Origin of the sequence: Chryseobacterium phosphatilyticum (genome assembly GCF_002899825.2) — a bacterium.
Classification (GTDB): domain Bacteria; phylum Bacteroidota; class Bacteroidia; order Flavobacteriales; family Weeksellaceae; genus Chryseobacterium; species Chryseobacterium phosphatilyticum.
Genome location: NZ_PPED02000004.1, coordinates 646,152 through 699,883, shown reverse-complemented (window position 1 = coordinate 699,883; position 53,732 = coordinate 646,152). Strand labels below are relative to the sequence as shown.

At 36.4% G+C, this 53,732-nt stretch carries 53 protein-coding genes and 5 tRNA genes (1 of these 58 only partly in view); 18 read left to right on the top strand and 40 right to left on the bottom strand.

Annotated elements, in window-relative coordinates:
- Positions 1 to 1,957 precede the first annotated feature (1,957 nt).
- The 5 genes from C1631_RS18735 (at position 1,958) to C1631_RS18715 (ending at position 10,151) form a co-directional block, all read left to right on the top strand.
- Entirely contained in the window at positions 1,958 to 4,783 is a 2,826-nt protein-coding gene (locus C1631_RS18735) for a TonB-dependent receptor (protein ID WP_109713690.1), read from the top strand.
- 9 nt (positions 4,784 to 4,792) lie between these two features.
- Positions 4,793 to 6,091, top strand: a complete 1,299-nt coding sequence (locus tag C1631_RS18730) for a DUF5690 family protein (RefSeq protein ID WP_103246776.1) — start codon at positions 4,793 to 4,795, stop codon at positions 6,089 to 6,091.
- An 11-nt stretch (positions 6,092 to 6,102) separates the two neighbouring features.
- Complete coding sequence (locus tag C1631_RS18725) at positions 6,103 to 7,257, top strand: TIGR03364 family FAD-dependent oxidoreductase (protein ID WP_109713688.1); 1,155 nt, start codon at positions 6,103 to 6,105, stop codon at positions 7,255 to 7,257.
- A 6-nt stretch (positions 7,258 to 7,263) separates the two neighbouring features.
- A complete protein-coding gene (locus C1631_RS18720; RefSeq protein ID WP_103246774.1) occupies positions 7,264 to 7,932 on the top strand; it encodes an HAD-IA family hydrolase in 669 nt (222 codons plus the stop codon).
- Between the two features lie 365 nt (positions 7,933 to 8,297).
- Positions 8,298 to 10,151 carry a LamG-like jellyroll fold domain-containing protein gene (locus C1631_RS18715; RefSeq protein ID WP_103246773.1) on the top strand — a complete coding sequence of 618 codons (1,854 nt, stop codon included), beginning with the start codon at positions 8,298 to 8,300 and terminating at the stop codon, positions 10,149 to 10,151.
- 77 nt (positions 10,152 to 10,228) lie between these two features.
- Here C1631_RS18715 and C1631_RS18710 read toward each other — a convergent pair whose 3' ends face one another.
- Genes C1631_RS18710 through C1631_RS18700 form a run of 3 tightly spaced genes read right to left on the bottom strand, consistent with a single transcriptional unit; the run spans position 10,229 to position 12,552 of the window.
- Complete coding sequence (locus C1631_RS18710) at positions 10,229 to 10,714, bottom strand: GNAT family N-acetyltransferase (RefSeq protein ID WP_103246772.1); 486 nt, start codon at positions 10,712 to 10,714, stop codon at positions 10,229 to 10,231.
- A gap of 12 nt (positions 10,715 to 10,726) precedes the next feature.
- Positions 10,727 to 12,142 (bottom strand): aminotransferase-like domain-containing protein, encoded by a 1,416-nt coding sequence (locus C1631_RS18705; RefSeq protein WP_103246771.1) that lies wholly within the window; start codon positions 12,140 to 12,142, stop codon positions 10,727 to 10,729.
- A gap of 44 nt (positions 12,143 to 12,186) precedes the next feature.
- Positions 12,187 to 12,552, bottom strand: coding sequence for a hypothetical protein (locus C1631_RS18700; protein WP_103246770.1), 366 nt, complete (start codon positions 12,550 to 12,552; stop codon positions 12,187 to 12,189).
- 39 nt (positions 12,553 to 12,591) lie between these two features.
- Here C1631_RS18700 and C1631_RS18695 point away from each other — a divergent pair, with 39 nt between their 5' ends.
- Positions 12,592 to 13,362 carry a helix-turn-helix domain-containing protein gene (locus C1631_RS18695; RefSeq protein WP_228441354.1) on the top strand — a complete coding sequence of 257 codons (771 nt, stop codon included), beginning with the start codon at positions 12,592 to 12,594 and terminating at the stop codon, positions 13,360 to 13,362.
- 17 nt (positions 13,363 to 13,379) lie between these two features.
- Entirely contained in the window at positions 13,380 to 13,535 is a 156-nt protein-coding gene (locus C1631_RS24185; RefSeq protein ID WP_165828333.1) for a hypothetical protein, read from the top strand.
- Between the two features lie 258 nt (positions 13,536 to 13,793).
- Here the strand turns inward: C1631_RS24185 and C1631_RS18690 are convergent.
- The 5 genes from C1631_RS18690 to C1631_RS18670 all read right to left on the bottom strand — a co-directional run bounded on the left by C1631_RS18690 (position 13,794) and on the right by C1631_RS18670 (position 14,387).
- Positions 13,794 to 13,877 (bottom strand) — tRNA-Leu (locus C1631_RS18690).
- Between the two features lie 53 nt (positions 13,878 to 13,930).
- Positions 13,931 to 14,012: transfer RNA gene (locus C1631_RS18685), tRNA-Leu, on the bottom strand.
- A 124-nt stretch (positions 14,013 to 14,136) separates the two neighbouring features.
- A tRNA-Leu gene (locus C1631_RS18680) sits at positions 14,137 to 14,220 on the bottom strand.
- A gap of 5 nt (positions 14,221 to 14,225) precedes the next feature.
- Positions 14,226 to 14,301: transfer RNA gene (locus C1631_RS18675), tRNA-Gly, on the bottom strand.
- A gap of 4 nt (positions 14,302 to 14,305) precedes the next feature.
- Positions 14,306 to 14,387: transfer RNA gene (locus C1631_RS18670), tRNA-Leu, on the bottom strand.
- A gap of 179 nt (positions 14,388 to 14,566) precedes the next feature.
- On the opposite strand from C1631_RS18670, the gene C1631_RS18665 reads away from it, so the two are divergent.
- The 4 genes from C1631_RS18665 to C1631_RS18650 are packed head-to-tail and all read left to right on the top strand — an operon-like array spanning position 14,567 to position 17,429.
- Complete coding sequence (locus tag C1631_RS18665; RefSeq protein ID WP_109713686.1) at positions 14,567 to 14,944, top strand: DUF3127 domain-containing protein; 378 nt, start codon at positions 14,567 to 14,569, stop codon at positions 14,942 to 14,944.
- Positions 14,945 to 15,001: 57 nt separating this feature from the next.
- Positions 15,002 to 15,655, top strand: a complete 654-nt coding sequence (aat, locus tag C1631_RS18660) for a leucyl/phenylalanyl-tRNA--protein transferase (RefSeq protein ID WP_109713684.1) — start codon at positions 15,002 to 15,004, stop codon at positions 15,653 to 15,655.
- The gene (locus C1631_RS18655; protein ID WP_109713682.1) at positions 15,642 to 16,520 is read left to right on the top strand and encodes a DMT family transporter; all 879 of its coding nucleotides are present in this window, start codon (positions 15,642 to 15,644) and stop codon (positions 16,518 to 16,520) included. The genes aat and C1631_RS18655 overlap by 14 nt, the downstream gene beginning before the upstream one ends.
- Before the next feature lie 48 nt (positions 16,521 to 16,568).
- On the top strand, positions 16,569 to 17,429 hold the full coding sequence (locus C1631_RS18650; protein ID WP_109713681.1) for a hypothetical protein: 861 nt from the start codon (positions 16,569 to 16,571) through the stop codon (positions 17,427 to 17,429).
- A gap of 44 nt (positions 17,430 to 17,473) precedes the next feature.
- Here the strand turns inward: C1631_RS18650 and C1631_RS18645 are convergent, their stop codons facing one another.
- The 9 genes from C1631_RS18645 to C1631_RS18605 form a co-directional block, all read right to left on the bottom strand.
- Positions 17,474 to 18,853, bottom strand: coding sequence for a tetratricopeptide repeat protein (locus C1631_RS18645; protein WP_103246765.1), 1,380 nt, complete (start codon positions 18,851 to 18,853; stop codon positions 17,474 to 17,476).
- 206 nt (positions 18,854 to 19,059) lie between these two features.
- Positions 19,060 to 20,031 carry a quinone oxidoreductase family protein gene (locus tag C1631_RS18640; RefSeq protein WP_103246764.1) on the bottom strand — a complete coding sequence of 324 codons (972 nt, stop codon included), beginning with the start codon at positions 20,029 to 20,031 and terminating at the stop codon, positions 19,060 to 19,062.
- Complete coding sequence (locus tag C1631_RS18635) at positions 20,028 to 20,231, bottom strand: hypothetical protein (RefSeq protein ID WP_103246763.1); 204 nt, start codon at positions 20,229 to 20,231, stop codon at positions 20,028 to 20,030. Before C1631_RS18635 ends, C1631_RS18640 begins: the two co-directional genes overlap by 4 nt.
- A gap of 1 nt (position 20,232) precedes the next feature.
- Complete coding sequence (locus C1631_RS18630) at positions 20,233 to 20,814, bottom strand: Crp/Fnr family transcriptional regulator (RefSeq protein ID WP_103246762.1); 582 nt, start codon at positions 20,812 to 20,814, stop codon at positions 20,233 to 20,235.
- A gap of 49 nt (positions 20,815 to 20,863) precedes the next feature.
- A complete protein-coding gene (glmM, locus tag C1631_RS18625; protein WP_103246761.1) occupies positions 20,864 to 22,246 on the bottom strand; it encodes a phosphoglucosamine mutase in 1,383 nt (460 codons plus the stop codon).
- A gap of 71 nt (positions 22,247 to 22,317) precedes the next feature.
- Positions 22,318 to 23,331, bottom strand: coding sequence for a DUF4421 family protein (locus tag C1631_RS18620; RefSeq protein ID WP_103246760.1), 1,014 nt, complete (start codon positions 23,329 to 23,331; stop codon positions 22,318 to 22,320).
- A 218-nt stretch (positions 23,332 to 23,549) separates the two neighbouring features.
- Positions 23,550 to 25,583 (bottom strand): ferrous iron transport protein B, encoded by a 2,034-nt coding sequence (gene feoB, locus C1631_RS18615; RefSeq protein WP_103246759.1) that lies wholly within the window; start codon positions 25,581 to 25,583, stop codon positions 23,550 to 23,552.
- Entirely contained in the window at positions 25,583 to 25,837 is a 255-nt protein-coding gene (locus C1631_RS18610) for a FeoA family protein (protein ID WP_103246758.1), read from the bottom strand. The genes feoB and C1631_RS18610 overlap by 1 nt, the downstream gene beginning before the upstream one ends.
- A gap of 134 nt (positions 25,838 to 25,971) precedes the next feature.
- Positions 25,972 to 26,868, bottom strand: coding sequence for a GLPGLI family protein (locus tag C1631_RS18605; RefSeq protein WP_103246757.1), 897 nt, complete (start codon positions 26,866 to 26,868; stop codon positions 25,972 to 25,974).
- A gap of 169 nt (positions 26,869 to 27,037) precedes the next feature.
- Between C1631_RS18605 and C1631_RS18600 the strand changes: the two genes are divergently transcribed.
- Entirely contained in the window at positions 27,038 to 27,535 is a 498-nt protein-coding gene (locus C1631_RS18600; RefSeq protein ID WP_109713679.1) for a DinB family protein, read from the top strand.
- A 46-nt stretch (positions 27,536 to 27,581) separates the two neighbouring features.
- Here the strand turns inward: C1631_RS18600 and C1631_RS18595 are convergent, their stop codons facing one another.
- Positions 27,582 to 30,293, bottom strand: a complete 2,712-nt coding sequence (locus C1631_RS18595; protein ID WP_109713677.1) for a carboxypeptidase-like regulatory domain-containing protein — start codon at positions 30,291 to 30,293, stop codon at positions 27,582 to 27,584.
- Between the two features lie 651 nt (positions 30,294 to 30,944).
- Between C1631_RS18595 and C1631_RS18590 the strand changes: the two genes are divergently transcribed.
- The gene (locus C1631_RS18590) at positions 30,945 to 31,826 is read left to right on the top strand and encodes a cupin-like domain-containing protein (RefSeq protein WP_103246755.1); all 882 of its coding nucleotides are present in this window, start codon (positions 30,945 to 30,947) and stop codon (positions 31,824 to 31,826) included.
- Between the two features lie 59 nt (positions 31,827 to 31,885).
- On the opposite strand, the gene C1631_RS18585 is transcribed toward C1631_RS18590, so the two are convergent.
- The 15 genes from C1631_RS18585 to C1631_RS18515 all read right to left on the bottom strand — a co-directional run bounded on the left by C1631_RS18585 (position 31,886) and on the right by C1631_RS18515 (position 43,707).
- On the bottom strand, positions 31,886 to 33,610 hold the full coding sequence (locus C1631_RS18585; protein WP_109713675.1) for a M14 family metallopeptidase: 1,725 nt from the start codon (positions 33,608 to 33,610) through the stop codon (positions 31,886 to 31,888).
- 105 nt (positions 33,611 to 33,715) lie between these two features.
- Positions 33,716 to 34,444: a metallophosphoesterase gene (locus C1631_RS18580; RefSeq protein WP_103246754.1), complete on the bottom strand. Its 729-nt coding sequence runs from the start codon at positions 34,442 to 34,444 to the stop codon at positions 33,716 to 33,718.
- 2 nt (positions 34,445 to 34,446) lie between these two features.
- The gene (locus tag C1631_RS18575; RefSeq protein ID WP_103246753.1) at positions 34,447 to 34,989 is read right to left on the bottom strand and encodes an RNA 2'-phosphotransferase; all 543 of its coding nucleotides are present in this window, start codon (positions 34,987 to 34,989) and stop codon (positions 34,447 to 34,449) included.
- 10 nt (positions 34,990 to 34,999) lie between these two features.
- On the bottom strand, positions 35,000 to 35,941 hold the full coding sequence (locus C1631_RS18570; protein ID WP_103246752.1) for an ADP-ribosylglycohydrolase family protein: 942 nt from the start codon (positions 35,939 to 35,941) through the stop codon (positions 35,000 to 35,002).
- Complete coding sequence (locus C1631_RS18565; protein WP_103246751.1) at positions 35,941 to 36,627, bottom strand: SIR2 family NAD-dependent protein deacylase; 687 nt, start codon at positions 36,625 to 36,627, stop codon at positions 35,941 to 35,943. Before C1631_RS18565 ends, C1631_RS18570 begins: the two co-directional genes overlap by 1 nt.
- Before the next feature lie 5 nt (positions 36,628 to 36,632).
- Positions 36,633 to 37,139, bottom strand: a complete 507-nt coding sequence (locus C1631_RS18560; protein WP_103246750.1) for an O-acetyl-ADP-ribose deacetylase — start codon at positions 37,137 to 37,139, stop codon at positions 36,633 to 36,635.
- 38 nt (positions 37,140 to 37,177) lie between these two features.
- Positions 37,178 to 37,813 (bottom strand): DUF4291 domain-containing protein, encoded by a 636-nt coding sequence (locus tag C1631_RS18555; protein ID WP_103246749.1) that lies wholly within the window; start codon positions 37,811 to 37,813, stop codon positions 37,178 to 37,180.
- A complete protein-coding gene (locus C1631_RS18550) occupies positions 37,810 to 38,625 on the bottom strand; it encodes a TIGR02452 family protein (protein WP_103246748.1) in 816 nt (271 codons plus the stop codon). The genes C1631_RS18555 and C1631_RS18550 overlap by 4 nt, the downstream gene beginning before the upstream one ends.
- 37 nt (positions 38,626 to 38,662) lie before the next feature.
- On the bottom strand, positions 38,663 to 39,091 hold the full coding sequence (locus tag C1631_RS18545) for an ADP-ribosylation/crystallin J1 (RefSeq protein WP_103246747.1): 429 nt from the start codon (positions 39,089 to 39,091) through the stop codon (positions 38,663 to 38,665).
- Positions 39,092 to 39,158: 67 nt separating this feature from the next.
- On the bottom strand, positions 39,159 to 40,226 hold the full coding sequence (locus C1631_RS18540; RefSeq protein WP_109713673.1) for an adenylosuccinate synthetase: 1,068 nt from the start codon (positions 40,224 to 40,226) through the stop codon (positions 39,159 to 39,161).
- Between the two features lie 62 nt (positions 40,227 to 40,288).
- Positions 40,289 to 41,143, bottom strand: coding sequence for a hypothetical protein (locus C1631_RS18535; protein WP_109713671.1), 855 nt, complete (start codon positions 41,141 to 41,143; stop codon positions 40,289 to 40,291).
- Between the two features lie 2 nt (positions 41,144 to 41,145).
- The gene (locus tag C1631_RS18530; RefSeq protein ID WP_103247686.1) at positions 41,146 to 41,481 is read right to left on the bottom strand and encodes a hypothetical protein; all 336 of its coding nucleotides are present in this window, start codon (positions 41,479 to 41,481) and stop codon (positions 41,146 to 41,148) included.
- A 77-nt stretch (positions 41,482 to 41,558) separates the two neighbouring features.
- Positions 41,559 to 42,104: a 2OG-Fe(II) oxygenase gene (locus C1631_RS18525; RefSeq protein ID WP_103247687.1), complete on the bottom strand. Its 546-nt coding sequence runs from the start codon at positions 42,102 to 42,104 to the stop codon at positions 41,559 to 41,561.
- Between the two features lie 30 nt (positions 42,105 to 42,134).
- On the bottom strand, positions 42,135 to 42,677 hold the full coding sequence (ybiA, locus tag C1631_RS18520) for a riboflavin biosynthesis intermediates N-glycosidase (RefSeq protein WP_103247688.1): 543 nt from the start codon (positions 42,675 to 42,677) through the stop codon (positions 42,135 to 42,137).
- A 334-nt stretch (positions 42,678 to 43,011) separates the two neighbouring features.
- On the bottom strand, positions 43,012 to 43,707 hold the full coding sequence (locus C1631_RS18515) for an NUDIX hydrolase (RefSeq protein WP_103247690.1): 696 nt from the start codon (positions 43,705 to 43,707) through the stop codon (positions 43,012 to 43,014).
- A 123-nt stretch (positions 43,708 to 43,830) separates the two neighbouring features.
- On the opposite strand from C1631_RS18515, the gene C1631_RS18510 reads away from it, so the two are divergent.
- Entirely contained in the window at positions 43,831 to 44,463 is a 633-nt protein-coding gene (locus tag C1631_RS18510; RefSeq protein ID WP_103247691.1) for a DUF1579 domain-containing protein, read from the top strand.
- A 32-nt stretch (positions 44,464 to 44,495) separates the two neighbouring features.
- Here C1631_RS18510 and C1631_RS18505 read toward each other — a convergent pair whose 3' ends face one another.
- The 7 genes from C1631_RS18505 to C1631_RS18475 form a co-directional block, all read right to left on the bottom strand.
- A complete protein-coding gene (locus C1631_RS18505; RefSeq protein WP_109713669.1) occupies positions 44,496 to 45,641 on the bottom strand; it encodes a DUF8740 domain-containing protein in 1,146 nt (381 codons plus the stop codon).
- A 9-nt stretch (positions 45,642 to 45,650) separates the two neighbouring features.
- A complete protein-coding gene (locus tag C1631_RS18500; RefSeq protein WP_103247693.1) occupies positions 45,651 to 46,106 on the bottom strand; it encodes a T9SS type A sorting domain-containing protein in 456 nt (151 codons plus the stop codon).
- A 134-nt stretch (positions 46,107 to 46,240) separates the two neighbouring features.
- Entirely contained in the window at positions 46,241 to 48,037 is a 1,797-nt protein-coding gene (gene lepA, locus C1631_RS18495; protein ID WP_103247694.1) for a translation elongation factor 4, read from the bottom strand.
- A 345-nt stretch (positions 48,038 to 48,382) separates the two neighbouring features.
- The gene (locus C1631_RS18490; RefSeq protein ID WP_123966739.1) at positions 48,383 to 49,402 is read right to left on the bottom strand and encodes a hypothetical protein; all 1,020 of its coding nucleotides are present in this window, start codon (positions 49,400 to 49,402) and stop codon (positions 48,383 to 48,385) included.
- Between the two features lie 99 nt (positions 49,403 to 49,501).
- Positions 49,502 to 50,011, bottom strand: coding sequence for a hypothetical protein (locus tag C1631_RS18485; protein ID WP_103247696.1), 510 nt, complete (start codon positions 50,009 to 50,011; stop codon positions 49,502 to 49,504).
- Positions 50,012 to 50,020: 9 nt separating this feature from the next.
- Positions 50,021 to 50,566 carry a hypothetical protein gene (locus C1631_RS18480; RefSeq protein WP_103247697.1) on the bottom strand — a complete coding sequence of 182 codons (546 nt, stop codon included), beginning with the start codon at positions 50,564 to 50,566 and terminating at the stop codon, positions 50,021 to 50,023.
- A 17-nt stretch (positions 50,567 to 50,583) separates the two neighbouring features.
- Positions 50,584 to 51,135 (bottom strand): RNA polymerase sigma factor, encoded by a 552-nt coding sequence (locus tag C1631_RS18475; protein WP_109713667.1) that lies wholly within the window; start codon positions 51,133 to 51,135, stop codon positions 50,584 to 50,586.
- 180 nt (positions 51,136 to 51,315) lie between these two features.
- Between C1631_RS18475 and C1631_RS18470 the strand changes: the two genes are divergently transcribed.
- From C1631_RS18470 to porW, 4 genes are all read left to right on the top strand, one after another.
- A complete protein-coding gene (locus C1631_RS18470) occupies positions 51,316 to 52,065 on the top strand; it encodes a Rossmann-like and DUF2520 domain-containing protein (RefSeq protein ID WP_109713665.1) in 750 nt (249 codons plus the stop codon).
- On the top strand, positions 52,055 to 52,573 hold the full coding sequence (locus C1631_RS18465) for a KdsC family phosphatase (protein WP_103247698.1): 519 nt from the start codon (positions 52,055 to 52,057) through the stop codon (positions 52,571 to 52,573). Before C1631_RS18470 ends, C1631_RS18465 begins: the two co-directional genes overlap by 11 nt.
- A gap of 2 nt (positions 52,574 to 52,575) precedes the next feature.
- Positions 52,576 to 53,139, top strand: a complete 564-nt coding sequence (locus tag C1631_RS18460) for a Maf family protein (RefSeq protein WP_103247699.1) — start codon at positions 52,576 to 52,578, stop codon at positions 53,137 to 53,139.
- 148 nt (positions 53,140 to 53,287) lie between these two features.
- Positions 53,288 to 53,732, top strand: the 5' portion of a protein-coding gene (porW, locus tag C1631_RS18455; protein ID WP_109713663.1) for a type IX secretion system periplasmic lipoprotein PorW/SprE. Its footprint extends 2,153 nt past the window's final position; 445 of the gene's 2,598 nt are visible here — the first part of the coding sequence; it begins with the start codon at positions 53,288 to 53,290; its stop codon lies beyond the right edge, outside the window.

Sequence of the window (53,732 nt, the reverse complement as noted above, 5' to 3'; positions counted from 1 at the left end):
AACGAAGCAATCTCTCTGTCAGTGTCGCTCCGTATTTGCGAGTGCAAAAGTAAAACTTTATTTTGTAATGACCAAATGTTTTTGAAGAAAATTTTAAAGTTTATTTGTTAACCCTAAACTCCCTCTACAACCTCAATCATCCCTACTCCTGCGCTCCCTTAATTGGGACTGCAAAGATACAAACTTTATTTTAACTCACAACTTTTATCTGATAAAAATTAAAAGTTTTTTACGCTTGACTCTTTTTGAAGTATTTAATGTTTTTGCTTATCTAAAAGCTCTCCTGCGCTACTGATCTACTCTCGTTTTCAGTGGGGCAAAGATAGAAACTTCTCTATTACCCCGCAACTTTATTTAACATAAATTTCATCTTTACTTCATATTTAATCTTAAAACACTGGTAAGCAGAAAGAAAAATTTTAAACAAATGTTTGGGGAAGGAGTTTCAAAGTGGGGAGCCCCCGGGAAGGCGAGAGAAAATGGACCTGGGAAAGGGAAAAATTGAAAATTGAAAGTGGAAAATGAATGCATGTTGGAAAGGTCTCCCGCGGATCAAACAAATTGTTATAAGGGGATCATCTATTCTATTAGTGTATGATATATTATAAATGGGGGTTAATGGGTGGAGGGCATTCTGAAAGGGGTTTTGATTGGTTATTTGCATCAGTTTTTCTACTATCTTATTCAATGTGGCATCCTGAAAGGATCTCACCATAGCAAAGGTTGATATGCAGGAATGGAAAATGGAAAATTGAAAGTGGAAAATGAGTGCATGTTGGAAAGGCTTCCCACAGATAAAACAGAGTACATAGGGGGATCATCCATTAGTGTATGATATATTATAAATAGGGATTAATGGGTGGAGGGCATTCTGAAAGGGTTTTTGATTGGTTATTTGCATCAGTTTTTCAATAATTCATTGTGCTATCCCAAAGGGATCTCGACAGCGGAAAAGGTGTATGCATATATATATTAGGATAAATATGGAATAACGGAGTAGAGATCTCTACGGGACGACAAGCTTCGTGATAGGCGTGCGGACGGACTTTTAAGTTTGGGCTAAAGCCTGATGAGGGGTGGTTATTTATTGAGCGGGCTAAAGCCCGCTCCTAGTGAAATAGATTTCTCCCACTGACTGCGCAGATTTGCACGGATGATAATGGATAGTGTATATATATTATATAAGAGAAGGTAAGAATAGATCCATGGGATGGATCCGTACGAGAGGACAAGTTACATGATAGGCGTGGAAGGATTTTTAAGTTTCGGCTAAAGCCTGATGAGGGGTGGTTATTTATTGAGCGGGCTAAAGCCCTCTCCTATTGAAGTAGATTTTTCCCAATGATTGCATGGATTGACATAGAGGAGTACATTATTTTCTGTTGAGCACCAACCCATTTTCAACTTTCCATTTTCAACTTTCAACTTTCAGTTATCCTAGCCCCGATAGTAACGGATACCCCACAGCAGAGATTGGAGAGCCGGAGGGTTTTGGCTGTGGAGCGCGCTGGCGCGAGGAGTAGGAGTGGATAGCGGGAAATAGCTCCTGAATATGCTTGAGAGTTGGAGAATGAGAGAATTGAAGGATTGGAAAGTGCAAAGAAATTAGAAAATCCGATTTTTTTACCCGGTTTATTCATCTTTACAAATAAAAAGTTTACTATTTGTAAACTTTTGCATTTTCGCTTTCCCCATAAATGAACGTTATGTTAACAGAGAAATAATACCTTATTCAACAATATCGAAAGTATACCATTTTTTGATATCTATAGAAAAAGTACTGTAATAAAGGATTTTATAAGAAATAAATCTCACGACACATTTGATTTTAAAAAATTTTTCAAACAAGATAAAGGTAAAAAACACCCCTTATTTGTTAATCAATACTTAATACAAAATATTTATATATATTAAAATTATTAGCGTGATTTGCATAAAAAATTTAATATATGTAAAAATGAAAACAAACTTAGAGAAATTACTTACCCTTGTTTTTACCTGTTTCATCATTTTTGTTTCAGCGCAAAAACAGTTAATTATAGGAACTGTCCTGGATGACAGTCAGCCGCTTCCCGGCGCCACCATCAAAATAAAAGGTTTATCAAGAAATATTACTACAGATATTGACGGTAAATTTGCCATCAACGACATTAGAGAAGGTCAATATACAGTACAAATCAGTTATATAGGTTATGAATCTAAAGATGTAACTGTTGATCTGAAACCTGAACAAACCGCAGACCTGGGGATTATCAAACTTTCTCAACCCCGAAAAAATATTGATGAAGTTGTGGTCACCGGTACTTTAAAGAATACGGAAGCAAGAGCATTAAATATTCAGAAAAACGCGATCAATATCAGCAACGTGATTGCATCTGACGGTATTGGAAAACTTCCGGACAGAAATGCAGCAGAGACGGTGCAACGTGTGCAGGGTGTTTCTATTGAAAGAGATCAGGGTGAAGGAAGATTCGTTTCTCTGAGAGGTTTGCCTCCTTTCTGGGCCTCTACAACGATTAATGGGAACAGGCTTCCCACTGCTGAAGAAGAAACCACTTCCAGAGCAACTGCATTTGACTTTTTCCCTACGGAATTGATTTCATATGTCCATGTCAACAAATCTTTCACTCCGGATATGGAAGCAGACGGAATTGGCGGCGGCGTTAATTTTATTACAAAAACTCCACCGATGAAAACAGAGTTCAAAGCGACCTTAGGAAGCGGTTATAATGCAAAAGCAGATAAAGGAGTCTATAATATTGGTTTGCTGTACGGAGGAAGAACAAAGGATAAAAAATTCGGATACCTCTTTAATTTTGCTCACTTCATCAGAAACTGGTCTACGGATAATTTTGAAGCAAGACGCAGTGGTGATGAAGGGGTTTTCAGGATGGAGCTTCGTGATTATAACGGGGTCAGGAAGACGACAGGTATTAATACCGCTTTTGAATATGTGCTTTCTCCGAAGAATACGCTTTACCTTAAAGGAATGTACGGAACTCTTTCTGATGATGAGACTCATTATAAACACAGAGTGAGGTTTGATAAATTCAGCAGCGCGAATAATACGGCAAGAGTAGAGCTTCAGAACATTCATAATTTACTGATCACCCAGCTTACTTCAGTCTCTTTGGGCGGAGCTCATAACCTGGATAAGGGAAAAATTGACTGGGATCTCTCCTATTATGATAATCAATTTAAATATGGAAATATCCCGGACAAGCAAAACAACTCTTATTATGTTATCAAATATACCCAATCAGGTGTAGGGATCAATCCTGATTATATTGCAGATCACGGAAACGGGCCAAGAGCTTACTGGAAAGCCGATGGAGGAAAACTGGATTATAAAAACCCGGACGCTTTATTTGGTTTCTATCGTGATCAGAATTTCAAAATGGATGCTTCTCAGATGAGATTTACTGATCTTGAGTTCTACAAAGTTTTTGTGGAGGAAAAAGATAAGATTGTAGCTACGTTTAACCATGAAATCAATATTTCTGATCAGCTGACCTTAAAATATGGTTTAAAGTACAGAGATAAGGAACGTAACGCAAGATTCTCAGACATCTTTTATAACTGGAGCAACGGAACGGCCCCATTACTTTCAGATTACTCTCAGTATATCACTACTCAGCCGAATGGGACCAGGTATTTAAGCGAAATGAATGCCCCTATCGGAAATACTTTCGGACCTGTACTTTCCACTGCAGGAATGAATCAGTTCTGGTATGATAATCAAGGGAATCTAAAGATCAATACAACTGATTCTGAAGCATTGGAGTACAATAAGGCGCTGGGAAGAAACTTTGATGTTTTTGAAAAACATGCTGATGCCTATGGAATGGGAACCTACAAATTGAATGACAAGATCACCATCTTAGGAGGAATCAGGTTTTCCAATACTCATACGAAGGTAAAAGGATATAATGTTGTTGATGATGTCTTGATTCCGGTTGAGCATACTAAAAATTACCTGGCAGTTCTTCCGATGCTTCATATAAAATATGCATTGAATGATAAAACCAACCTGCGTTTTGCCGCCACAAGAACATTTTCAAGACCCAATTTCGGAGACCTGACGCCCGGAGGAACTTATATTGAAGCTGATAACGAATTTAAAGGAGGAAATCCGGACCTTAATCCTACTTATTCATTGAATTTTGATCTGATGGGAGAATATTATTTCTCTAATGTCGGGATTCTGAGCGGTGGAATTTTCTACAAATCAATTACCGATCCGATCTTTCAGGATTCTTTTATCGGAAGCTATAATGGAATGAACGGAGTTCAGTTTTCAGCTCCCAACAACGGAAAAGCAGCATGGCTTGGAGGTATTGAGCTGGGTATCAATAAAAGATTCGATTTTCTTCCGGGGTTCCTTCAATATTTCGGAGCACAGGTGAATGCCACTTTTATGACTTCAGAAATGGAGAAGCCAGGTGGAAGAAAGGTAAAACTTCCTTATCAGGCTAATGATCTTTATAATGTGCAGCTTTTCTTTGAAAAGAAAGGGTTTAATGCAAGGTTGGCCTACAACTATAAAGGAAAATATGCTGTAGAATATGCTGAAGAGGACATCAATGATACCTATTATGGAAAGTACAGCAGTCTTGATTTTGGAGGTTCTTATCAAATTACGAAGCATATTGGAGTGTATGCCGATATTAACAATATCCTGAACAAACCGCTCATTTACCATTTTGGTAAGAGTGAAGACCGCCCTGAGCAGGTAGAATATTATGGAGTACGATGCAATCTAGCAATAAAACTGAATTTCTAAACCACTATAATGGCTGGAACAATCAATAAAAAAACACGGGTAACACTGAAAGCTGCTTTTGCTGCTTTCGGTGTCTACTTCTGCATGTATGGCTTCAGAAAACCTTTTACTGTAGCATCATTTGAAGGATTATCCTATTTCGGTGTCGATTATAAAATCCTGATTATTATCGCTCAGGCTGTAGGATACTTTATTTCCAAATTTATCGGAATCAAATTTATTTCAGAATTAAAACCGTCAAAAAGACTATCGTATTTATTTTCGTTTATTGCCATTGCAGAGCTTTCTCTGTTGGGATTTGCCGTTGTGCCGGCACCGTACAACATTCTTTTTATGTTTTTGAACGGAATTCCTCTGGGAATGATCTGGGGAATTGTTTTTTCTTATATCGAAGGTCGTAAAACCACCGAGATTATAGGGCTTTTTTTGTGTTCGAGTTTCGTGGTCTCTTCAGGTTTTACAAAATCAGTGGGGAAATTTCTGATGGATACTTTTTCAATTTCTGAATTCTGGATGCCTTTTTCAGCGGGACTTATCTTTATTATTCCATTACTTGTATTCGGAATCCTTCTGGAGCGAATTCCCAAACCAACTGAGGAAGATATTTTGCTTAAAAGTAAAAGACAACCCTTGAACGGATCGGAAAGAAAAGCACTTGTACAGCAGTTTTTTGTACCCATTGTCTGTATTATTTTTCTGTATATCAGTCTTACTGTATTAAGGGACTTCAGGGACAATTTCAACCGTGAGATCTGGGACGGACTTCATTTTCATTTTGACAGCTCTATTTTCACCCTTACCGAAATCCCTATTGCCATTATGGTTCTTGTGATTTTAAGTTTTATGGTAAAGGTCAAAAACAATAAAAGGGCTTTTGCTTATTATCATTATATTCTTTTTGGCGGAATTCTTGTGGTGGGATTTTCAACCTACATGTTTCAGCAAGGATCATTGTCTCCTTTTTTATGGATGACCATTTCAGGTTTTGGGATGTACATCTGCTATATTCCTTTCAACGGAATTTATTTTGACCGGATGATCGCTGCTTTTGATATTAAAGGAAATGTAGGTTTCCTGATTTATATTGTCGATTCTTTCGGATATCTGGGAAGTGTTTTGATTCTGTTGTACAAGAATTTCGGTTCTTCGCAGACTTCATGGCTCAACTTTTACATCAGTCTGAATTATATTATCACGATCACAGTCTTAATTCTTTCAATTATTGCTTTTCTGGCTTTCAAAAAAAAGTCAAAACCCAAATCAAACTCTAATCGATACATCAATTTTGATGCTTCGAAAATCTTATAAATTATACTAAAATGACAACAAAATTTGATTTACTCGTAGTGGGTGGTGGAATTTTAGGAACATTCCATGCGTACCATGCTTTGAAGAAAAATCTTAAAGTTGCCTTACTGGAAAGAAACTCCGTACCTCAGGGAGCAACGGTAAGAAACTTCGGGCAGGTTGTTCCTTCGGGAATGGATCTTAAGTGGCAAAATTTCGGTAGAGAAAGTCTCTCAATATATAATGAACTTCATGCTCAGGCAGATCTTACCATCAGGCAAAACGGTTCCGTATATATCGCTTCCAATGATGAAGAGCTTCAGCTCATTGAAGAACTGTACGAAATCAATAGAAATAACGATTACGAATCAGTTCTTTTGTCTAAAAGTGACTGTATTAAAAAATACGATGGTCTCCGCTCAGACTACTGTAAAGGCGGATTATTCTTTCCACAGGAACTTTCGGTAGATTCTGCAGATATGATTGTAAAACTACAGAAGCTTTTACAGGAAAAAATGGGACTTCAGATTTTCTACAATGCTACGGTAGTAGAGACGAATGAGGATGATCAGAAATGTATGGCAGTAACGGCGGAGGGAAATGAGTTTACAGCTTCCAAAATATTGATTTGCGGTGGTCATGAGTTTAAAACATTATACCCAAAAGTATTCAATGAAAGTGATCTGGAAGTAAGCAAGCTACAGATGCTTCAGACGAAACCTCAGGGAATTTATTCGCTTCAGGGCAATATTCTTACAGGGCTTTCTATCAGAAGATACGAATCGTTCAGTGAGTGTCCTTCGTTTGAACAAATCAAGGCCTTAGAAGACCAGAATTCTTTCGAAAAGAAATATGGAATTCATATTTTATTTAAACAAGCGCTTGACGGATCTGTTATTGTAGGAGATTCTCACGAATATGCTGATGCCAGAGACGCTGATGATCTTGGTTATGATCTGAATATGGAAATTGACGAATTCATGATTCATGAAGCTAAGAAAATCATTGATCTTCCGACCTATGAAATTCAGAGAAGATGGTTCGGGATATATTCCCAGTGTAAAACAAAAGATATTTTTGAGCACAGCCCGTCTCCGAATGTTCATATTGTCACCGGAATCGGAGGAAAGGGAATGACGGGAAGCGGAGGCTTTTCAAAGTTTAATATAGAAAAAATTTACGCATAAATTTCAATGAAAAATATAGAATTACTGGTTCTGGATATGGCCGGAACAACGATTGACGAAGATAATGTAGTATATAAAACATTAACGGATGCCGTAAATGAATATGGCTATTCGGTGACGCTGGAAAAAGTTCTTATCAGCTGTGCCGGAATGGAAAAACTGGAGGCAATTACCAGCTTACTGAATGAAATCAATGGAAAAGAAGCGGATGCGCAGCCTATTTTTGAAAACTTTTCCGAAAAGTTAAGACTCGCTTACCAGAATCTTGAGATAAAGCCTATTAATGGTACAGAAAACTTCTTGCTTAAAATGAAACAGCAGGATAAAAAAATAGTCCTGAATACAGGATATACGTATGCAATCGCTCAGCAGCTTTTAGACAAATTACACTGGAAGGAAAACATCCATTTTGATGCTTTAATTACCGCTGATGATGTTTCTGAAAGCAGACCAAATCCGGAAATGATTAACCTGGCAATGAAGAAATTCAATATTACAGAACCGCAAAAGGTTCTGAAAGCCGGCGATTCTGTGATTGATATCGAAGAAGGTAAAAATGCAGGATGTGGTCTTACCGTAGCTGTTCTTTCCGGAGCACAAAACAGAACAGAGCTCGAAAAAGCAGGGCCTGATTATATTCTGAATACTATTTCTGAAGTTGAAAATCTTCTTTAGAAAACTTCTTTTTCAATACTAATGGTACAAATGTTATCTGTTGAATGCATTTGTACCGTTTTTCACCACCCGTCCCAATCTCTGATTTAATGCCCTTTGGAGGAGGCGAATGACACTTTTAATTTACTATTCATGAATAGACAAAAATTTCATTCCCTTACTTATATATCTAAATGCTGATTATATCACTTAAATATCAGAGCTTCTGTAACTTTTTTGTGGATCAATCCAATTTTTCACGAAACTATTTAATTATCAATTAATTAATTTTCAGTTCACAGACGTTTACAAATAGTAAACTAATTTTACAATATATAAAAATAAATTACTATTTGTAAACTTTCTATTTTAAAATCTCTTTCCCCATGAAAACAAAACTATTCTCAATGGCAGTCGTAATGAGCTGCTTTCTTGGAGCTCAAACCAAAAAGGTCCTTTTTATTGGTATTGACGGATGCCGTGCCGATGTTATGATGTCAACCAGCATTCCCAACATCCAAAATCTTGTTAGTCAGTCTATTTATTCTATTGACGGATTATGCGCTGCCACCACGTGGAGCGGAAATGGCTGGAGCACGATGCTTACAGGGGTATGGCATACCAAACACAACGTACAGGATAATAATTTTACGAGTCCCAACTATGTAAATTATCCTGACTTTCTCACAAGAGCCGAAACCTATAATCCTAGTTTAAGAACAATGTCCCTTGTCAACTGGGCACCCATCAATGACAAGATTATTAAAACAGCGGATGTAAAAAGCAATCTGGGAAGTGACCTTGCTGTGAAAAATGCAGCTGTAAATGCCCTACAAAATGACAATCCTGATATTTTATTTGTTGATTTTGATGATGTAGACCACGCCGGGCATTCTTATGGTTTTTCTTCTAACGTGCCTCAATACATTTCTTCTATCCAGACTACTGATACGTATATCGGGGAAATTGTGAATGCAATGAAAAACAGATCTACCTACAACAGCGAGGATTGGCTGGTGGTACTTACAACTGACCATGGTGCAGTAGAAAGTTCTCATGGTGGAGGAAATCTTTCTGAGAGAAATATTTTTACCATTTATTCCAACCCTGGATTTGTTCCGCAGCAGATCAGCAAAACTGTTCTGGAAGCTAATAAGACGTTTAATCAACTTAGTTTTCCTGCAGGAACGTATTCTAAACCAACCAACCAGCTTCCTTTCAATTTTGGGGCAAATCAGGATTTTACAATTGAATTTTGGGTGAAACCTAATGCAAGTTATTCAAGTGATCCGGTGATGATCAGTAATAAAAACTGGGCTAATGGAAAAAATAAAGGTTTTGTAATCTCAGGATACTCCGGACAAACCTTTAAAATGAATATCGGAGACGGAACCAACAGAATCGACCTTACAGGAGGAAAAGTAGAAACCAATAAATGGAAACATATTGCAGCCAGTTTTGACAGAGACGGTCTTGTAACGCTTTATGAAGACGGAGTACCTGTTACTTTTGCCAAAATGAATACTATCGGAAATATTGATTCCGGGCTTCCTTTTACCTTAAATCAGGATGGAACCAATGTGTACGGGCAAAATCTTGCAGCTTCCTATAAAGATGTAAGGATCTGGAAAACAGCTCTTCCCAATGATGTAATTGTTAACTGGGCCAATCAGGATATTACCTCGTCGCATCCTTATTATTCTCAACTTCTGGGCAACTGGAAATGTGATGAAACTTCAGGAAGTACCCTTGCCGATTCAAGCCCAAATGCCAATCACATGACCGTTACAGGCTCTCCGGCTTATGCTGCCAATACCGTTAATACTTTTAAAATTTATGATTATACCTCCACAACCAGAGAAACAGACCATCTGCCAACAGTATTGAACTGGTTGTGTATTCCTGTACAATCTGCGTGGGGAATTGATGGAGTCAACAGAATTCCGGTTTGTTCCAATGAATCCTTGGCGACAAAAGAAATAAAGGGGTCCACAGATTCTTTTATGTTATACCCCAATCCTGCTTCAACAGACATCAACATTCGCTATCAATCTGAAGATAAAGAAATTAAAGCTAAAATCATTGACAGCAAAGGATCCTTAATCTCTACAATTAATTTACAATCGACAAGAGGGTTTTATGATGAGAAAATAAATATTGAAAATCTCCCGGCAGGAATCTATTTTATGACCATAAGTGGAAGTAAAAGGTCCGTAACCAAAACTTTTATTAAGAAATAAAAACAGTAAAGCAATTAGATTTAAATTTTGATATTGGAACAAGGATATGATCATCCGCGTTCCAATATTTTTTTGATCTACGATGTAAAGTTCAGCTCCATCTGTACATCTACCCGATCATAGCCAGGATTAGTAATTTCAGTATGCTTAAACCCTAGTTTTTCGTATAGCTTTATGGCAGGAACTAATATAGAGTTTGTTTCCAGAAATACTTTCTCAGCGTCTAATGATCTGGCTTTTTCCACAAGGGCATTACCCAGAAGATAACCGATTTTCTTGCCCTGTGCTTTGGGGCTTACCGCCATTTTTGACAGTTCAAAAGCAAGAGGATCTTCCTGAGCTCTTATCAGGGCACAGGTGCCTACGATTTCGCCATCCAGTAATGCAAAAACAATATATCCGCCTTTGTTGATAATATGTTCTTCAGGGTTATCAAGTAATTTATAATCACTTGATTCCATAACAAAGAATGTTTTAATCCATTCTTCGTTTAAAGTCTTAAAAGCCTCCTTGTATTGAGGTTCATAGCTTATAATTTTTACTTCATTATTAATATCATTCATCGCTTAGGTCTATTATATTCTGTTTTTAATCATTTTTCCTAGTTTCTCCAAATCACTTTCCACACGATCAGTCCATTCTAAAGCATAGTTGAGCCTCATACAATTTTGGTACTGATTGTATTGTGAAAACATTCTTCCGGGTGCAAAATTCACCTTCTGGCTAACGGCTTCATCATAGAGATCTTCTGTACAAATTCTTTTATCCAGTTCCAGCCATAGCATAAAACCGCCCTTGGGTTCAGAAATTTTGGTATTATCCGGAAAATATTGGGTCACAGATTTCTGAATCTGTAGATAGTTGGCATACAACTTCTTTCTGAACATCCTTAAATGGTGATCATACCTTCCATGGGCAAGGAAATCAGCAATCACATCCGAAAATAAGGAAGGTCCGCTTACTGTTTGAACCAGTTTCTGCCGGATTATCTTTTCTTTAAACTTTCCGGGAGCTACCCATCCTACCCTGAAGCCAGGAGCCAGTGTTTTAGAGACCGATCCGGTCCACATTACTATTCCCGCTTCGTCATAAAACTTACAAGGTTTAGGTCTTCCTGCTCCGAAATAAATATTTCCGTAGACATCATCTTCAACCAGAGGAACATCATACTCGGTAAGCATCTTTACCAGCTCTTTTTTGTTTTCGTCCGGCATTTGAAATCCCAGCGGATTATTATAATTCACCACAAAGCAACAGGCTGAAAGATTGGGAAGCACTTTTTTTAAGGCGTCCAGATCTACTCCTGTAATGGGATGAGTAGGAATTTCCACTGCTTTTAATCCTAACAGCTGAATAGCCTGAAGGATTCCGAAATAGACTGGACTTTCCACCGCTACCGAATCTCCCGGCTGTGTTACTGCCATTAAACAATTATACACAGCATTCATGGCGCCGGAGGTAATCACAAGATCATCTTCTGTAATTCTCCCTTCCATTACGATAGACCATTTGGCAATCTCCCGACGAAGCAATTCACTTCCCTGTACAGGTTCATAGTTCGTTCCGCTGTCCCCTTTCCTCTTGATCACATCAATCATACATTTTTTCATCTTGGCTACCGGAAGAAGACTTTTTCCCGGAATTCCCAGCGCAAACTGAGTTACATCTGTTCCTCCAATAGTCCCAAAAACTTTATCAATAAGATCCTGCGGTGTATTTTTCCCTTCCGACAATTTCATTGGGGTAACGGAAGGCAATGCCAGCTTTCGCTGTGAAGTCTGGCTTACATAATAACCGTATTTGGGACGGGATTCAACCAAAGAACGGCTTTCCAACTCCATGTAAGCTTGCTTTACGGTATTTAGACTGACATTATAGAGCTTTTGGGCACTTCTCAACGAGGGCAATCTGTCTCCAAACTGTAGCGTTTCACTTTTGATCTGCTCAGTAACAGAATTTGCTATTTTAAGGTACAGAACATCTTTCAACATTGAATTAAAGTTTTAAGTAAATGTACAATTTTATCCATGTCTTACTAAAGTTCAAGCCAGCTCATCATACTTTTGATACTGCTTTTTAATTGTTCGGGATTTCTAAAATTGGGGGTACGGTTCTTTTTAAAGTAGTTTTCTGCTCTTATAGAAAAGGTCTTTTTTTCCACTTCACTTATTCCTTTTTTATCATAAACTGCAAAGGCTATTGCTCCTTTCTCATTAATGATAAGAGTAGCAAACAGAACAATTTCATTTTTTTTCTTGGCCAAAAGAAATGGAATTCCAAAATCTGAAGCTGCCTTTGAAACATTCTGTGTCTGTAAAAATATGTTTTTCAACGCCAACATGTCTGAAATATATACTTCAGCATATTGAAGCTGTTCCTGATGCTGTGCAATTTTTTCCATATTATTTCTTTTTTAGCTTAACAAAATTATGGAGTATTCTTGTCTGGATACAGATACAGAAGTATAGAATATTACGGGTACAGACAATCTTACCCCCTTCTTTATAAAGAACATAAAAAAATACCGATTATCATTACTTTTATCACTCTTTTCAAAACCTCTATCTTTGCGAAAAAGATGAAAGGGAAAATGAGCTTCTTTGGAACTAATATTAAGAAAATAAGACAGGTTAAAGGACTGAGTCAAAAGGCTTTGGCCGACTTATTTGATTTAAACAGAGGGGTAATAAGCTCTTATGAAGAAGGCCGTGCGGAGCCGAAAATTGAAACCATCCTTAAAGTAGCCCACCATTTTAACCTTAATCTTGATAAATTACTAACGGAAACTCTGCAGGTAAACCAATTGGTGAGCGTTTCAGACATTCATCAACCGATGCTTTTCCCGGAATTGGCCATTCAAAAAAGTAAAGATGAACAGGTCTTACCAGACAATAATACTCCAAACGGAAAAATATTGCAAAAAATATTAGCCTCCGTGGATTTGGTGTATGAATTCACTCAAGAGTTGTCTATTTTACCTCAATACCAAAAAGGAGATATTCTCTTTCTCAATAAAGCCAACCTGAAACAAGACCCTGCTCATACTCTTTTTGTTTATTCTGATGGTTATTTACAATACTCTTCTGATAGTAAGAATGAAAAGGATCTTTATAAGGTGGTAGGTTATGTTTCTACCGCTGAAAAAAATATTTTTGCAGGAATTTTTAAAAGGCTGGAAAGGCTGGAAAACAGTACCAATAAAAACTACTAGAAATACAATAAACACACATGTCACTCAAGAAATTAACCAATTTAATATGGAAAAAACCTGAAATTGAAAAATTAATAAGAGACTTAGATCAATTAAACTCTGAAGCTCACAACCATAAATATTATTCTGAAAAAGGGAAAAATAAGAAAGAGCTGGCGCAGAAAGAGAGTTAAACTATAAAATTGATGAGCTTTCTGCTATCATTAGAAAACACAAGCTTTTTGAATTGGTACATGGAGAAAATAGACCCGTACAAGAAGTTTCAGAATACTTTATGACTTTGAACAAATATTTCAAGGATGACATCAGAGATATCAATAGCAAACTCAAAGAAAAGTTAAATGAACAATAGACATTAGTCATCTTATTTTGATAATTGTTATTGAAAATATAACAAAAAACCCTCCGTAATCAAATTACAGAGGGTTTAGTACCCCGGGCGGGACTTGAACCCGCACGTTCTTACGAACACAGGATTTTAAGTCCTGCGTGTCTACCAGTTCCACCACCAGGGCTGGTGTTTTAGCAAAAAAAATAGGAAATGAACGCAAATCCTACTTTATGCTTGTGCGGATGAAGGGACTCGAACCCCCACGCCTCACGGCACCAGATCCTAAGTCTGGCGTGGCTACCAATTACACCACATCCGCTGGTTATATTCATCTGTTTCCACAGAATCAAATAAATTCTCTTACAAATATAAAAAAAACTATTTAAAGAACGCTCTCTATAAAAACAAAAAACCCTCCGTAACGAAATATACAGAGGGCTTTGTACCCCGGGCGGGACTTGAACCCGCACGCCAAAAGAGGCACAGGATTTTAAGTCCTGCGTGTCTACCAGTTCCACCACCAGGGCTGGTGTGGAGCGAAAAACGGGATTCGAACCCGCGACCCCAACCTTGGCAAGGTTGTGCTCTACCAGCTGAGCTATTTTCGCATAGTGCGGATGAAGGGACTCGAACCCCCACGCCTCACGGCACCAGATCCTAAGTCTGGCGTGGCTACCAATTACACCACATCCGCTGGTTTTTTTATATTGTAAGTTTTAAAGAGCTTGCTTCGTTTTTGTGAGTGCAAATATAGGACAATTTCCTTTACCTCCAAACTTTTCCGAGAAAAAAATTAAAATTTCCAGTTTTTTTTTCCACGGCACCTATTATTACAATTGATTTTCTTACTTTTACACCGTTAATATTTACGATATGGAATTACAAGGAACGGTAAAGAAACTTTTTGATGCTCAAACATTTGCGAGCGGGTTTCAAAAGAGAGAAATGGTTATTTTGACCCAGGAACAGTATCCACAGCCGATAAACATAGAATTTTTATCTGATAAAATTAGTTTATTAGATAGTCTTAAAGAAGGAGATAACGTAAAGGTAGGAATCAACATCAGAGGTAGAGAATGGGTTTCTCCACAGGGTGAAACTAAATACTTCAACTCTATTACAGGTTGGAGAGTAGAAAAAGTATCTGATATTGCATCAGAACCTACTCAGGCAATGCCACAGCAATCTGCATCTCCAGTTTCTAACGAGAATCCGTTTGCCGGAGACGACGACGACGATTTACCTTTTTAAGTAAAGAATAAAGATCTAATATAAATCCTGCTTTCCGAGTGGGATTTTTTTGATAAAATGGTTCGATTAGACGAAAACGAGATTTCATTTCCCGACCCTGAACTGTATGACGGTCACGACGGATTGATTGCCTTTGGAGGCGATCTGTCTGTAGAGCGTCTTTGGTTTGCCTACCAGCTCGGGATTTTTCCATGGTTTAATCCGGGGGAGGAAATTCTATGGTGGAGTCCTGATCCGAGATTTGTTTTATTTCCGAAGGAAATAAAAGTTTCTAAATCGATGAGAAAGATTCTGAACAGAAATGTTTTTTCTTTTTCTGAGAATCAAAACTTCAGGGAAGTCATCAAAAATTGCCAGCAAGCCAGCAGAAATGGTCAAACCGGAACCTGGCTTTCTGATGAATTAATGGAGTCTTTTATTAAGCTTCATGAATATGGCCTGGCTAAAAGTATCGAAGTCTGGAAGGAAGGAATTCTCGTTGGGGGTTTTTATGGGTTACAGATCGGGAATGTCTTTTGTGGAGAAAGTATGTTTGCTAAGGTGAGCAACGCCTCTAAAGCGGGATTTATTCATTTTGCAGAAACCTATAAAGACACCATAGAATTGATTGATTGTCAATCTCATACCGAGCATCTGGAAAGCCTTGGTGCTACAATGATTCCTAAAAAAGAGTTTTTAAAAATTTTACACGAAAACAATGAACGCAGATAAAGAAAAATGGATTCTTCTGATTACCTTAAGTATTATTTGGGGGTCATCTTTTATTCTGATCAAAAAGTCTCTTGAACATTTTAATCCGTTTCAGGTAGGAGCTCTCAGGGTTCTTATTGCAGGAATTATTTTACTTCCTATTGCTATTTCAAATCGCAAGCTTTTTCCTAAAAAACATCTAAAGTGGCTGATTTTGGCTGCTTTTACCGGAAATTTCATTCCGATGTTCTTATTCCCTATTGCTGAAACTGAAGTGAGTAGTAGTATTGCTGGAATTATCAATTCTATGATGCCTATTTTTGTGATTATTGTAGGAGGATTGGTCTGGAAATTTGAAACCACTAAAAAACAGATCATAGGAACATTGATAAGCTTTACGGGGGTTTGTATTCTTGCCTTTGGTGGTGGAGACAGCAATGAACTTAAAATGATTCCAATTCTGCTGTTATTACTGGCTACTTTGTGCTATGCTATGAGTACAACAACGGTAAAGTCAAAACTGATGGACGTTTCATCTGTTGTTTTATCTTCTTTCATTTTCTCGTTCGTTTTATTTCTTCCTTCTCTTATTGCCTTAATCAGTACAGGGTTCTTTTCGGAATTTACGTTGTCAAAAGATCTTATGATGGGATTACTGTTTGTCAGTCTTTTGTCTGTTTTCGGAACCGGATTGGCAATGACAATGAACTATCGTTTATTAAAAGTTTCTTCTCCACTTTTCGCATCAACTGTTACTCTGATCATGCCCATTGTAGCTATTATCTGGGGAGCTCTGGATGGTGAAAAGCTTACTTACATGCAGTTTGCCGGCGCGGGAATTATCATTGCAGGACTTATATTTTTACGAACAAATCATAAAAAATAGATTTTCATTATAAATTAAATTATATTTGAGGTAATTCAATTTATAATTATGAAAAAAACTCTATTCATTGGCTCTATGGCCTTATTTTTCTTTTCCTGTGGAAGTTCAGATGATGAAACTCCATTTGATAACAGTGATCCTTCCAATCAAAGTGTTATTCTTCCGGTGAAGATTACTGCAGGGGGTGTAGCCATGAAAATCAACTATAATGGTACTAAGATTATTAATCTGATTAGCACTGCCAGCCCCGGATACAGAACGGAATTCACCTATACAGATGATTTTATTACCGCTATCAAAAGCTACGAAGACAATCTTCTCAGAAATGCTGTAGAATATGGATATACAGGGAATTTTATGAGTTCTTCCGTTCATAAAAAATATTCAACAACAGGTACTTTGGAGACCACTGTTTCCTATACTTATACCCAGACAAGTACAACACAAATCAATGTAAAGAAACAAGCTGACCTGGGAACTCATTACAATTATATCATCAACAGTATCTATACGTACAGCAATGGAAACATGGTAAAGGTAACAGGTTCAGGCACAGGAACTACTAACGGGGTAACAGTTACCTATACACAAGACGGATCTTATACTCACACAAACAAAAATTATGCTTTTAAAAATGTAAAAGGATTTGACAGAATTATTTTTAATGGGGATGAAAATGATGCCGTGACTGTACTATTTTCGAATATTCAAAATAGCTTAAGTACTTACAACGGTATACTGTCTTCTACTTCTCCAGGGGGTACCGGAAGTTCTCATATAGGATATCAGTATACCACTATGTTTACTTCAGGCGGATACCCTGCTACAGAAAGCAGGCAATCAACTGATCCAAACGGGAACCCTACTACAACTCCACCGGATAAGTTTATTTACGAATACAATCATTAAAAAAATCCTGCATTTGCAGGATTTCTTATTTTAATTCAATGTTTTTAATTTTTCTTTTTCACTCTGGCTTTCACCTTTTTCACCTCTTCTTTGATAAACGGATATTTTTTCTGCATATCTTTAGCTAAAGAAGGATCCAGCTCCAGAGCTTTCTGAAGTGATTCTGTTCCTTTGTCCTGATTTTTCAGGTTAAAGAAACAATTGCTCAACTGATAGAATAACTCTGCTCTGTAATGTTTTTTAAGGGCATTGTCCAAAACTGTTACCGCTTCTTCATATTCACCCAAAAGCATTAATACCTCAGAATAGGCATACCAGTTGTAAAATCTTGAAGGTTCAGCATCAACCAATTTTTTAAGACAGGCAATACTTTCTTCAAATTTTCCTGAGTCAATAAATAAAAACGCTAATCTTTTCTGATAGTCGAGATTGTTTTCATTCAATTGAGTGGCTTCTTTTGCAAAATGCAACGCTTCACTCATTCCCCCCATTTCTTCGTACAGATACGATTGTTCCATCATCGCAAGATAAAACTGAGGATCTTCTCTCAGCGATTTCTGGAAAGCATTTAAGGCAATAATAGGTTGTTTTAAAGCTTTATTACACAGCCCTATTTTATAGAAAGTAAATGCTTTTGTATATTCTAACTCCAACATTTCCTCATAAGTTTCAATGGCTTTCTGGTACTGCCCTAAAGCCTCATAACAAGCTGCCTTATTAGCATATACTCCTACAGAGTTAGAATTGATTGCCAATAAATAGTCATACCCTCTTATTGCTTCTTCAAAATTCTTTCTATTGAAATAAAATTGTCCGTACTCAAACCATGCGGTTTCAGAATAAGAAAACTCATCTAAATATTCATTCAAAAAGGCAATGGCCTCCTCACTCTTATTCAGGTCACTAAAGCATACCATACAGTTTTCCAGAGCATACTCATCTGTAGGATCTTCTTTCAGTGCTTTTCTGTAGTGTTTAAGAGCGTTAAAAGGATCTCCCAGATTCACATATTCATCTGCAATAAAGTTGTGAAGGAAGTTTTCTTCTTCCCCTAATGTCAAAGCTTGTTTACAAATTTCAATGGATCTTTTAGGATTTCCCAGGTTCGAATAATACTTGGCGTAGCAAACCATAAAGTCTGTATTTTCCATAGAGGAACCTTTGAGCTCGTTGATAAGCCCTTTCGCCGTATTATATTCTTCCCACTCCAAAAGAATTTCAAGTTTTTTAATCTTGATATCTAAAGAATTGGGATGAAGCTTTAACCCATAACTTACCGCCATATCAGCGTAGTTATAGTCGCCAAGCTCCAAATAATAAACAATAATATCTTCCAACTCCTCTGTATCGAAGTAGAATTCATCATTGTTCTCCATCATTTCTTCGAACTTTTTTACAAGTTCATTTCCAAAATACTCTTCCAATAGTGTCCTCTTTGTCAGCCTGATGTTTGAAATTACTTACAAACCTCGACAAACTATTAATTAATAATGTATCTGAAACTGATATTCAAATATTTATGCAAAGTTGCAACTTTTTTTTGAATTTTCCATTTCATAAATTTCTATTATAAAAATAGTAAAAAAAGAAAACAGATAAAAGAATTGTGGATAAAAAACTGAAATTGTGGTTAAATTTTGATCACCAGCCTCTTTCCGGCGGGCATCTCGGCATTCCAGACCTTCTCAATATTCTTAAGGTCAATGTCTTCTGTTTCTATTTTGATTTTTCCTTCTGCTGCAGCTAGAAACATTTCAGGAATGATCTCTGAAAATAAAAGCATGGACTCTTCCTTAGTCCAGCTTCCTAATCCTGACCCTGAAATCTGAATATCTGTACCCCGGAGAATCTGGGAAGACAATTGAATGATATCGCCACTCATTCCTCCTACAGAAACCAGTTTTGTTTTATGAGAAAATGTTCCGTCTCCTTTAAAAGCAGATAAAATCATTTCTACGGAATGTCCCCAGATATAATCAAGCACAATATCAATGGGAGTCTCATTGTGAATTTCTTTAATTCTTTGCTTAAAATCATCATCACTGAGCTGCAAAGAGACCCTATCATCTGCACCTAAGTCAAGTAAGGATTTCAATGAATCTTCATTTCTTCCGGTTACAATAATCTTTTTAGCGCCATATAATCTGGCAATCTGAACAGCTATTCTTCCCGTAATCCCGGTAGCTCCGTTAATTAAAACAACATCCCCTGACCTGATTCCGGCTTTAAATTTCAAGCCCATTGCAGAGCCCATTACGGCGTTCGGAAGAGCTGCCGCCATAGAAAAGTCAAGATTTTCAGGAACCGGAATCACAAATTGGCGATCCACGATCACTTTTTCAGCTACGCTACCTTTTTTACTAAAAAAATAGACCTTTGTACCATCCTCCAGATACCCTACTCCATCTGAACCGATTATCGTAGGCTGGAAAATTTCATTTTTGGTGGAATAATGTTTCCCACTGGCCCTTGCTTTATCCAGATTTTTAATTGATGCCGCTTTTACTGATATTATAACTTCATTTTCCTGTATTGCTTCTGGTTCCGGAAAATCTGCATATTGAGGAATACTTCCTTTTTCAAATACTACTGCTGCTTTCATTGCTTAACATTTTTATGCAAAATTATCTCCAGAACAGGCTGGGGAGCAATAACATTTGTTATCAGTTTTGCAAGAAAGGCGGGAGATGGAAGTTTATTTATTAGTTTAAAAACTCTTTGTGGACGTTGTGCTAAAAAATAAATACCCTTCAGTTCTATATTGTCTGCAAGAAACTTCAGGTTTCCTTCTCCATCTTCCAACTTAAAGAAGTTTTTCTTTTAATATTTTACTTTTTATCCTGCTCAGATGGACGGTGGTAATTCCCAGGTAAGAAGCTATATAATGTTGTGGAATCCTTTTGATAATTTCCGGTTTTTCCTTAGCGAAATTAATATACCGTTGTTGAGGGGTATCTTTAATGAATGAAAAGAAATGTTTCATATAATCAAAAACCCTTTCAAAAAGGGCATCCATAAATACTTTTCTAAGTTCCGGATTTTCGTAGACCTCTTCGAGAAATACTTCTACGTCCTGTTTTTTGATTTTATATAGGACACAAGGTTCTATGGTTTCAAAAGAAACCATGCTTGGTAATCCTTTTTTGAAACTCTCCAGGGAAGAAAACATAGTGTTTTCCAGAAAAAACTGAAAAGTAACGTCTTTTCCGTCGTTGTTATACCAGGCTCTCACCATTCCCTTTTCGATATAAAAGGCATTATAGGAAATTTCTCCTTCTTTTAACAGCAGGGTTTTAGGCGGTACTTCCATCCTTTCAAAACTGTTAAGAAGTTTTCGCCATTTTTCTTTGGGAAAAGGAAACTTGTTTTTAATATGCTCAAACATTCCGGTATAAACAAAAGAACGGATTAAGGTCCGTTCTTTTGTTTTATTTTTAAATTAAACTTTTAATTTTAGCAATCATATCATCTCCCAACTGATCCGCTTCTTCCTGAGAATGAGCTTCGGTATAGATTCTGATAATCGGTTCTGTATTTGACTTTCTAAGGTGAACCCAGTTGTTTTCGAAATCGATTTTAACACCATCAACAGTAGAAACCTCTTCGTTCTGATACTCCTGTTCCATTTTGCTTAAAATAGCATCTACATCAATCTCCGGAGTCAGTTCTATTTTCTTTTTACCCATGAAATAGCCCGGGTATCCTGCTCTTAATTCTGAAACGGTTTTATTTTCTTTTGCCAGATGAGTCAGGAATAGAGCGACTCCTACTAAAGAATCTCTTCCGTAATGTAAATCAGGATAGATAATACCTCCATTCCCTTCTCCTCCAATTACTGCATTTTTCTCTTTCATCAATGTCACTACATTAACTTCTCCCACGGCACTTGCAAAGTATTCTGAATCGTGAGTCTGTGCTACATCTCTCAACGCACGGCTTGAAGAAAGATTTGAAATAGCAGCCCCTTTTTTATGTTTTAATAAATAATCAGCTACGGCTACTAAAGTATATTCTTCTCCGAACATTTCACCTTTTTCATCAATTAAAGCTAATCTGTCCACATCAGGGTCTACCACGATTCCCAAATCGGCATTTTCTTTTTTAACCAATTCGCAAATATCTCCCAAATGCTCTTTTAAAGGCTCCGGATTGTGTGGAAAATGTCCTGTTGGCTCACAATATAGTTTAACCGTTTCACAACCAAGTTTATCCAACAACATTGGAATAGCAATCCCTCCTGTTGAGTTTACGGCATCCAGCACTACTTTGAACTTTTTAGCCCTGATTGCCTCAACATCTACCATTGGAAGGTCAAGAATCTGTTGAATATGAATATCAAAAGCATCTTCTCTTGTTTCATATTTTCCAAGATCATCAACTTCTGCATAATTGAAGTCTTCACTTTCCGCCAAAGCCAAAACATCAGCTCCGTTTTCTCCGGTGATAAATTCTCCTTTTTCGTTTAATAATTTAAGGGCATTCCATTGTTTTGGATTATGAGAAGCGGTAAGGATAATTCCTCCGTCTGCTTTCAGTTCCGGCACCATTATTTCCACAGTAGGTGTTGTTGAAAGTCCCAGATCCACTACATTGATCCCAAGCCCCTGCAATGTTGCTGTTACCAGAGAAGAGACCATTTGTCCTGAAATTCTTGCATCTCTACCGATAACAAGGGTAAGGTCTTTTTTATTTTTATTATTCTGAAGCCAGGTTCCAAATGCGGAAGCAAATTTTACCACATCAAGTGGAGTTAAATTGTCATTTACTTTTCCTCCGATAGTTCCACGGATTCCTGAAATAGATTTTATTAACGACATTATGTTTTTATATTTCTTTGTTGTTAGTATAATAAATTGTCCGAAACAAAGATACTTAAAAAGACTTCAACTTACAGAATGGGAATTTTTTTTTGAATGTTGTCGTAGGTTTTTTTCACCACCTTTGGTGGAGCAAACCGATAGCCTATATATAGTAAACCATATAGATTATTGTTTTCTATTGTCTCGTTTTTCCGCTGCTCGTAGGCTGATGCTCCAAAATTCATTTTCCCGCCAAATAAAAAACGGTCTGTATTATATCCTACGTGCAGACCTCCTTCCATCCGCATTGTGAAATATTGAGCATTTACTTTTGATCCACCCGCTGCGCTGTCTCTAAAACTTGAGAATTTTCCTCCAAAGCCCAATGCCAGATAAGGAGCTATATTTACTTTCTTCCCAATTACCCAATTATAAAAATAGCCCATATTGGCACCTATTTTATATTGATATTCCTTGTTTTTTTGTTCATCTACGATATTAGAAAATACAGTGAGATCATAATCTAAAAAAGGAACCCAACTTCCACCACTGTTCTTTTGCCATTCTCCCTGGGTATAGATACTTCTTGCTGAAAAATTCTTATTAAGAACATAAGCCGTTGATCCTCCAAAACTTTGTACTCTAAGGTCTGGAAACTGAATATGAGGATCAATTCCTTCTTTCCATCCGGGAACAACATCCTGCATATTTTCAAGATAAAATCCTTTTACATTTTTATAGTAAAGAGTCTGAATAAATCTCTTAGGAAAAAACCTGAAGCTGAAATCGGTATAGGAACTGTTTCCTTTCAGTTCATTATCCTTGTTATCAGGAAAAAAACGGGGTGCAAACGCAAGCGTTGCACTGATGATCTTATAATCAATGGAAAAGGAGATTTTCGTTTTATTATTGATAGAAAATATCCGCTTGTTTTCATCTCTGTTTTCTCCTTCTGAGAAAACATAGCTTTCAATATTAGTGTCCAGATTGGCACGAATCATCACCTGATCCGCATAAGATTTTATATTGGCGGTATCAGATTGTGCTTTGCCAGATATGGCAAATAATAGCAACAAGGCAACTCCAGCTTTTTGAGGACTCAAACCGAATATTTTAAATTAAAAAAATGAAATTACTACATTTTTTTCAATTTTTCGGAGAGGAGAATGTTAAGAACAGCCGCAATCTTTATCACAACTGCTTCTTTTTGAGCTGAATTTCTTTGGGGCAAAATTCTTTCTAAGTACTTTAAATAAAGAATAACAAGCAAATGCCACAATCAAAAAAACCAGTACATATTGAAAAATAAGTGAAGCGTTCATTACTTTAAAATTTGATATACTATCATCGACACAAAATATGCCAAACCTGTCATCATAGCCAACTGGAAGCCGGTCCATTTCCAGCTTTTCGTTTCTCTATAGACTACTGCCAGTGTAGAAGCACACTGCATTGCAAATGCATAAAAAAGAAGCACGGAAATCCCTGTGGCAAAGCTGAAAACTTTTTCACCGTTAGGCTTCACATCTCTTCTCATTTTATCGATTACTTTCACTTCCGGGGCATCATCTTCAAGGCTGTATAGCGTTGACATTGTTCCTACAAACACTTCTCTTGCTACAAAGCTTGTAAGGATACCTACTCCCATTTTCCAGTCATAGCCCAGGGGAGCAATTACCGGCTCTATTCCCTTGCCCATTTTTGCCAGGTAGGAATGATCGAGCTCAACATTGCTTGCAACTACCTCATCAGGTTTTTGCCTTGGTCCGAAATAACTCAGAACCCAGATGATGATACTGACAATGAAAATAATTTTTCCGGCTCCGGTAATAAAGTCCCAGACCTTGCCTAACACCATTTTTAAATCGTATCCGAAAAGTGGTTTTTTATAGGCAGGAAGATCCATTACCAGATATGTTTTACCTTTATTTTTAATAAACTTTTGAAGAATTGATGCTGAAAATAGTGCTACCAGGAAGCCCAGCAGATACATTCCCATCAGAACCAGGGCTTTGTATTTTATTCCCAGAAAAGTTCCTTCAGAAATAATCAGTCCAATGATAATACTATAAACAGGAAGTCTGGCGGAACACGTCATAAATGGAGTGACCAATATTGTTAATAGCCTTTCTTTAACGTTTTCAATATTTCGGGTTGAAATAACAGCCGGAATAGCACAGGCCGTTCCCGACACAAGGGGAACAATACTTTTTCCGTTGAGCCCGAACGGACGAAGAATTCTGTCCATCAGAAACACGACTCTGGCCATATACCCTGAGTCTTCCAACAAGTAGAGGAAATATAAAAGAATTCCGATTTGCGGGGCAAATACAACAATTCCTCCTACCCCCGGAACAATTCCGTTTGAAATCAGAGAGTTAATGGGTCCTTCCGGAAGATGTTCAGCGGTAAATGCAGACAACCATGAAAAGAAACTTTCAATCCAGTTCATCGGATATTCGGCAAGAAAGAATACGCTCTGGAAAATAACTAACAAAATACCCAAAAAGACAACATATCCCCAGAATTTGTGTACCAAAACCTTATCCAGTTTTTCTGTCAGCAGTTCTTTGAATTGAGGTTGTTTTGAAATTACATTCTCCAGAATTTTATCGACATTCTGATACCTTCTTACGGTCTCCTGCACCTGCAGTCTTTTAGGAACCAAACTTTTAGTTTCAGGATTATGAAGCTGTTCCATTACAGATTCTATCCTTCCAAGGTCTGTTCCCAGGGAAAGGCTCATCCAGGCTCTGTATTCATTAGTAAACCCTTTATGAGAAGCCAATTTCTGAATAAAATCTCTGTGTTCGTTTGGCGTTTCGAAAGAGATCTTATCTGTTTTTACAAATTCATTGTTAAAAATACTTTCTCTTACTTCATCAATTCCGATGTGTTCTTTTGCATTGGTTTGGATAATTTTAATTCCTAATGCTTCTGAGAATTTCTGAATGTCGATGGTAATTCCTCTTCTTTCCGCCTGATCAATCTGATTGACAATTAAGATAACGGGAATTCCCAGATCCTGAATTTGCTGAAATAAAAGAAGTCCTCGTTTTAGACTTAATGCTTCAAGAATATAAACAACTCCTGCATAGTTTTCCTGCTCATCTACGAGGTATTTTGAAAAAATTGCTTCGTCTTCAGAGCTTGGATACACACTGTAAGAACCCGGAAGGTCAATGACCTCAACTTCTTCATTTTTATATACATAATTACCTGAATGACTTGCCACGGTAACTCCGGCATAGTTTCCGGTTTTTTGTTTCTTATTACAAAGGGTATTGAAAACCGTCGACTTTCCTACATTGGGATTCCCCACCAGAAGGATCTGTTTTTTCTTATTTGCCTGCATTAATTCAATTCTTCAACAATGATATAATCTCCCTCTTCTTCGCGAAGAGCAATACGGCTTCTTTCTGCTCCAAACTCCACATACATCGGCCCATTGAACGGAGCCTGATACAAAATCCTGAAAACGGTCTCCGGGAGGAGGCCCATCTCAATAATTTTATTGGGCATTTTCAGATGGTCATTATCATATCCCAATATCTTTCCTATTTTATTTTTAGGAAATCCACTCAATTTATGTAATCCTTTCTCTTTCAAAGCCTGATTTTTAGTCCTGCAAATATACGTTATTTAAATTTAATCTAAATAACGTGAAGACATAAAAGAAATCACCCCGAATACATTGCTGTATCTGGGGTGACTTGAAATATAATTTAGTTGATATGAATGTGTTATTTTTTCTTTTTGTCTGGAGTCTGCAATCTTTCGATAGGATTATCATTGGCATTAAAGAAATCTTTAGACATCTTTTCCTGTTTTTTTAATGCTTCACCGATCGTAGTATCTGATCCCGGCATTTTTGAATTCATCATTTCCGGAGTTATTCTTTGACGAATTTCAGCTAAAGGGTCTTGTTTAAAGCTGGCGTAAGCCTTATCAAATTTCTCTTTTGTAGTAGGGGTAACTGAATTTGATAGTCCAAATTTTGCGTTAACCTTGTCTGAATAAGAAAGTTCATCGTAATTTTCTATCTTTTTATTTCCACTTAATTTCCAAGAGTAATTTTTCTCTGTATCTTCTACTTTTACAATCAGCCCTGGTAATCCATAGAACTTATATGGTCCATCCTGAAATGGAATATCAGAACTGAACCAAGCGGTCCATTTTCTTCCCCCAAATTCAGTTGTTGCCTTTTGAGTATTATACTCCCCCAATTTTTCTTTTTCTGGCAAGATGTTCCAATTAAACTTAACATCATCATCATATCCAAACAAATTCATGCTAACTCTATCGATATATTGCTCTTTCATACTTGGATAGGTCTTAACTACCTTGTAAGAAAATTTTGGCATTCTAATCATTTTCGATATATCCTTCCAAGCCTTTGTTTTTTCCATTTCCTCAACTGCAACTTTGATAATTGAGTCTTGAGCTGGGATTGTGTAATCCTGATAAATTGATTTTTTTGGAGTAATATCCAAAATAGTAATCAGCTTATCCAGTTTCACAGAATCTTTCTTGGGCTTAAAAGTAAGCTCATAGAAGAAGCGATTGGCCGTTTCTTTTGTTTCCTGTGCGCTGGCAAAGGCAAAAAGAGTGATAAGAAATATTGAGAATAACTTTCTCATTGCATCAAGTTTTCTTAATTAGTACTCGTAAGTAACATTTTGTTACATCTTTATTGAAAAATTATTTTACAGATCATTCCATATGACTGGTTTTTAAAAAATTATGATTCTGTTACAACATTTTCAGTTTTAAAAATTCTAACTTTATGTTCCTAAAAAACAAAATATTATGGATACCTTATCTCAATTAAAATCCGAACTGGAAGGAGAATTCCAAACCACTAAAAAATTCATCGACCTGTTTCCTGAAGGAAAAAATGATTATGCTCCTCATGAAAAAAGCATGAAGCTGATGCCATTGGCCACCCACCTGGTAGAAATTTTTGAATGGCCCAACACCATTTTAAATACTTCAGAACTTGATTTCGGCAAAGGAGATTATCAACCTAGCCATCTTTCATCAAAAGAAGACCTTCTGAAGAAACTTAATGACAGCTATCAATCTGGTAAGGCAGCCTTAGAAAAGGCTACTGAAGATAATCTGGACCCAAGCTGGACGATTAAAAATGATGGTCATGAGCTTGCCAGCTGGAGTAAATACGGTGCTATTCGTCATGCATTGAATCAGATTACTCACCACAGAGCACAGATGGGCGTGTATTACAGATTAAATAATATCCCATTACCGGGAAGCTATGGCCCTTCTGCGGATCAGCAAAGTTTTTAAATACTATATCACAACAAAAAACCAATCCCTATGGATTGGTTTTATTTTATTTGAAGTTGAACTTAACGGTAAACATGACCTGGCTGGGGCGAAGTTGCATAGTTGTTTGTGTAATGGTTGCATCCCCCACATTGATTCTCTCAAATACTTTTCTATCTGCAATATTCATCCATTTTAGCTCAAAATCGACCTTTTTCTTAGTCCAGCTGAACTGATATGATACGTCAAAAAAACCGTTATTTAGTTTTGTATCGCCCAATTTTGAATTGATCTGATCCCAATAAAAACCAATAGTATGATTTTCCAACGGGTAAAAGAATACATTCAGATTGTGTGTATATCCTTCAGTTTTTCCAAGATTATTCTGGATAATACCATTAGATTGTTTGTTCCATGATTTTGTCATGTTAAAATCAACACTCATCCAGGAGAAATAAGTATTGTTGAACTTAAACCCTAAAGTATTTGCATTATTTTTTGTGTTGATATCCTGATCATTTCTTCTGGATTCTGATTTTGAATTGGTCGTATTAAATGTTAAGGAAGCATTGGTTTTAAATTTTGGAAAATACTTCCCAATTTCTGCATAATAGGTATTGCTTGTTCTTTTGTTCTCGCGCTCAATATATTCGATGACACTAAATCCAAGCTCATTCACTGCACTGGAAGCCAATAAATTGTTTTTGACATCACTTAACCTATAGCCCGCATTGAAAAAGAGATTATTCAATGGGTTTCTATATTCAAGTCTCAAGCCTCCGTTTTTAGTAGTAGCCTGAGGTATTGGATTTTTAGGATCCATTACATTAAATCCGCCAGGACTTGTTAAAATATAGCCAGCATAAGCCGTTTGAATATCACCGAAATTATTACTAATACTTCCGTTCATACTTGCTTTAAAAAAAGACGCAAAGGAATATTGGGCAAAAATATTAGGAGTGAATGTAACTTTATTTAAGGATTTTGATACATTTCTGAATTGATCTTCTGCCTTAATGTTATTAAAGTTTACCGGAAAATTAGAGTATAAACTCCATGCTTCAGATTTATAATTAATTCCCACAGAAGCAGATGGATTAACTCTGGTAAATTTCAAATCATTCTCATAGGCTAAACTGCTAAAATCCGGCGTGTTATTAATTGTACTTCCATCAAAATTCGTTGTCAGTTTATCTGTTGAAAAATCAATTCCTACTTGTGGTGTAAACGTCCAGCCTTTTGTGGAAAAACTAATATTTGCAGAATGTGATGTATCCAGGCTTCTGATTCTGAAACTTTGTAATGCCGAACTACCAGGGGCAAAATTAATTATACTAAAATCTGTACTTCCGGATGCTTTATAAGGAAACTGTAGATAGTTAGCAGGTGAAATTTCCAATACTTGTTTATCATTCTGATAACTGATATATGATTTTAAATTCACCATTTTTTCTTTCCACGGAATAATAGTACTTAGTGAGTTCTGAAAAGAGGAAGTAGGTGACTCCAGCGCTTCATTGCCGTATCTGTAACCCGTTTTGTCATTCCTTTCTGCAAAAGCCCGGTCCGCATTCCAGAATTGAGAGAATGTTGTGGTATTTTTAAAAAACCCTTTTTTAGCATTTTTGGTAAATATTAATTCTCCTTTTAGTTTATCTGTATAAAAATTGTTTAAAAACCTTGTTTTATACTGAGTTCCTTGTTGAATATCTGTGGTCATGCTGTTCGATTCCCTTTCTACCGCATTATTGGTATAGTTGGCATTGGCTTTCAACTCCCACTCTTTCTTTTTGTCAATATTGGTAAGGTAGTTGGCAGATAAATAGTGCACACTATTCATCAAATATCTTTTTACCGGCAAATCTGGTGTACTTGCATTTTCTACACTTAACCAATTATTTTGTGAAATATTTGATCTTCTTCCTTCCCAGCTGCTTCCAAAAGCCAGAATATTCCCTTCATTTTCTACCTGCTCACCCATATTATTGGTTTTGTAATTGACCACCCATTGGCTTTTTTGTCCAAAAAACATTGGGGTTAGTTTTACATTCCAAAGCCACGGATCACCAAAGCCAGTACCCACTTCTCCTCTCCCTGTCATGGTTACAGAGTTTTTAAGTTTGATATTGATGGCAGCCTGATCTGAGGGGACTTTATCCTGAAGAATTTTTACCGGTTGATGGTTTTCAAGAACCTCTACTTTTTGTACGGCATCTTTTGGAAGGGAATTGTTGATCGTACCATAGCCTCCCTCCATCAAGTCCTTGCCGTTGACATAAAATTTATTAATTGCATTTCCCTGATAGAGAATAGTTCCGTCTTTATTCACTTCAATCCCTGGAATTTTTCTCATTACGTCTGCCAGGGTTCTGTCATTTTTACTGTTGAATGCTTTTAAATCATAGGAGATGGTATCCCCCCTTGCCGTAATCATTTTTGTTTTCAGCTGTACTTCCTTTATCTCTGTAGCTTCAGACTGCATTTTAAAATTCAAGGTCTGATCACTGTTACTGATCTGTTTGATAACGGACTTTTGATTAAATGCTTTTACCTTCAGGTCGACATTCGTTTCCCCGGAAGTAAAGGTTACTTTATATTCTCCTTTAGAATTAGTAATACCGTAAGCCAAAATCGCATCTTTACCCGGTTCTTCAATGGTAACACTAGCACTTGGTATCGCTACCCCGTCATCGTCAGTAATTTTTCCTGAGACGGTTTTCTGTGCAAAGGTCAGTATACCAAAGAAAAGGACCAGAAATAAAGAAATATTTTTTTTCATACTTGTTTTTACTGAATTAGTTAATCGTTATTGTTTTTCGTTACATCTCTAAAGATCTTTTTTATGATCAAAAGTTAAATTTTCATTATTCTAAACACCTTTATATTTTTACATTTTCAATCATACTGAAATAGGCCACTAGAATTCATGATTTCAAAAAGTAAAAACCTTCAATAAAGGTTCTGTTATTAAATAAAAATCACAAAATAATGAAATAAAAACAGCTATAAAAAAAACTTTTTGAATCATTAAAACAGAAATAGAGAAAATATTATTTTATGAAAATTAATAAAATTCAACAGGTTTTCTTTTTTTAATATTATAATCAAAAATATATCCCAATATATTGAATTAAAACAATATATCTATCTAATTATGTTTATTTTATCAACATTATCTGGAGTTTGGTAATTAAATAAAAATAATATATTAGCACCAGAATGGATTTTTATTCATCTATTTTGTGTTTTTGCCCTGTAATTTTATTACAGGGTATTTTTGAATAAAAACAGGAGCCCTCTCGCCCTCAAAAAAATAGTACATCTCTTTATTCAGCATAGTTAAATCTGATTTGAATCATAGATTAAAAAAAAATTAAACGCTGGTTTATAAATATATATTTAATAATTTTGTAACATAAAATTTACAAATATGGGAATAAATTTAAAGCCTATAGATGTTGTAGATGATATTACCAAAGAAGAATTCTACGAAAAATATCTAAAGCCAAGAAGGCCCGTTGTCATTAAGAACATGGCAAAAAAATGGCCCGCTTACCAAAAATGGACGATGGAATATATGAAAGAGGTAGTAGGAGATGTAGAGGTCCCTTTATATGACAGCTCAAAAGCAGATCCCTCAGCACCTATCAATGCTTCTGCCGCAAAAATGAAATTTGGAGATTATATTGATCTCATTCAAAAAGAACCTACAGACCTGAGAATTTTTCTCTTCGACCCTATAAAATATGCTCCGAAACTTTTGGAAGATTATATTTCTCCCAAAGAATTAATGGGAGGCTTTTTAGATAAATATCCCAATATGTTTTTTGGAGGAAAAGGATCGGTAACATTTCTTCACTTTGATATTGATATGGCTCATATTTTCCACACTCACTTCAATGGAAGAAAGCATATACTCCTTTTTGACTATAAATGGAGAGAGAGGTTGTATCAAATCCCGTATGCTACCTATGCTTTAGAAGATTATGATATTGAAAATCCTGACTTTACCCAATTTCCGGCTTTGGATGGTGTAGAGGGTATCGAATGCTTTCTGGAACACGGGGATACTTTGTTTATGCCAACAGGATGGTGGCACTGGATGAAATATCTGGATGGAAGCTTCTCTATTTCTTTAAGAGCATGGGACAAGTCATGGGCAGTAAAGGCTCATTCTTTATGGAACCTTACCGTACAGCGTAAATTTGATGACATTATGAAATCCAATTTTAAAGCGAGCTACATGGAATGGAAAGAAAAAATGGCAATAAAAAGAGCAGAAATCGCTCTGAAAAGAGGCCTGCCAAGATAATTAAAAAAAGCGTTTCAAATGAAACGCTTTTTTTAGTTTATAAACAGAATGTCAACATATTACAAAACTCTGTAAACAGGATACTGTCTGAATGTTTTTTCTTCAAAATACGGAGAATGTTTATATATCCAATCCAATTGTGCTTGTGCGTCCTCAGCCATCTTTTTATCTGATGCTTTTGCTGCTTCAAAAGCCTCTTTTAATCCTTTATCTTTTTTAAGCAGCTCAGCGGCAGTATCTTCGAAAATATAAGCTGAATAATATTCTTTCTGCGCGAGAATCCCATCAAAGAAGTTCCAGTTAAAAAATGAGTCTAATGCCTCAGGTTCAAGGGTTTCGATGATATATTTTACTCCGGGCTGATTGGTAGAAACGATATAGTCTCCCGCCTGGAAATTCATATTCTTATGTGAGCTGTCGACCGTTGTTTCATAATGCAGATAGTGTCCTTCATAAGGGTTTTTTACTGTTTTAAAATCTTTGATCTTGTATGATTCGATCGTAATAGTGCTGTCTCTTTGCAATGGCTTCATCTGAATCTGATTTCTTTTGAATTCTTCAATCACCTTATACTGAGACTGCGGAATCATATAGTATTTCGGGATATTGATATAGCCTGTAGGAACAGCTGTGGTAAATAGTTTTATGCTTTTCGTAAAAGGTTTATTTCTATCATAATACAGTCTTGGCTTTCCTGAAATTTCGCTGGGTTTATATTGTCCTTCATATCCTTTAAAATCCATTGTAGAGAACTTGGTTGAATCAATTTTCCAACGGATTCCATATTGCTTTCCGGCCTGATACTGCTTAAGGTTATCCACACGAAGCTGCTTGATTTTGAGATAGTCCTTATCAAGATTCTTAAGATTAACCAGCATATACTTGTAAGTAGCATCTACTCTTTTATCATAGGGTTTCAGCATATGCGTTTCCGGAACTGTTCCCAAAGAGTTGAAAAGGGAAGTATAGCCTGTAGAATATCTCGGTGAGTCTTCAAAGGCAGCAAAACCAATTTCAGGAACATCTCCGTGAATATTTACATACGGGGTGCTTTCATATCCAAGCTTCTTCATATCGTCAAGATTTTTTGCCTGGTAATCATCATAGAAATAAGCTCCCAGTGTATTTCCCAAACGTTCTTTAAAGGTTGAGATATAGGTAAATGTATATTGATAATCAGCGCCATTGCTTACATGATTATCTATAAACACATCCGGTTTCAGCCACTGATAGATTTCCTGAAAGCTCCTGGCATTTTTAGAATCTGCCTTTATAAAATCACGGTTCAGATCATAGTTTCTTGCATTTCCTCTGAATCCATACTGTTCGGGACCATTCTGATTGGCTCTTGAATGGGAACCTCTGTTGAGCATCCCGCTGATATTATAAGCTGAGATAGCTGCAATAATAAAATTCTGTGGCGTTTGAATCTTTTTGGTGGCCAGATCTCTCATCAACATCATGGTCGCATCAATTCCGTCCGGTTCTCCCGGATGGATCCCATTATTAACAAAGAGAATCGCCTTATTTTTTCTCAGTTTGTCAAGGTTTTTTTCAGGAAAAGGATTATAAACGACTACATAAATTGGTTTTCCGTTATCGTCTTCCCCTTTCTTACTATATTGAATGGTATTGAAGTTCTTTGCAAGATCCTGATAATAGGCATTCATTTCATCATAGGTAACCGTTTGATTTCCATTTCCTTTTTCAAAAGGGGTTTGATACGGTTTTTGGGCAAAAATCAAGCTTGAACATAACGAGAGTAAGACACATTTCAATTTCATGGAAGTCATATTTTTCAGACTTTAAAATTAATTAATCTCGCTCTGGTACAAAAGTAAAAAAGTAAAAAGCCAATGTACTACTAATGTTATTTGCTTTATACCTGATTAATTTCTTCCATTTTCATTGGGATATAAGGATGGTAGGGGATCACTTTGCCAGAATTCTTTGGTATCAATGTCCATGATAGACAAGGCTCCGGTATAAGCGGCGCCCGTATCCATATTCCAGATATTGGCCTTATGAGCGGGAGTTGTTATTCCGATTTCGATTGTAGGAGTATGCCCGATATATATTTCATTATACAAAAGAAACCTCTTAGGATATAGCTCCGAATTTTTCGTCAATTTTTTATCCATCGCAACAGCTGTTTCCCAAAGCGTTCTGTCCCAGCGATAATTGCTGGAATATACTTCTTTCTGTGGTCCGTGCATAGACGCAAATCCGGCATGAATAAACAACTTGTTCTGATCGTCAACGTAATAGTTTTTCATCCTTTGAAAAAACTCAAGATGGACATTCATTTCTTCCGATGAATATCCTGCATAGCTTTCCACGGTCCTTTTTCCTCCGCTTAAAAGCCACATATCAGGCGCTTGTTCAGCCGATAACCAGTCTTCACACCACGCATCATGATTTCCTTTGATGAAAATACAGTCCTGTGTCTTTGATATTTCGATTAAATACCGGATCACTTCAGAAGATTCACTCCATCCGTCCACATAATCTCCCAGAAAAATCAACCGGTCTCCGGAGGTTACTTCAGCGCGTTCGATCGCTTGCTGTAATGCTTTACACCCTCCGTGAATGTCACCTATAACTAATGTTCTGTTCATTTTTATTTTGAAATATATTGTGCATCAACAAAATCAGTCAGCCAGACTCCGTTGGCAGAAAGATAGAAAGATAATCCGTCATTATGCATCTTTCCGGTTCTGATTGTGAGTATTACCGGTTTCCCGTGCCTCATTCCTACCTTTGTAGCAGTCTCTTTATCAGCACTTAAGTGTACATGTTGTCGGGTTCTTTTTTCGATGCCTTTATCTAAAATTGAAGAAATATTACTCTCTGCGGTTCCATGATATAAAAAATCAGGAGGTTGCTGTGCCACTAAAGCAAGGTCAATTTCGATTGAATGCCCCTGGCTTGCCCTGATTTTTGTTTTGTCATCATTAAAAGCAAAACGTTTTTTGTTATTCGTTTCTACGACCTCATCTAATTCCTCTAAGGAAAAATGCACTCTCTTTTTCGCTGATTTTGTTCTCAGCTCCTCTACATCTGCCCAGCCATTTTCATCCAATATTAATCCGATACTTTCCGGTTGGTGCCTCAAAATAAGGCTTAAAAATTTACTTATTTTTTTCTTTTCTATTTCGTTCATGGTTAGTGTTTTATTTTAATAATTTATCGTTTAATTTATCACACAATACTTCAATATCATCTTTTCTCACCAACACATCAATCCATTCCTTAGGAATATTTTCAAATCCATAATAGATTCCTGCTAATCCTCCCGTAATGGCAGCTGTGGTATCGGTGTCTTCGCCTAAATTAACTGCTTTTAATACTGCTTCAGAATAGCAATCTGAGTTTAAAAAACACCATAAAGAGGCTTCCAGACTGTGTAAGACATATCCTCCGCTTGCAATTTTATCTTCGGAATAATTTGAAATATCATTTTTTAATATTCTTTGGAAAAGCTCAATCTCACTTAAGCTAAACCATTGTTTTTCTGCATATTCCAAAACTATTTCCTGCATAGACGTATAGGCTTCTGTTTTATTTTTATTTTTTATCAGTTGAATCGCAAAAATCACATAGATAAGACAGGCAAAAACGGATCGGAAATGCCCATGGGTGATGGTTGAGACTTCTTTAACAGTTTGATATAGCTTTTCAGGATTTTCTTCATCTTTAAGATAAAAAGCCAGCGGAAGGATTCTCATCAGAGAACCATTTCCATTATCTTCTTCAAAAATGTTTCCGGAAAACCGGGCACTTTCCCCTTTGATCAGTCTTCCAATGGTTTCTCTTGTAGTACCCCCAATATCAAAAAGTCTTCCGTGTGCTGTCCAATGACCGTATTTGACCCATTTCACAAAACTTTGGCCGATCTTTTCCAAATCGTAACCTTTAGTCAATTCTTCCGCAAGGCAGAAGGTTAATGAACTATCATCACTCCAGGTTCCTTTGGGTTGCTGATGTGATCCAAATTCCTGCATGTTTATAACAGGAAAACGTTTCAAATAATCCCTGCTTTTAAACTCTACCGGAACACCGAGAGCATCTCCAATACAAACTCCAAATATTCCTGCTTTCACTTTATTTTCCATCAGGCAAGATTGACCAGTTTATCAAACAACAGCTTCATACCCTGAGTTGCAGTTTCTTTCATGACAACAGCTCTCTGCCCGTATCCAAATCCTGTTTCATTAGGGTTAATGACAATTAAAAGACAATCATCTTTAATATCATGAATTAATCCGGCAGCAGGATACACCTGTAAAGAAGTTCCGATTACCAGTAAAATATCTGCTTCTTTTACGATTTCCCTTGCAGTCTGATATAAAGGAACATCTTCTCCAAACCAGACAATAAAAGGCCTCAACTGAGCTCCATCTTCTGCTTTATCTCCGATATTAATATCATCCTTTTGTTCATAGATCAGGTGTTTATTGTTGCATGAACATGATTTGAACAGTTCTCCATGAATGTGTAGAATATTGGTAGATCCTGCTCTTTCGTGAAGGTCATCAATATTCTGGGTAATAATCTGTACCTTGAAATGTTTTTCCAGTTCTGCCAATAAGTGATGAGCTTCGTTGGGTTGTACTTCATGCAGCTGGCGTCTTCTCTGGTTGTAAAATTCCAAGACCAATGCTCTGTCTTTTCTCCATCCTTCCGGGCTGGCTACATCTGTTACATTATGATTTTCCCAGAGACCGTCACCATCTCTGAAGGTTTGTATTCCGCTTTCGGCACTGATTCCTGCGCCGCTTAATATGGTTAGTTTTTTCATTGCTTCTAGTCTATTAATTTTCTGTAAATCATTTCATTTTCATCATCAAAACATACAAAAATAGCTTTCTCAATAGTCTCTGGCTGAAAATTTTTCACTGCGTTAACAGCAATTTGTGCTGCCAGTTCTTTTGGAAATCTATAAATCCCGGTACTGATATTGGGAAAAGCAATTGTTTTTATACCCAGGCTTTCCGCAAGCTTTAATGAATTAATATAGCAATTTGACAACAACCCGCAACACCTTTCTTCATCATCGTTCCAAACCGGACCAACGGTGTGAATGACATATTTTGAAGGGAGATTTCCACCAGTAGTTACTACAGCTTCTCCTGTTTTGCATTTACCCTGTCGGTTTCTTATTTCTTTGCATTCTTCCAATATCTCTACTCCTCCGGCACGATGAATGGCTACGTCTACCCCTCCACCTCCTAATAAGGAAGAATTAGCAGCATTGACAATAGCGTCGGCTTCAATTTTGGTAATGTCACCTTTTATTAATTCAATTTTCATAATGCTTGTATTGGTTTTTTTAATGAAAGAATCCCATTTTATATTAATCTTAATTTTCTATTTAGATCTTCGTTATCAAATAACAGCGGATATTCTTTTGGGATGAGTAAGTTTTCCAAGTCATCATTGATGACAAACTTATGCTGTTCCTGAACAAAATCTGAAATATTTTCAATTAAAATAATATCATCTTTCGTAAAAGAATGGCTAAATTCATTTCGCAACCCAATTTGTATTGCCTTTCGACTTACTTTATTTCCAAAAGGATCATGATCCGGGTCCCATTGTAATCTCACTGAAGATTTTTTAATTTGGTTCTGCCACTCATCTTTCGAAATCCCTAAGCTTTTACTATAGGAAGAGTATACAGCATTTTCCAGATATTTTCTAAAAGCTTTCTTTTTTAGGTGAATAGCCAGAACATATTCCTGATCTTCTTTTCTGCCCCAACCATTCCGGTACATCATCCAAAGAAAATTGGGTTTGATCCAGGTCATTCTTTCCATATTGAACCCAACACCAAAATATTGATTTTTAACAGCAAATTCTCCTATGCTTTTTTTATATGACTGATAAACAATTATTTTTTCATCATCATACTGGGCCATAATGTGATAGCCCTCTTCCGGCCATTCCAGTAGTTGTTCATTATATTTTTTTAACTCAATTTTCATTGTATTTTTTCAAATGGCTTTATCATTTCCTCTTTTTTCGTAAGAACTGCAAAAACAACTTTTTTAAATTTATTTTTATACTTACCATGAAGATATTTCTTAAATAGTTCTGCAATATCTTCCGGATTATTTTTGAAAACGCCACATCCCCAGGCTCCTAAAATCAGGACTTCATTTCCCTGATGTAAAGCAAGCGAAAGCATTTTATCCATTCTGATATCCATCGTGTTCAGTACCTCATTAAATTTTTCCGGTTCCTGACGTTGTACCACACCTGCATTGACTGCCGGAGAAGTGATGAAATTGCACAGAACAGGTTTGTCAAGCAATTCCCCTTTATCCTTCCTGAAAACCGGAACTTTAGGGCTGTAAATCATCGTGTCTGTATAAAAACAGGATTCCATTGCGCGGTGAATCGTGTAATAATCCCAGGCCTGAAGCAGACTTTCATACAATCCAGAAGTTCTAGCCAGGCTTTCCTCCTGTGCTTCCGCACCGTTGATAAAGCCACCTCCGGGATTTTTTGCTGAAGCGAAGTTCAGACACATGATTTTTTCCTGATTTTCTTCTTCAGTTAATTCTAAGATTGCTTTTAAAGAACTGCAGTTCCTTGTTTCAAACTGTGTTTCAAAAGTAGTTTCCGGAAGTGGAAATTCTACCATTTCTGAAAGCTGTTCCGGAGTAAAAAGAGCGGTTTCTTTTTTACTGATTTCCAGCTCGTTTTCTATATTTATTTTCTCGTTATGATCGTTAATATAATATTTTTTAGCAAGGATATCTAAAGTATCTTTTGCCATTCCTTTGTTTGTCATAATTCGTTCTTTTGAGCCACAAATACATGAATCATTTCTATGAATCTGCAGCGGTTGTTTTTAAAGTCTTTACCAGACTTTCTATTTCATGATTGGAAGATCCTTTAAAATCATTTCCTACAAATAGTTTTATCACTTTTATTTTTCCTACAATCGCCTTGTTAAAGCTTTCCAGCTCTTTAGAGGGCACCCACAATTCATTGTGATTTCTTGCTCCTACATTCTGTGCCGGATATTGGTCTGCAACTTCTTTTATTACTTCAAATTCAGTTACAAATCCCAGAAAGTTGCCAAATTCATCTCTGGTATTCCATTTTTCAGCAATTTCCGAAGCGTAATTTACATCGAGAACAGGATAAAAAATAGGTTGCCATTCTAATCTGGGAGGAAATGTTTTGTATCCGTCGTTGATAATCAGGATCATTTCTTTTTCTCCTACGGGCCTATATAGTTTTGTTGTTTTCATGGTTATTTTAATTTTTAATCATTATCAAAATCATCATTTATCCTTTATTTAAGTATTGACGCTTTTCCTAAAGCTTTCGGAAATCTTTTGAATAAGGAGAATAAGATCCGTATACCGCATCAAATTCCACATCAAGATTTTCTACTTCAAATTTTTCATCAATCTGATCCATGCAGGTTACTACCAGATTCTTTTTTGTTGAGCATCCATAAGCAGCATCCAGTTTTAAAGCATAATTCAGCAATTGGTAATCTAAATTTCCAAACCTCAGTTCTTTCTGATATTCATTAAAGATACAGGTTTCTTCATCATTATTTTTTAAAACGATCTCCTTTTCATTACTCATCCAGCCGTTTCCATGACGGGTAGCATAGCTTCTTGTGACATAATACATTTCAATGTCTTCAATTTTTAAAAGCTTACAGATTTCGTAGGCATTTTTTGAAGTGGTATGAGCATAGGTCACATTGGGAAAAACACCATGATCCATATCGAGTAAAATACCCTGGCTGCCTTCAAAAATAAGGTGATTGAATGAAGCAAGCCAGGTATAATCATTTATTTTCCAATCAATGCTGTCAATAGCTTCTAAAAAAGGGAGTAATAGTTCATCAACTTCTTTTTCATCTGCAAAGCCATAGTAATAGGCAATTCCTTTCAGCTTTTCCATCAGCATTTCTCTAGGTGCAATAAGGTCTATGGCAAATAGTTTATAAGGACTTTCATGTCTTTTCATGGTTGCTCCTATACCTTTTCCACAGGTTCCGTGTTCCAGATTTCTTGCATTGGTTCTGTTCTGCCATACATCGAAAGGAGTGGTAACCTTCGCTAGTGGGTGAATATGCAGTTCAGTATTACCTCGTTTTGTCATTAACTCCTTTCTTTCATTCAGAAGAAAAACCGGATGAACAGTGCAATGTTCTGTAAAATAAGAAGGTAATCCACGAAGTGCCCCGCTTGCATAGCTTGAATGTATATGCTTTTTATCATCAATCATCACTGTATGGGCGGCTTGCTGGCCTCCTAAAAACCGGATTACCATCGCCTCCGGATTTTGAGAAGCCAGAAAATCTGTAGTGATTCCTTTTCCTTCATCACCAAAACCTAATCCTATAACTATTTGTGCCTTTTTCATTTTTACAGCTATTTAATTTTTAATCCAATTTCCAACGCCCAGCCTATTTATGATTTGATAAATTAAAGCATTTGAGCCGGGCCTAAATCCTCCGGATTGGTTGTTTTAAAAGTTTTATTTTTGAACTTATCGCAGATAATACCTTTAATAACATCCGGGATTTCTCTATGATCCTCTATTGATATACAATTTTGTCCTAACAGCTCCTTCCAACCTCTGTCTGCTCTGATTGCCTGATCTGAATGTAAAACACTGATGTGATATACTTCATATTTCTTCTTAGCTTCTTCAAGCAATTCGAAATGGGTATAGGTTTGTTGTCCGGTGCCCATAATTTCTCTGATCGCTGAAGCCGGCAGTACTTTTAAACACGGCTCATCACCAACTGTGAAAAGGAGTCCTTTTTGATTTCTTTTTTCAAAGGCATCTGTTCTGGTGTGAAAGGCGGCAAAATACCAGGCTAAAAGATAGCTTTCCCCTGCGTTGCCTCCTCCTCCGGATTCAATATAAGTGCGGGTAAGCCACATATCCAGTTCTGCATCTCCTGACTCAAACTGTCCCACCTGAAGCGGATAGCCATCACATTCATGGTCTCCGATTCCCAGGAATAACAATGCCGGATCCGGAACTCCTCCCTGGATGATTCCTCCCATCAATTTAGGTAACCCTTCTCTGATCAATTCATAAGGAATATGCCCCATACTTCCGGTGACATCCAATCCCAGAATAATGGGAATAGAGTTCGGATGCATTTCTGAATCTCTGGATTCTCTAAAAGAAATTCCCTGAGGATTCATTGATTCATGAGCCATTCTTTTGGCATTCTGGGTGAAAATTTCTCCTGCAGATTTTGTTCCGTAACCTGCTTTTCTCGCTCTGTCATAACGAGCGTCTATATCGTATCTTGTACTTCCCATACCTATAATTTTTTTCCAAATAAATATTCAAATCTTTTTCTGGTCACTTCTAATTGTATGTTCAGATTCCTTAGGGTTAATGATAGTTCCATATCCTTCTGAACAAATGTTTCGGAGTTGAAATCCGTGAATGTCAAACTGTTTCTGTCCAAAGGGCTGATGTCTATAAGCCCTTCCTGTTCACGCTCAATTCTTTTAATCATTAATGCAATGTCTTCCACCCTGCGCATGTAGATCAATTCTGAATCTTCTCCGATGATGCGGGCACGGTCTTCTCTGATCTGATCATTGTTTCTTTGCAATGATTCGATAAATCTGGGTTTTATTTCATTTTCCATACTTTGGCGAATGTATTTGCGTTATTATTACGCTAATTAAAAATGACATGTTTATGCATTATTCTCTTCACTTTATTTTAAAGAGAATACATTACATCTGTTCTTAAAACATATTTCAGTCCACTGATTAAAGCTTTTCCTTCATGTCTTAACGGATGATAAAAAACAAGGGCAGTTCCTTTTTTAGGGACAATCGTAAATAAGTTTTCAAACTCGGTCTCACCTCCTTCGAAGTCATCGTTGAGATAGATCAGGAATGTATAGAAACTTTTTTCTTTTTCGTTTCGGATAAAACTTCCATCTCTGTGCATTTTAAATCGTTGCCCTTCCGAATACTTATACACCCTGAACATTTCATTAAAATTCAACAATGAAAGACCTTCATGTTTGGGAGGAAGAAACTCTGTTGCTCTTTTAAAAAGCCCCTCTGCGAGATTATTATCAAAAATCATCAGGCGGTCGTTATTCCTGACCCCTTTATTCATTAGTTGTTGCCCATGAACACTGACTTTTGCTTCTTCAAAACCTTTTCCCATGGAAAGACTGATGTATTGATCACATTCATTCTCTGTCAGAAAATCTTCGATCAGGAATATTTGTGGATGTAGTTCTATCTTTTCCATAATTTCTATTTTGTGTTACTTCTTGTGTTTTTACCTTCTCAACTCGTCCCTTACTTCCATTAAAGCAAATCCTAAAAGGTTTTCTCCATTCCATAGTAAAGGATTTTCTGCCCTGGTATCAGTTTCGAGCATTCCGATTCCCCAGATTCTATCATACGGGCTGGCTTCTACAAGGATTTTATCACAGGTTGACAAAAGAAATTCTTTACATTTTGCACTCTGAGAAAATTTTAAAAGATTTCCTTTTTTTACCAACTCATACTTATGTTCATCCCAGATTTTAGGATCAAAATTTTTGACTTTTCTTCCTAAATTTTTTGCCTGGTTCGGAGTAGCTGATTCCAATATTTTTTCAAATATCTCCTGATCATTAAATAGTTTTGCTTTTCCGGCCATCATATAATGTTCAGCGGTTTTGTATATCACTCCGTCTTCTTCAAACCTTATTGGAAACCACTGACTGAAGCATGATTTGGTAATCTCATCTTTTACACGATGCCCCCAGAAAAAGAGAAATTTTATTTTTTCCTTCTTCTGAAACCTCTCTGTAATATTTTGTAGGGTGTATTTCATTATTGTGTTATTTTTACACAAATTTAAAAGAATATCATTTTACTAACCAAATTTATTTGTGTTAATTTTACACTAAAAAATGTAAATGACTGATTATCAATATTGAAATTTAATACAAGAACCAAAGTATATTTTTGAGCTAAAACTAATATAGGGATTAAATTTGGCCAATCCTTTAGAAATGTTTTCGCATAAAAAAACGGACTAAAAACCGTTTTTATTGAAGATATAGTTTGATTATTTTCTATTCTAAGTTGCTTCCCGGTATTTCTTAATGTCTTAGCAAACACATCTTTGATTATTCGTGTAAGACGTATAATTTCTGGTTAAAGACTTATTTGATTTCAAAATAAAATCCCTGCTCTTCCAGTTCTTTATATTTTTCCTGATTGAAGGTAAACAACTTGCCTGGTCTTCCACTCCCTTCTTTTTTAACATTGTTGGTCTCATTAAGCAATCCGTAACTCATAATTTTTTTCCGGAAATTTCTGCGATCAATCTCCTGTCCAACAATTGTTTTATAAAGATTTTCCAGATCTGAAAAGGGAAATTCTTCGTTAAGAAGATTAAACCCGATAGGTTGATATTGTATTTTTGTTCGAAGTCTCTTTAAGGCAATATCAATGATATTTTTATGATCAAACGCAACTGAAGGAAGTGTATTAATACTGAACCATTGGGCATCATCTGCATCAGAGTCCGCAAAGAGTTCATAATAGGAAGGGTTCACCAACCCCAAATAAGCTATAGAAACTACTCTATTGCGTGGATCACGACCAACATTTCCAAATGTATAAAGTTGTTCTAAAAAATCAGGCCTTATCCCCGCTTCTTCATACAATTCTCTTTTAACTGCGTCATCCAGGTTTTCATCATCTAATACAAGCCCTCCGGGAAGAGCCCACCCCCCTTTAAATGGTTCTATATTTCTTTTAATTAAAAGAATCTGAAGATCTTTTTTATCAAAATATCCGAAAATAACGGCATCTACAGCCACTTTTATATCCTGTAATTTCTTTGGAGATTCCATATACTAATTTGCGTTACGAGTACACAAAATTACAACTTATGATAACAATAAAAAATAATTTGTAAATAATAAAAAATTTATATTTTCGCGCTGGTATTACAACCCGCATAAAATTACACAATTATGAAAAATCTACTTGCCACTCTTTCTCTGGTTTTTATTTTCACAGCGTGTGAAAAAACAACAGCAAAAAAGGCAAACAATCATGAAAATCCAGCTTTAGAGCCCGTATGGAACGCTCTGGATTCTGCTACAGCAGCTAAGACCTGGATGGAATTCAGAAGTCCGGGGGACATGCATAAGGTATTGGAGAAGATCGAAGGCAACTGGGCTGCAGATGTCAGCACATGGGTAGAAGACAAAGGACAGCCGGTCATCAGTAAATCTGAATGTTCCAATACCATGATTTTAGGGGGCCGTTATCTGGTTACCGATTACAAAGGAAGTGTTATGGGAATGCCTTTTGACGCGATAAAGACGATGGGCTATGATAAGGCAAAGAAAAAATTTGTGAGCAGCCTGATCGACAATATGGGAACAGGATTTATGTTAACAGAAGGAGAATGGGATCCAAGTACAAAGTCAATCAACTTCAAAGGCAAAATACCAGATCCTACGCAACCTGGAAAAGAGTGGGAAGCAAGGGAGACATATACTCTTGTAGATGATAATCATCACATTATTGAAATATACGGTCCGGATCCAAAAACAGGCAAAATCATAAGAACAATGGAGGTAAAATTTACCCGTAAATAAAAGAAAAACGCTTCATAAGAAGCGTTTTTTTGTTAGTTTGTCTCTGACCACAGAATACCGGGAGTACTGTAGTTGTTATTGTAGTATCCTACATTATATTGCTGTGAGGTCCAGTTTCCCGTTTTGGAATTAAAGACATATACCTTTCGGTCATATCTATCTGCAAATGAAAAATTTCCGTTAGAAGAGCTTACGTCAGGAGCACTTAAATTATTGTTATAATACGTAATATTAAACTCCTGTGATTTCCATTCCATCGTTTTGGTATTATATACATTTACTTTATGTTCATATTTATCTACAAATACAAAATTACTTCCTGAAGCATTAACTGTCGGGGTTATATTGTTATTAGTATACCCTATATTAAAATCCTGTGATGACCAGGTACCAGTAGTATAATTAAAAACATATACTTTATGGTCGTATTTATCAATAAACAAAGAGCTTCCATTAGTTATAGTAGTTAATGAAGGACTTGTATTATTGTTATTAATATATCCATCACTGAACGCTTGTGAAGTCCACGCTCCTGTTCTTGCACTGTAAATGTAGACTTTTCCATCATATCTGTCTGTAAAATAAACATTTCCACTCTTAGAAATCACTTCAGGAGTTGTATTATTATTCGTGTACGTTACATTATATGCCTGTGGAGACCATAATCCTGTTTTAGAATTCAATACATATACTTTACCATCATATTTGTCTGTAAAAAAATAATTTGAACTTTTACTTTCAGTAATATCTTCTCCAATAGAAGAACCGGTGGAAGAAACATCAATTTTAGATGCTGTCATTGCATAAGGGACACTCATGAGCTGATTGGTTCCTACGCTGGTATAGTTGGTTCCGCCTGCCGGATCTATTTCCACTTTAATAAATTTAGAATTTACCGCCCAGTTGATTCCGGAAAATGTTCCTGAAACCGGTGTTCCCTGCCCTATGTTCAAATTAATCAATCCTTTTGAATTCGTAGTCTTGGAATGTGTTTCTGTATAAAGGTTAGTTCCTGAAACCGCATTATTTAAAATACTGATTCTTACAGATACATTTCCGTTAGCTACAGGGCTTCCCGCAGCATTAAAAGCAATGGCCTGATAGGTAAATCCCTGAGGAATCTGTGCAAAGACTACAGCTGTCGTCAATGCTAATAAAAAAGTGTATAGTTTTTTCATGTTGAACGTTTATTTTTTAATGATTTTAATAGGCTTTAATTCTGAATTTTTAAAAGTAAGCAGGTATACTCCTTTCAGCAGAGAAGAGAGGTCAATACGGTCATTGCTAATTTTGCAATGCAAAACCAGTTTTCCGGACAGATCATACACAGAAGCTTCCTTCGGCTTTTCCTTTGAAGAAATTTTAAGGGTAACATAATCTGCGGTAGGATTGGGATAAACGCTTACCTTATCACGGCTTACCACGACCTCACTCACTCCTAAAACATCTAAAACAGTTTGATAAAGAAGTCCCAGCGTGCCTGAATTCTGCTGATCCGGATCATCAGGGATCACATAAATCTCACCCACTGTATACATAAGATTATTATTGGACACTCCTCCGGAGTTTACCCCTCCCATGAGACTTTGGGAATAGAAGGTGGCAGATACAAGAAAACCTGCCAGAACATAAAGTTTTTTCATGGAAATTAATTTTAAACAAATATAAAATAAAGAAGGTTATCTTTTAAAAAATTAATGATAGACTCACCATCTCAGCCCACATTAAAAAAAAAGACCAGTCTCAAACCGGTCTTTCATATATAAATATCTGATTTTTAATCATTAAGCTTTAATACAGCCATGAACGCAGATTGAGGTACTTCTACTCTTCCGATCTGTTTCATTTTCTTCTTACCTTCTTTCTGTTTTTCCAATAGTTTACGTTTTCTGGAAATATCTCCACCGTAACATTTTGCAGTAACATCTTTTCTTAAGGCTTTGATCGTTTCTCTTGCGATAACCTTGGTTCCTAGTGCTGCCTGAACAGCGATATCAAATTGCTGTCTTGGGATCAGTTCACGTAGTTTCTCACACATTCTCTTACCGATGTAGTAAGCATTACTATCGTGGATCAAAGATGAAAGGGCATCTACCATATCTCCATTGATCAGGATATCCATTTTAACAAGCTTGGAAGCCCTGAATCCTATTGGATGGTAATCGAATGATGCATATCCTTTAGAGATTGATTTTAACCTGTCATAGAAGTCAAATACAACTTCTGCCAAAGGCATATTGAAAATCAATTCTACTCTTTCTGATGTTAAATAACTTTGATTAACGATCTCTCCTCTCTTCTCAATACATAGAGTCATTACAGCTCCCACGAAGTCAGACTTTGTAATGATGGAAGCCTTGATGAAAGGTTCTTCTACTCTATCCATGGTAGAAGGATCCATCATTTCAGAAGGGTTATTAATCAAAATCGGAACTTCAGGTTCTTTTTTAGTATATCCGAAATAAGAAACGTTGGGTACCGTAGTAATAACGTTCATATTGAATTCTCTATCCAGACGCTCCTGAACGATTTCCATGTGAAGCATTCCCAGGAATCCGCAACGGAATCCGAAACCAAGCGCTGCAGAGCTCTCTGGTTCGAAAACCAAAGAAGCGTCATTCAATCTTAATTTCTCCAGTGAGAATCTCAATTCTTCAAAATCTTCGGAGTCAATTGGGTAAATACCGGCAAATACCATTGGTTTTACTTCTTCAAATCCGTCAATTGGTCCTTCAGCTGGTTTTTCAAAAGAAGTAATGGTATCTCCTACTTTTACTTCACGGGCATCTTTAATCCCGGAAACCAGGTATCCAACATCTCCGCACTGGATTGTTTTCTTAGGAACCTGCTTCAATTTCAATGTTCCCACTTCATCTGCTCCATATTCTTTTCCTGTGGCGAAGAATTTAATCTTTTCGTTTTTGGAAATACTTCCATTTACTACTTTGAAATACGCCTCAATTCCTCTGAATGGGTTATATACAGAATCGAAAATCAATGCCTGAAGAGGTCCTTCGGGATTTCCAACCGGAGCCGGGATTCTCTCAACAATCTGTTCTAATAAATTGTGTACTCCCTCTCCCGTTTTTCCTGAAACTCTTAATACATCTTCGTATTCACAACCAATCAAATTCATAATTTCATCGGTTACTTCTTCAGGATTTGCAGAAGGAAGGTCAATTTTATTCAAGATCGGAATAATCGTCAAATCATTCTCTAATGCTAAATAAAGGTTACTTATGGTTTGCGCCTGAATACTTTGGGCAGCATCTACAATAAGAAGGGCTCCTTCACAAGCAGCAATAGAACGGGAAACTTCATAAGAAAAGTCTACGTGTCCCGGGGTATCAATAAGGTTTAAAATATATTTTTCGCCTTTATACTCATAATCCATCTGGATCGCGTGAGATTTAATGGTAATCCCACGTTCTTTCTCCAAATCCATATCATCTAACGTCTGAGACTGTAATTCTCTTTGGGTCACGGTATTCGTATACTCCAAAAGACGGTCTGCCAGGGTACTTTTACCATGGTCGATATGAGCGATTATGCAAAAATTTCGTATGTTTTTCATTTAAGAATCTTGTAATTTGCAAAGATAAGAAAATGCAAGAGAATTTTTCATTCTTAATTTTTTCTTTTAACTGAAACACAGATAACAATAAGAAAAGAAACAAAATTTTTCTCTTTTTTAAAGATATTATTTAACCTGAACCCGGGTTAAGAAAGTTGAGTATAAAAGGTTGGAAGCTGGAAGAAAGAGGCTGGAAGTTATTTTCAGCTATCATTACTGACATCGGTGATACAATTAATTTTATCTTGATACAGATAAATAGTTGTTCTTTGATCTTCACAATCCCTTTTTTCAACTCCCGGCTTCTAAACTGCTTATGTCGGAAGAACTTATCCTGAAATCATCTTATTTTGTTTTATCAAAGTCTTCAGGTAAGATATAATTGCCGGTAAAAGGATCGAGATACACTTTGGGTCCTAAGGTACTCTTCTTTTTATTTGATAAACTTACGTCTATAACTGCACCAATAATGCCTCCAACCAAACCTCCTGCCGCTGCACCGATCGTGACTCCACTTGCAGAAGCTTCAGGGAACAAATCAGATTTTGTTACTTCAATAAAAACACCGTTTTCATTTTTGAAAATCTCTGTATAGCCTACCGGGATATTTTTAAAGGCCATCCCGTTGTGGACGAAAGCATAAAAATTTCTGATTGCCTTTTTTTCCTCTCCTTTTACCGCTTTCGTAACAATGCCTTTATCATTCGTCTGCAAAATAAACCCGGGCTCAGGATTGTGGGTAAAAAAGCTATAATAGTCTTTGTAAACCCCGTCTTTTAATTCGTCTGCTTTTAAAATACTAAGTTTTTCTTTTAATACAGCAGTATAGTTCGGCAGATCGATTTCTGCAATACTAATTTCCCAGGGTGTTGCTTTATAGGATTCTTTAAACAGATCCGTAAGAATCAAAGTCGTCTTTCTTGCTAAATTTTGTCCTATATAAGGTGTTGTACGTGATGAAACCGTAACTATTGTATCTTTTCTATCCATAAAATGATAGCCATCTTCTTTCTTAATGAAAGTACTTGCCTTTAATTCCAACCTGCCGATAGAGTATTTTTCTTTTTTATCTTCTGAAATATTTAATTTTTCCAGCAAAAGAACCATATCATTATTCCCTCTTACTGTATTGTATTTATAAAACCAATCTTTTATGTCTTTGCCGGCCTCATTTTCAAACCTGATTTTTACCTCATCCTGATGAGACATGACCATTCCAACCTCCTGCTCTGCTCTTTGATCGATCACCGTGAAGCTTTTGATAGAGTTTTTACCGTCTTTAATAGATTTCGAAAGATCAATAGTTTCTATTTTCTGACCCAATAATACTACCGAAAACAATAAAAAGAAAAGAGTTTTTTTCATATGTAAACTTTCCTGTAAAAGTAATTTTTTTGTTGTAAAAATTAAACGGCTCTCACAGAAAATTCTGTGAGAGCCGTCCAACATTAAAAAAATAAACTATTATGGGCTTTGTCTAGGCCCCTGAGTATTGTAACTTCCGTGAGGTTTTCTTTCATTCATTTTATCTCTCATCATCCCTTCAGATTGAAACAATTTCAGAACTTTTTGACAGGGTATTACCTGTTGCATTTTATCTGCATATCTCTTCCTGTTATCTAATAATTTCTGCCCTAAATCAAAACTTTGTTGCAATTTCTCTTTAGCTTCTTCATCTGATAATTTTTCAGGATCAGATTTCAGGTCAAACTGACTTTTTATCTGCTTCTGACTTTCCAGATATTCGTTATAAAGCTGTGTAAATTCTGCTTTATCGCTCTGATCAATGTTCAGATTATCCATGATCATATTATTTCTGAACTTCTTAAGAAGATCTTTTCTTTCTTCCGGAGAAAGGTTATTGATGACCTCTTTTCTTTGTTTGGGATCCATCTTTTTCCAGTCATAGTCAGATCTCTGAGCATTCAGCCCAAAACCATAAATAATAAAAAACGTCAATATTATCTTTTTCATCTTTCTTTATTAATTATATAAATCCAAATAAACATCCTGAGTCGAGTTGCTTGCCAATTCTGAAATTTCAGAATTTGAAAATGAATCCAGATAATCATTCATTTGGGTTTCTTCTTTTTTTGTAACAGTTTTCACCGATGTGGACGATCCTGTTGTTTTTTCATCTCCATTTCCGTCTTTAACGGCATATGTAGAATTATTTTTCTGATTTTCAATTGTTTGATTGCTATTTTCAACAGAAGTTAAATCAGATTTTAAAGTTTCATAGGCTATTTCGCTTTCGTTTCTAGGTTCGCCTTTATTAACGGCATAGGTAGTTTTAGAGTTCAGATTCTCTTCCACCGGGCTGTTATTATCGGAATTGAAAACATAAGTTGCACCAAAGATCAACGCCAGTGATGCCGCTGCGGCATACATCCAGTTTAGCTTAAAGACAGGTGCTTTTTTACTTGTCTTTATATCGTTCATAACCTTATCCTGAATATTATCAAACAAATTATCAGGAACTGTGTAAATGTTCTTACGCTCTAGTTTTTCTATGTTGAACTCTTTCATCTTTGTTTTGTCAAAAATTATCTTTCGTAATTTTCTTTAATATACTCTTCAATTTTCTGTTTGGCATAATGATAATTAGTTTTTAGTGTGCCTACAGACATATCTACAATTTTAGATATCTCTTCGTAGGGTAAATCATCATAATACCTCATCATAAATACAAGTTTTTGCTTTTCCGGCAGGCTTTGTATTGCATTTTGCAACAAAACCTGTATTTCCTCGGCGTTTCCTTCTGTATTATCGGCTACAAGATTTTGCATATGATACTCTGCATCTTCATCCGTCTTTTTCATTTTATTCATTTTGTTGACCTGCTGTAAAGCTTCATTGGTAGCGATTCTATACAGCCAGGTATACAACTGACTATCATTTTTAAACTGATGAAAATTCTGATAAGCTTTTATAAAAGTCTCCTGCAGGGTATCCTGAGCAAGATCTCCGTCTACGATAATTCTTCTTATGTGCCAGTACAATCTACTTTGATAGGCATCCATCAAGGCACGGACACCTTTATCCTGGGTCCGTGGATTCTGCATCAACGAAATTATTTCCGTGTCCTTAATCTTCATAGGTGCCTGTCACTGTTTTAGATTACAAAAGTAATTGAAAGTTAAATTATTTAATCATTTTTTAGTTTAAATATCAAAATAATATCAGACACTTACGCAATAAACGTGCCTATGTAAAAGCCCGGGTCGTTTCTCTGGGCTTCCTTTTTAAAACTCGACTTAAAATCTTATATTTGTTAGATGCAAACTGTAATTATCGGTTCCGGAAATGTAGCCTATCATATGGCTAAAGCTTTTACAATGAAAGGTATTCCTTTAGCCCAGATTTTTGGCAGGAACGAAAAAGAATTGAGCACTATTTCTAAAGAAATAAACATTCCTTATTCCACAGAAACCCTGAAAGATGCAGATCTGTATATTATCTGCGTAAGTGATAATTCTGTAGAGGAAGTTTCTAAAATCATTACAAAAAAAGACTGTCTGGTTGCCCATACTTCAGGCTCCCTTCCCAAAGAAGCTTTAGCGGGAGAATACAGAAAATCAAGTTTTTATCCATTACAGACATTTTCAAAATCAAAAGAACTGGAATATGAAAAAATTCCGTTTTTCATTGAAACTGAAAATGAGGAGGATCAAAAAATATTATTTGATCTTGCCTCTCAAATTTCAGAAAATGTAATGAAAAGCAATCATGAAAAAAGAAAATATATTCATCTGACTGCCGTTTTTGCCTGCAATTTTGTAAATCATCTTTTTTCAAGAGCCAAAGAAATTTCTGATTCCCAGAACATTCCTTTCCATTATTTTTTACCCCTGATTGATGAAACGGTCGGGAAAATTCATGAAATTGAGCCTAAGCTGGCACAAACCGGACCTGCAGTAAGAAATGACATAAGAGTTTTACAATTACACGAGCAGCTATTAAAAGACGAAAGTCTTGATATTTATAAAACAATGAATCATTCTATTCAAAAAATGTATGAGCTATAAAGAGAAATTAAAAGATATCAAAGCATTTGTATTTGATGTGGACGGAGTTTTCACAGACGGCAGTGTTTATCTGATGCCCGGAGGAAACATGTGTAGAGTTATGAATGTACTGGATGGCTATGCAGTAGTTAAAGCATTAAAAAACAATTATTTAATAGGCGTTATTACCGGTGGAAATGATGAAATGGTAAAGCACAGAATCAATTACCTCGGAATCCAGGATTACTATCCGAAATCTCATAATAAGCTTAAAGATTTTGAAGATTTTAAGAAGAAATACAATCTTAAAAACGAGGAGATTCTGACAATGGGAGATGATCTTCCGGATATCCACATTATGGAAAACTCTGCGATTGCGGCATGCCCGGAAAACGCGGTCCCTGAAGTAAAAGGAATTTCTCATTATATTTCTCCTAAAAAAGGGGGAACCGGCGCTGTACGTGACGTCATTGAGCAGGTAATGAAAGTTCAGGGAAACTGGCACGATGATAATACTCAATCTGTATAATTATGAAATTACTTTTAGCATCGCAATCACCAAGGAGAAAGGAACTTCTTTCAGGACTTGGTTTTGATTTTGAAGTAGTAAAAATTGACTGCGAAGAGCTTCTCCCGGCACATATCAAAATCGAATCAGCCGCGGCTTATTTATCAGAATTAAAGGCAGATACTTTCAGAGTTTTGACGGAGGACGAGGTTTTATTAACTGCAGATACCGTTGTAGCTATTGATAACCAAATACTTGGAAAACCCGAAGATCAGGTTGATGCCCAAAATATGCTCCGCAGTCTTTCCGGAAGAACGCATCAGGTCTATACCGGAATTACTATAAAAACCCAGTATACAACCTATACAGAAACAGATGTTGCAGAGGTAACATTTGATGAAATAACCGACGATGAAATAGCTTTTTATATTGAAAACTATAAGCCTTTTGATAAAGCAGGAAGCTATGGCATTCAGGAATGGTTGGGAATGGCTAAAATCACCCAAATGTCCGGGAGTTTTTATACTATCATGGGTCTTCCCACTCATATTGTCTACAAAATTCTGAAGGAAATTTCTGCGGTTTAAACATCATGGAGGCTGTTCATGAACATTATGAAAATTTATAAATATTTCCGGAAGAAATATAAATATTATTCATTATAAAATTTTATTATTTTTACAAAATCATCAAACTGCTGATAATAAAAAGCAGATTAGCCAGTTATATTGAATAATGAAAAAGAATATTTTGTTCCTTCTGGTCATATGTCTTGTTGCTTCTTGTGCTACGAAAACAAAGAAGCCGGAGCAGCGATCCAAATTACTGAAAGGATTTTCCACATATTACAACACTCTTTTTAACGCTAAAGATGCGTTAAACAGTGAGTTTACGAACCGGGATAAAGGACATAAAGATAATTTTTATGCTCCCTATATCTCTATTCTTACCTTTGAAGAGCAACCGTTAGGAAGTGATCTTGGACAATCTACAGCTTTTGCCGAGAATTCGATGAAGATGGCTGAAGTTGCCAACAAACCGTCAGGAAGAGGCAATTCTGGAATACCTAATATTCCCGGGATGCCAGGCCAAAACCAAAACAACAATGCCCCGGGAGGTCAGAATGGTGATCAGGGACCAACAAAAGGAGCCACCACTCTGGAAATTGCGGAAGCAAAGG

What these genes read in the sequence shown, in the direction of transcription:
- C1631_RS18510 (WP_103247691.1), top strand. Translation starts at nt 43,831, where the DNA reads ATGAAAAATCTACTTGCCACTCTTTCTCTGGTTTTTATTTTCACAGCG.
- C1631_RS18590 (WP_103246755.1), top strand. Translation starts at nt 30,945, where the DNA reads ATGGGAATAAATTTAAAGCCTATAGATGTTGTAGATGATATTACCAAA.
- C1631_RS18465 (WP_103247698.1), top strand. Translation starts at nt 52,055, where the DNA reads ATGAGCTATAAAGAGAAATTAAAAGATATCAAAGCATTTGTATTTGAT.
- C1631_RS18655 (WP_109713682.1), top strand. Translation starts at nt 15,642, where the DNA reads ATGAACGCAGATAAAGAAAAATGGATTCTTCTGATTACCTTAAGTATT.
- C1631_RS18550 (WP_103246748.1), bottom strand. Translation starts at nt 38,625, where the DNA reads ATGACAAACAAAGGAATGGCAAAAGATACTTTAGATATCCTTGCTAAA.
- C1631_RS18575 (WP_103246753.1), bottom strand. Translation starts at nt 34,989, where the DNA reads ATGAACGAAATAGAAAAGAAAAAAATAAGTAAATTTTTAAGCCTTATT.
- feoB (WP_103246759.1), bottom strand. Translation starts at nt 25,583, where the DNA reads ATGCAGGCAAATAAGAAAAAACAGATCCTTCTGGTGGGGAATCCCAAT.
- C1631_RS18730 (WP_103246776.1), top strand. Translation starts at nt 4,793, where the DNA reads ATGGCTGGAACAATCAATAAAAAAACACGGGTAACACTGAAAGCTGCT.
- C1631_RS18710 (WP_103246772.1), bottom strand. Translation starts at nt 10,714, where the DNA reads ATGAATGATATTAATAATGAAGTAAAAATTATAAGCTATGAACCTCAA.
- C1631_RS24185 (WP_165828333.1), top strand. Translation starts at nt 13,380, where the DNA reads ATGTCACTCAAGAAATTAACCAATTTAATATGGAAAAAACCTGAAATT.
- C1631_RS18570 (WP_103246752.1), bottom strand. Translation starts at nt 35,941, where the DNA reads ATGGAAAATAAAGTGAAAGCAGGAATATTTGGAGTTTGTATTGGAGAT.
- C1631_RS18650 (WP_109713681.1), top strand. Translation starts at nt 16,569, where the DNA reads ATGAAAAAAACTCTATTCATTGGCTCTATGGCCTTATTTTTCTTTTCC.
- C1631_RS18485 (WP_103247696.1), bottom strand. Translation starts at nt 50,011, where the DNA reads ATGAAAAAGATAATATTGACGTTTTTTATTATTTATGGTTTTGGGCTG.
- C1631_RS18535 (WP_109713671.1), bottom strand. Translation starts at nt 41,143, where the DNA reads ATGGGAAGTACAAGATACGATATAGACGCTCGTTATGACAGAGCGAGA.
- C1631_RS18605 (WP_103246757.1), bottom strand. Translation starts at nt 26,868, where the DNA reads ATGAGAAAGTTATTCTCAATATTTCTTATCACTCTTTTTGCCTTTGCC.
- C1631_RS18600 (WP_109713679.1), top strand. Translation starts at nt 27,038, where the DNA reads ATGGATACCTTATCTCAATTAAAATCCGAACTGGAAGGAGAATTCCAA.
- C1631_RS18460 (WP_103247699.1), top strand. Translation starts at nt 52,576, where the DNA reads ATGAAATTACTTTTAGCATCGCAATCACCAAGGAGAAAGGAACTTCTT.
- C1631_RS18525 (WP_103247687.1), bottom strand. Translation starts at nt 42,104, where the DNA reads ATGGAAAAGATAGAACTACATCCACAAATATTCCTGATCGAAGATTTT.
- C1631_RS18700 (WP_103246770.1), bottom strand. Translation starts at nt 12,552, where the DNA reads ATGGAAAAAATTGCACAGCATCAGGAACAGCTTCAATATGCTGAAGTA.
- aat (WP_109713684.1), top strand. Translation starts at nt 15,002, where the DNA reads ATGGTTCGATTAGACGAAAACGAGATTTCATTTCCCGACCCTGAACTG.
- C1631_RS18630 (WP_103246762.1), bottom strand. Translation starts at nt 20,814, where the DNA reads ATGTTTGAGCATATTAAAAACAAGTTTCCTTTTCCCAAAGAAAAATGG.
- glmM (WP_103246761.1), bottom strand. Translation starts at nt 22,246, where the DNA reads ATGTCGTTAATAAAATCTATTTCAGGAATCCGTGGAACTATCGGAGGA.
- C1631_RS18515 (WP_103247690.1), bottom strand. Translation starts at nt 43,707, where the DNA reads ATGGAATCTCCAAAGAAATTACAGGATATAAAAGTGGCTGTAGATGCC.
- C1631_RS18725 (WP_109713688.1), top strand. Translation starts at nt 6,103, where the DNA reads ATGACAACAAAATTTGATTTACTCGTAGTGGGTGGTGGAATTTTAGGA.
- ybiA (WP_103247688.1), bottom strand. Translation starts at nt 42,677, where the DNA reads ATGAAATACACCCTACAAAATATTACAGAGAGGTTTCAGAAGAAGGAA.
- C1631_RS18715 (WP_103246773.1), top strand. Translation starts at nt 8,298, where the DNA reads ATGAAAACAAAACTATTCTCAATGGCAGTCGTAATGAGCTGCTTTCTT.
- C1631_RS18585 (WP_109713675.1), bottom strand. Translation starts at nt 33,610, where the DNA reads ATGAAATTGAAATGTGTCTTACTCTCGTTATGTTCAAGCTTGATTTTT.
- C1631_RS18500 (WP_103247693.1), bottom strand. Translation starts at nt 46,106, where the DNA reads ATGAAAAAACTTTATGTTCTGGCAGGTTTTCTTGTATCTGCCACCTTC.
- C1631_RS18560 (WP_103246750.1), bottom strand. Translation starts at nt 37,139, where the DNA reads ATGAAAATTGAATTAATAAAAGGTGACATTACCAAAATTGAAGCCGAC.
- C1631_RS18580 (WP_103246754.1), bottom strand. Translation starts at nt 34,444, where the DNA reads ATGAACAGAACATTAGTTATAGGTGACATTCACGGAGGGTGTAAAGCA.
- C1631_RS18735 (WP_109713690.1), top strand. Translation starts at nt 1,958, where the DNA reads ATGAAAACAAACTTAGAGAAATTACTTACCCTTGTTTTTACCTGTTTC.
- C1631_RS18720 (WP_103246774.1), top strand. Translation starts at nt 7,264, where the DNA reads ATGAAAAATATAGAATTACTGGTTCTGGATATGGCCGGAACAACGATT.
- C1631_RS18540 (WP_109713673.1), bottom strand. Translation starts at nt 40,226, where the DNA reads ATGAAAAAGGCACAAATAGTTATAGGATTAGGTTTTGGTGATGAAGGA.
- C1631_RS18505 (WP_109713669.1), bottom strand. Translation starts at nt 45,641, where the DNA reads ATGAAAAAACTATACACTTTTTTATTAGCATTGACGACAGCTGTAGTC.
- C1631_RS18565 (WP_103246751.1), bottom strand. Translation starts at nt 36,627, where the DNA reads ATGAAAAAACTAACCATATTAAGCGGCGCAGGAATCAGTGCCGAAAGC.
- C1631_RS18640 (WP_103246764.1), bottom strand. Translation starts at nt 20,031, where the DNA reads ATGAAAGCAGCAGTAGTATTTGAAAAAGGAAGTATTCCTCAATATGCA.
- C1631_RS18595 (WP_109713677.1), bottom strand. Translation starts at nt 30,293, where the DNA reads ATGAAAAAAAATATTTCTTTATTTCTGGTCCTTTTCTTTGGTATACTG.
- C1631_RS18545 (WP_103246747.1), bottom strand. Translation starts at nt 39,091, where the DNA reads ATGAAAACAACAAAACTATATAGGCCCGTAGGAGAAAAAGAAATGATC.
- C1631_RS18555 (WP_103246749.1), bottom strand. Translation starts at nt 37,813, where the DNA reads ATGAAAATTGAGTTAAAAAAATATAATGAACAACTACTGGAATGGCCG.
- C1631_RS18705 (WP_103246771.1), bottom strand. Translation starts at nt 12,142, where the DNA reads ATGTTGAAAGATGTTCTGTACCTTAAAATAGCAAATTCTGTTACTGAG.
- C1631_RS18480 (WP_103247697.1), bottom strand. Translation starts at nt 50,566, where the DNA reads ATGAAAGAGTTCAACATAGAAAAACTAGAGCGTAAGAACATTTACACA.
- C1631_RS18665 (WP_109713686.1), top strand. Translation starts at nt 14,567, where the DNA reads ATGGAATTACAAGGAACGGTAAAGAAACTTTTTGATGCTCAAACATTT.
- C1631_RS18530 (WP_103247686.1), bottom strand. Translation starts at nt 41,481, where the DNA reads ATGGAAAATGAAATAAAACCCAGATTTATCGAATCATTGCAAAGAAAC.
- C1631_RS18475 (WP_109713667.1), bottom strand. Translation starts at nt 51,135, where the DNA reads ATGAAGATTAAGGACACGGAAATAATTTCGTTGATGCAGAATCCACGG.
- C1631_RS18470 (WP_109713665.1), top strand. Translation starts at nt 51,316, where the DNA reads ATGCAAACTGTAATTATCGGTTCCGGAAATGTAGCCTATCATATGGCT.
- C1631_RS18490 (WP_123966739.1), bottom strand. Translation starts at nt 49,402, where the DNA reads ATGAAAAAAACTCTTTTCTTTTTATTGTTTTCGGTAGTATTATTGGGT.
- lepA (WP_103247694.1), bottom strand. Translation starts at nt 48,037, where the DNA reads ATGAAAAACATACGAAATTTTTGCATAATCGCTCATATCGACCATGGT.